Source organism: Streptomyces sp. NBC_00259, from assembly GCF_036181745.1.
GTDB lineage: Bacteria > Actinomycetota > Actinomycetes > Streptomycetales > Streptomycetaceae > Streptomyces > Streptomyces pratisoli.
Genome location: NZ_CP108080.1, coordinates 284783 through 341973 on the forward strand (window position 1 = coordinate 284783; position 57191 = coordinate 341973).

At 72.0% G+C, this 57191-nt stretch carries 48 protein-coding genes and 1 pseudogene (2 of these 49 running past the window's edge); 17 read left to right on the plus strand and 32 right to left on the minus strand.

The features are described from left to right. Window positions 1-996 carry the 3' portion of a pyridoxal phosphate-dependent aminotransferase gene (locus tag OG766_RS01405; protein WP_443045437.1) on the plus strand. It extends 315 nt beyond the left edge of the window, so only the last 996 of its 1311 coding nucleotides appear in the window; its start codon lies beyond the left edge, outside the window; the stop codon is at window positions 994-996. 80 nt (window positions 997-1076) lie between these two features. Next, window positions 1077-1910, plus strand: coding sequence for a GNAT family N-acetyltransferase (locus tag OG766_RS01410; protein WP_266377478.1), 834 nt, complete (start codon window positions 1077-1079; stop codon window positions 1908-1910). A 20-nt stretch (window positions 1911-1930) separates the two neighbouring features. On the opposite strand, the gene OG766_RS01415 is transcribed toward OG766_RS01410, so the two are convergent. From OG766_RS01415 to OG766_RS01435, 5 genes are all read right to left on the minus strand, one after another. Next, complete coding sequence (locus OG766_RS01415; RefSeq protein WP_266377475.1) at window positions 1931-2788, minus strand: hypothetical protein; 858 nt, start codon at window positions 2786-2788, stop codon at window positions 1931-1933. Between the two features lie 92 nt (window positions 2789-2880). Then, window positions 2881-3795 (minus strand): LysR family transcriptional regulator, encoded by a 915-nt coding sequence (locus OG766_RS01420; protein WP_266377472.1) that lies wholly within the window; start codon window positions 3793-3795, stop codon window positions 2881-2883. Beyond that, complete coding sequence (locus OG766_RS01425) at window positions 3792-4991, minus strand: glycine C-acetyltransferase (RefSeq protein ID WP_266377469.1); 1200 nt, start codon at window positions 4989-4991, stop codon at window positions 3792-3794. The genes OG766_RS01420 and OG766_RS01425 overlap by 4 nt, the downstream gene beginning before the upstream one ends. Window positions 4992-5035: 44 nt before the next feature. Beyond that, window positions 5036-6064: an L-threonine 3-dehydrogenase gene (tdh, locus tag OG766_RS01430; protein ID WP_266377466.1), complete on the minus strand. Its 1029-nt coding sequence runs from the start codon at window positions 6062-6064 to the stop codon at window positions 5036-5038. A 131-nt stretch (window positions 6065-6195) separates the two neighbouring features. After that, window positions 6196-7068 (minus strand): alpha/beta fold hydrolase, encoded by an 873-nt coding sequence (locus tag OG766_RS01435; RefSeq protein WP_266377463.1) that lies wholly within the window; start codon window positions 7066-7068, stop codon window positions 6196-6198. A 140-nt stretch (window positions 7069-7208) separates the two neighbouring features. On the opposite strand from OG766_RS01435, the gene paaK reads away from it, so the two are divergent. Together paaK and OG766_RS01445 are read left to right on the plus strand one after the other, a co-directional pair. After that, window positions 7209-8525 (plus strand): phenylacetate--CoA ligase PaaK, encoded by a 1317-nt coding sequence (gene paaK, locus OG766_RS01440; protein ID WP_328724332.1) that lies wholly within the window; start codon window positions 7209-7211, stop codon window positions 8523-8525. A gap of 170 nt (window positions 8526-8695) precedes the next feature. After that, window positions 8696-8878 carry a hypothetical protein gene (locus OG766_RS01445; RefSeq protein ID WP_266378397.1) on the plus strand — a complete coding sequence of 61 codons (183 nt, stop codon included), beginning with the start codon at window positions 8696-8698 and terminating at the stop codon, window positions 8876-8878. A gap of 71 nt (window positions 8879-8949) precedes the next feature. On the opposite strand, the gene OG766_RS01450 is transcribed toward OG766_RS01445, so the two are convergent. The 4 genes from OG766_RS01450 to OG766_RS01465 form a co-directional block, all read right to left on the minus strand. Beyond that, on the minus strand, window positions 8950-10452 hold the full coding sequence (locus OG766_RS01450) for an acyl-CoA synthetase (protein WP_328724333.1): 1503 nt from the start codon (window positions 10450-10452) through the stop codon (window positions 8950-8952). A 107-nt stretch (window positions 10453-10559) separates the two neighbouring features. Further along, window positions 10560-11660 (minus strand): calcium:proton antiporter, encoded by a 1101-nt coding sequence (locus OG766_RS01455; protein ID WP_266377454.1) that lies wholly within the window; start codon window positions 11658-11660, stop codon window positions 10560-10562. A gap of 76 nt (window positions 11661-11736) precedes the next feature. Then, window positions 11737-13287, minus strand: a complete 1551-nt coding sequence (locus OG766_RS01460; RefSeq protein ID WP_328724334.1) for an acyl-CoA synthetase — start codon at window positions 13285-13287, stop codon at window positions 11737-11739. Next, window positions 13284-14393: an NAD(P)H-dependent flavin oxidoreductase gene (locus OG766_RS01465; RefSeq protein WP_266377448.1), complete on the minus strand. Its 1110-nt coding sequence runs from the start codon at window positions 14391-14393 to the stop codon at window positions 13284-13286. The genes OG766_RS01460 and OG766_RS01465 overlap by 4 nt, the downstream gene beginning before the upstream one ends. A gap of 149 nt (window positions 14394-14542) precedes the next feature. Between OG766_RS01465 and OG766_RS01470 the strand changes: the two genes are divergently transcribed. Next, entirely contained in the window at window positions 14543-16345 is a 1803-nt protein-coding gene (locus tag OG766_RS01470; RefSeq protein ID WP_328724335.1) for a serine hydrolase, read from the plus strand. Window positions 16346-16418: 73 nt separating this feature from the next. Here the strand turns inward: OG766_RS01470 and OG766_RS01475 are convergent, their stop codons facing one another. The 7 genes from OG766_RS01475 to OG766_RS01505 form a co-directional block, all read right to left on the minus strand. Further along, window positions 16419-17984 (minus strand): phytoene desaturase family protein, encoded by a 1566-nt coding sequence (locus OG766_RS01475; RefSeq protein WP_328724336.1) that lies wholly within the window; start codon window positions 17982-17984, stop codon window positions 16419-16421. Between the two features lie 61 nt (window positions 17985-18045). Then, the gene (locus OG766_RS01480) at window positions 18046-19383 is read right to left on the minus strand and encodes a DUF2252 domain-containing protein (RefSeq protein ID WP_266377439.1); all 1338 of its coding nucleotides are present in this window, start codon (window positions 19381-19383) and stop codon (window positions 18046-18048) included. A 172-nt stretch (window positions 19384-19555) separates the two neighbouring features. After that, window positions 19556-21802, minus strand: a complete 2247-nt coding sequence (locus tag OG766_RS01485) for a serine/threonine-protein kinase (RefSeq protein WP_266377437.1) — start codon at window positions 21800-21802, stop codon at window positions 19556-19558. Window positions 21803-21828: 26 nt separating this feature from the next. Continuing rightward, window positions 21829-22689, minus strand: coding sequence for an oxygenase MpaB family protein (locus tag OG766_RS01490; RefSeq protein ID WP_328724337.1), 861 nt, complete (start codon window positions 22687-22689; stop codon window positions 21829-21831). Between the two features lie 95 nt (window positions 22690-22784). Beyond that, on the minus strand, window positions 22785-23759 hold the full coding sequence (locus OG766_RS01495) for an antibiotic biosynthesis monooxygenase (RefSeq protein ID WP_266377432.1): 975 nt from the start codon (window positions 23757-23759) through the stop codon (window positions 22785-22787). Window positions 23760-23762: 3 nt separating this feature from the next. Further along, window positions 23763-26480, minus strand: coding sequence for a molybdopterin-dependent oxidoreductase (locus OG766_RS01500; RefSeq protein WP_328724338.1), 2718 nt, complete (start codon window positions 26478-26480; stop codon window positions 23763-23765). Then, on the minus strand, window positions 26477-27304 hold the full coding sequence (locus OG766_RS01505; RefSeq protein WP_266377426.1) for an FAD binding domain-containing protein: 828 nt from the start codon (window positions 27302-27304) through the stop codon (window positions 26477-26479). The genes OG766_RS01500 and OG766_RS01505 overlap by 4 nt, the downstream gene beginning before the upstream one ends. A gap of 489 nt (window positions 27305-27793) precedes the next feature. Between OG766_RS01505 and OG766_RS01510 the strand changes: the two genes are divergently transcribed. Continuing rightward, window positions 27794-29230: a dihydrolipoyl dehydrogenase family protein gene (locus tag OG766_RS01510; protein ID WP_328724339.1), complete on the plus strand. Its 1437-nt coding sequence runs from the start codon at window positions 27794-27796 to the stop codon at window positions 29228-29230. A gap of 45 nt (window positions 29231-29275) precedes the next feature. Here OG766_RS01510 and OG766_RS01515 read toward each other — a convergent pair whose 3' ends face one another. Further along, window positions 29276-30154 (minus strand): class I SAM-dependent methyltransferase, encoded by an 879-nt coding sequence (locus OG766_RS01515; protein ID WP_266377420.1) that lies wholly within the window; start codon window positions 30152-30154, stop codon window positions 29276-29278. A gap of 152 nt (window positions 30155-30306) precedes the next feature. Then, a complete protein-coding gene (locus OG766_RS01520) occupies window positions 30307-30900 on the minus strand; it encodes a helix-turn-helix domain-containing protein (protein ID WP_328724340.1) in 594 nt (197 codons plus the stop codon). Window positions 30901-31022: 122 nt separating this feature from the next. Here OG766_RS01520 and OG766_RS01525 point away from each other — a divergent pair, with 122 nt between their 5' ends. Further along, window positions 31023-31994 carry a DUF4344 domain-containing metallopeptidase gene (locus tag OG766_RS01525; RefSeq protein WP_328724341.1) on the plus strand — a complete coding sequence of 324 codons (972 nt, stop codon included), beginning with the start codon at window positions 31023-31025 and terminating at the stop codon, window positions 31992-31994. Between the two features lie 130 nt (window positions 31995-32124). Here the strand turns inward: OG766_RS01525 and OG766_RS01530 are convergent, their stop codons facing one another. The 3 genes from OG766_RS01530 to OG766_RS01540 all read right to left on the minus strand — a co-directional run bounded on the left by OG766_RS01530 (window position 32125) and on the right by OG766_RS01540 (window position 35510). Next, the gene (locus OG766_RS01530) at window positions 32125-33015 is read right to left on the minus strand and encodes a multicopper oxidase domain-containing protein (protein WP_328724342.1); all 891 of its coding nucleotides are present in this window, start codon (window positions 33013-33015) and stop codon (window positions 32125-32127) included. 89 nt (window positions 33016-33104) lie between these two features. Continuing rightward, a complete protein-coding gene (locus OG766_RS01535) occupies window positions 33105-34220 on the minus strand; it encodes a hypothetical protein (protein ID WP_328724343.1) in 1116 nt (371 codons plus the stop codon). A gap of 111 nt (window positions 34221-34331) precedes the next feature. Beyond that, window positions 34332-35510, minus strand: coding sequence for an acyl-CoA dehydrogenase family protein (locus OG766_RS01540; protein ID WP_328724344.1), 1179 nt, complete (start codon window positions 35508-35510; stop codon window positions 34332-34334). A gap of 302 nt (window positions 35511-35812) precedes the next feature. Between OG766_RS01540 and OG766_RS01545 the strand changes: the two genes are divergently transcribed. Continuing rightward, window positions 35813-36139 (plus strand): siderophore-interacting protein, encoded by a 327-nt coding sequence (locus OG766_RS01545; RefSeq protein WP_266378386.1) that lies wholly within the window; start codon window positions 35813-35815, stop codon window positions 36137-36139. Here OG766_RS01545 and OG766_RS01550 read toward each other — a convergent pair. Continuing rightward, window positions 36064-36913, minus strand: a pseudogene (locus tag OG766_RS01550) (AfsR/SARP family transcriptional regulator); the annotation flags it as partial. The gene OG766_RS01545 and the pseudogene OG766_RS01550 overlap by 76 nt on opposite strands. Window positions 36914-36982: 69 nt before the next feature. Between OG766_RS01550 and OG766_RS01555 the strand changes: the two are divergent. Together OG766_RS01555 and OG766_RS01560 are read left to right on the plus strand one after the other, a co-directional pair. Then, on the plus strand, window positions 36983-37972 hold the full coding sequence (locus OG766_RS01555; protein WP_328724345.1) for an extracellular catalytic domain type 1 short-chain-length polyhydroxyalkanoate depolymerase: 990 nt from the start codon (window positions 36983-36985) through the stop codon (window positions 37970-37972). 115 nt (window positions 37973-38087) lie between these two features. Continuing rightward, window positions 38088-38813 (plus strand): 2OG-Fe(II) oxygenase, encoded by a 726-nt coding sequence (locus tag OG766_RS01560; RefSeq protein ID WP_328724346.1) that lies wholly within the window; start codon window positions 38088-38090, stop codon window positions 38811-38813. A gap of 47 nt (window positions 38814-38860) precedes the next feature. Here OG766_RS01560 and merB read toward each other — a convergent pair whose 3' ends face one another. The 3 genes from merB to OG766_RS01575 form a co-directional block, all read right to left on the minus strand. Continuing rightward, a complete protein-coding gene (gene merB, locus OG766_RS01565) occupies window positions 38861-39625 on the minus strand; it encodes an organomercurial lyase (RefSeq protein WP_266377405.1) in 765 nt (254 codons plus the stop codon). 106 nt (window positions 39626-39731) lie between these two features. Then, window positions 39732-41129, minus strand: coding sequence for an FAD-binding oxidoreductase (locus OG766_RS01570; RefSeq protein ID WP_266377402.1), 1398 nt, complete (start codon window positions 41127-41129; stop codon window positions 39732-39734). 177 nt (window positions 41130-41306) lie between these two features. Continuing rightward, window positions 41307-42989 (minus strand): LuxR C-terminal-related transcriptional regulator, encoded by a 1683-nt coding sequence (locus tag OG766_RS01575; RefSeq protein ID WP_328724347.1) that lies wholly within the window; start codon window positions 42987-42989, stop codon window positions 41307-41309. A gap of 268 nt (window positions 42990-43257) precedes the next feature. Between OG766_RS01575 and OG766_RS01580 the strand changes: the two genes are divergently transcribed. The 6 genes from OG766_RS01580 (at window position 43258) to OG766_RS01605 (ending at window position 48803) form a co-directional block, all read left to right on the plus strand. Next, window positions 43258-45351, plus strand: coding sequence for a hypothetical protein (locus tag OG766_RS01580; protein ID WP_328724348.1), 2094 nt, complete (start codon window positions 43258-43260; stop codon window positions 45349-45351). A gap of 203 nt (window positions 45352-45554) precedes the next feature. Beyond that, window positions 45555-46133, plus strand: coding sequence for a hydrogenase maturation protease (locus OG766_RS01585; RefSeq protein ID WP_328724349.1), 579 nt, complete (start codon window positions 45555-45557; stop codon window positions 46131-46133). 13 nt (window positions 46134-46146) lie between these two features. After that, complete coding sequence (locus tag OG766_RS01590) at window positions 46147-46908, plus strand: CBS domain-containing protein (RefSeq protein ID WP_328724350.1); 762 nt, start codon at window positions 46147-46149, stop codon at window positions 46906-46908. Further along, the gene (locus OG766_RS01595) at window positions 46905-47417 is read left to right on the plus strand and encodes a flavodoxin domain-containing protein (RefSeq protein ID WP_266377388.1); all 513 of its coding nucleotides are present in this window, start codon (window positions 46905-46907) and stop codon (window positions 47415-47417) included. Before OG766_RS01590 ends, OG766_RS01595 begins: the two co-directional genes overlap by 4 nt. A gap of 3 nt (window positions 47418-47420) precedes the next feature. Beyond that, on the plus strand, window positions 47421-48005 hold the full coding sequence (locus OG766_RS01600; protein WP_266377386.1) for an Rv1733c family protein: 585 nt from the start codon (window positions 47421-47423) through the stop codon (window positions 48003-48005). Between the two features lie 102 nt (window positions 48006-48107). Then, window positions 48108-48803 (plus strand): response regulator, encoded by a 696-nt coding sequence (locus OG766_RS01605; protein ID WP_266377384.1) that lies wholly within the window; start codon window positions 48108-48110, stop codon window positions 48801-48803. A gap of 31 nt (window positions 48804-48834) precedes the next feature. On the opposite strand, the gene OG766_RS01610 is transcribed toward OG766_RS01605, so the two are convergent. The 3 genes from OG766_RS01610 to OG766_RS01620 form a co-directional block, all read right to left on the minus strand. Then, window positions 48835-50559 (minus strand): sensor histidine kinase, encoded by a 1725-nt coding sequence (locus tag OG766_RS01610; RefSeq protein ID WP_266378385.1) that lies wholly within the window; start codon window positions 50557-50559, stop codon window positions 48835-48837. A 299-nt stretch (window positions 50560-50858) separates the two neighbouring features. Further along, window positions 50859-51155: a DUF1876 domain-containing protein gene (locus OG766_RS01615; protein WP_328724351.1), complete on the minus strand. Its 297-nt coding sequence runs from the start codon at window positions 51153-51155 to the stop codon at window positions 50859-50861. A gap of 112 nt (window positions 51156-51267) precedes the next feature. Beyond that, window positions 51268-51981, minus strand: a complete 714-nt coding sequence (locus tag OG766_RS01620) for a helix-turn-helix domain-containing protein (RefSeq protein ID WP_328724352.1) — start codon at window positions 51979-51981, stop codon at window positions 51268-51270. Between the two features lie 238 nt (window positions 51982-52219). On the opposite strand from OG766_RS01620, the gene OG766_RS01625 reads away from it, so the two are divergent. After that, on the plus strand, window positions 52220-52891 hold the full coding sequence (locus OG766_RS01625; RefSeq protein WP_328724353.1) for a CBS domain-containing protein: 672 nt from the start codon (window positions 52220-52222) through the stop codon (window positions 52889-52891). A gap of 41 nt (window positions 52892-52932) precedes the next feature. On the opposite strand, the gene OG766_RS01630 is transcribed toward OG766_RS01625, so the two are convergent. From OG766_RS01630 to OG766_RS01645, 4 genes are all read right to left on the minus strand, one after another. After that, window positions 52933-53403, minus strand: coding sequence for a universal stress protein (locus tag OG766_RS01630; RefSeq protein WP_266377378.1), 471 nt, complete (start codon window positions 53401-53403; stop codon window positions 52933-52935). Window positions 53404-53523: 120 nt separating this feature from the next. Continuing rightward, entirely contained in the window at window positions 53524-55908 is a 2385-nt protein-coding gene (locus tag OG766_RS01635) for a phosphoketolase family protein (protein ID WP_328724354.1), read from the minus strand. A gap of 75 nt (window positions 55909-55983) precedes the next feature. After that, window positions 55984-56268, minus strand: coding sequence for a DUF1876 domain-containing protein (locus OG766_RS01640; protein WP_266377375.1), 285 nt, complete (start codon window positions 56266-56268; stop codon window positions 55984-55986). Window positions 56269-56494: 226 nt separating this feature from the next. Then, a protein-coding gene (locus tag OG766_RS01645; RefSeq protein ID WP_328724355.1) for an FAD-dependent oxidoreductase crosses the window boundary here: on the minus strand, window positions 56495-57191 show its end. It continues 1139 nt past the right edge of the window; 697 of the gene's 1836 nt are visible here — the last part of the coding sequence; its start codon lies off the right edge, out of view; it ends in the stop codon at window positions 56495-56497.

Here is a 57191-nt window from a genome sequence, read left to right on the forward strand (position 1 = left end):
GTGCGGGAGTCGCTGGCGGTGCCGGTGCCGACGTTCGGGCGGTGGACGGACCAGCCGATGGAGACGGGCAAGCGGGTCGACATGTTCCCGCTGCCGGAGTCCGCCGGCTTCGCCCTCGATCCGGCGTCGTTCGTGGACTTCGTCCGCTCGAGAGGGTCGCGTACGGCCGTCATCTGCAACCCGAACAACCCGGACGGCGGTCTGCTGCCGCGGCACGGCGTGCTCGCGCTCCTGGACCAGCTCCAGGATCTGGACCTGGTCGTCGTGGACGAGTCGTTCCTGGAGTTCGCTGACGCGGAGGCGGATTCCAGCGTCGTCGGCGAGGCCGTGCTGCGTCCCAACACGATCGTGCTGCGCAGTCTGGGCAAGAACTTCGGGTTGCACGGGGTGCGTTTCGGCTATCTCGTCGCCAATCCGGGACTCGCGGGGCGGGTGCGGGCGGCGTTGCCGAAGTGGAACCTCAACTCCTTCGCCGAGACCGTGGTGTTCATGCTGAAGGAGCACCGGCTGGAGTACGCGCACAGTCTGCGTCTGGTGCAGCGCGACCGGCAGGAGATGATCTGGCAGCTGAGCCGGCTGCCGGGGCTGACGGTGTACCCGTCGCAGGGCAACTTCCTGTACGTACGGCTGCCGGAGGGGGCCGACGGGGCGGTGCTTCGCGACCGGCTGCTGGAGGAGTACGGCGTGCTGGTGCGGGAGTGCGGCAACAAGATCGGCAGCTCCAGCCGGTATCTGCGGCTCGTGGTGCGGCCGCAGGCGGATGTGCAGCGGCTGGTGGCGGGGCTGGAGGAGACGCTGTACGCGACGCACCACGGCCCGGGCCGGAGCTACGGCCAGGGCCAGAACCAGAACCACGGCCAGAGTCAGGGCCAGGGCCAGGAGTACGACCGGATTCCGGCCCTCGAACCGGCCCGGAGTCCCGGGCCCATGCCGGCGTACGCGCTGCCGTACGGGTCCGGAACCGCGGCGGTGGACCGGCTCGTCAGGGGCGCGTGAGCCGCTCGGCGCCCGCTCGCTCGAGGCGTCCGCCGCGAAACTCCGTTGCCGCCGGTGCGGGCCGGTGGTGGAGTGGCCGGATGGATCACGATGCGGTGCTGGCCCTGTACGACCGGCAGATGCGGCGGGACGCCCCCGCGGACGGGCCGGGGGCACGGGTCGAGCGCGTGGGTGGCGTGGTGCGGCAGACCGCCGGTGACCACGGCTGGAACGGCGTCCTCTGGTCCGGCCTGGACGCGACGACGGCGGACGCGGCCATCACGGAGCAGGTGCGCCATTTCGCCTCGCGCGGCTGCGAGTTCGAGTGGAAGCTGTACGGGCATGACCGGCCCTTCGATCTCGCGGACCGGCTGCTCGCTGCCGGGCTCGTGCCGGAGCCCGCCGAGACGCTGCTGGTCGCGCCCACGGACGGGGTCGCGGCCGAGTCCGCGCACGGGCGTGCGGACGGCCGCCGGGACGGGCCGGAGCTGCCTACCGGTGTGGAGTTCCACCGGGTCACCGACGCCGCCGGCGTGGATCTCCTCGCCCGGGTCCACGAGGAGGCCTTCGGCACGGACTCCTCCCGGCTGAGGGCACAGCTGCTCGCACAGCTGACCGCCGGCCCGGACGGTCTCGTCGCCGTCGTCGCCATGGCCGGCGACGTGCCGGTGAGTTCGTCCCGACTGGAACTCCCGCCGGGACGACGTGACTTCGCGGGTCTGTGGGGCGGGGGCACGGTGCCGCGGTGGCGCGGCCGCGGCCTGTACCGCGCCTCGGTGGCCCACCGGGCCCGCATCGCGGCGGAACGCGGCTACCGCTACCTCCAGGTGGACGCGATGCCGTCGAGCCGGCCGATCCTGGAGCGCCTCGGCTTCACCGCGCTCAGCACGACGACTCCGTACGTCCACCGGCCGGGAGCACCGGGCCCGCACTGACGGCGGCGCGCCGCACCGGTTCAGCCGGCCGGCCGCAGCCAGCCGTGCACGCGGACCACCCCGGCGCCGAACCGCCGGTCCATGTCCCGCCGCAGCTCGTCGGTGGCGACGTAGGTCCTGATGCTCACGGCGTTGCCCACGACGTCGATGCTCGCGCCCAGGAGGTTGGGCACCGCCTTCACCACCCGCTCCCGCACCGTGCGCAGTTCGGCCTGCGAGCGCGCGGCGGTCGTCAGACAGAGGGCGCCGCCCCAGGTCTTGCGGATCTCGCGTTCGTGGCCGGCGAGGTCCCGGGTGAACCGCATGACGAGGACGGTGCCGCCGCCTTCGGTGTCGATCCAGCCGCCGGCGAACTCCTTGTCCTCCTCCGCCGAGCGAAGGGCACGCTCGTAGTCCTCGGCTCCCGCCTTCGAGGGGTCCACGGCCTCACGGTCCCCCGCCGCCGCACGGCACGGGCTCGTGAAGTCGGGTGCCTGGAAGTCGCCTTCGGGAACCTCGCGCGTGCCGGAACCGGAAGGGGAGAGCCGCGCGGGTTCGGTGAGCGTGAAGCGGCTGCCGTCCCAGGTGCCGACGAGGTCGTACGTGCCCCAGGTCGTTCCCTGCTGGGACTCCCGCTTGACCGCGCTCCACTTCCAGCCGACGACATCGGGGCCGCCGCACTGGGGCGGCAGGGACGTCCGGACCATCGAGCAGAGCTGCGGTCCGTGCGAGGCGCTCTCCAGGACGGTCGCCCGGACCTCGTAGCGCTGTGCGGAGGCGGAGGGCGATGTGGAGGCGGACGCCGACGGTGAGGGGGACGCCGTACTGCCGGGAGTCGCCTGCTGCCCGCAGGCGACGAGGAGGAGGAGTGCAGGAATCGCGACGATTCTCGGCTTCATGCTCGCTGCGACGGTTGATGGCACGGTTCGGTTCCCGCCAGATCTGGCCGGTTTCCGCCCTGGCGCCGGCCGGTGCGGCGGCGATGGCGGGATCAGTCCGTGGACAGTCCCGCCGCCGCCCCCGCCAGGGCGTCGAGGACCGGGCTGAGGAGCGGATGGGCCTCCGCGCCGCGGCGGACCGCCGCGAAGACGCGCCGGGTGGCGGCCGGCCCCGCGACGGGGAGGACGACGGTGTCCTTCAGCTCCATGCCGCGCAGCGCCGAGCGCGGGACGAGGGCCACTCCGGCGCCCGCACCGGCGAGGGCCACCACGGCGCGGAAGTCGTCGGAGGTGTGGGTCAGCCGGGGCTGGAAGCCCGCGAGTTCGCAGGCCAGCAGCATGACGTCGTGGCAGGGGTTGCCGGGGTTCTGGCCGATCCAGTCGCTGTCGGCCAGTTCGGCGAGCTCCACCCGGCTGCCGCCGGCGAGCGGGTGGCCGTGGTGCAGGACCGCGTCGAAGGGTTCCGCGTAGAGCGGGACACGGGCGAGTCGCCGGTCGTTCTCGCGGGGCGCCCCGCGGTACTCGACGGCGAGGGCCAGATCGGCCTCGCCGTCGAGGACCATCGGCAGGCTCTCGTCGCCCTCGGCGTCGCGGACGCGGACCCGGATGCCGGGGTGCTCGCCGGCCAGGCGTCCGATCGCGGGGGCGAGGACCTCGGCGATACCGGTCGCGAAGGCGGCGACCGTGACCTCGCCGGCCGCGCCGCCCGCGTAGGCGGCGAGCTCCGCCTCGGCCCGTTCCAGCTGCGAGAGCACCGCGTGCGCATGGGCGAGGAGGATCTCGCCGGCCGCGGTCAGCCGTACGCCGCGGCCGCTGCGGATGAGCAGGGTGTGGCCGGACTCCTGCTCCAGGGCGGCGAGCTGCTGGGAGACGGCGGAGGGGGTCAGATACAGCGCTGCGGCCGCGGCGGTCACCGTACGGTGGTCCGCCACGGCACGCAGTATGCGGAGCCTGCGGGGGTCGATCACCCGGCCATTGTCGCCCGGGCGTCGACGAACGCCGCCACCGCCCGCTCCACGTCCTCGCGGGAGTGCGCGGCGGAGAGCTGGACGCGGATGCGGGCCTTCCCCATCGGGACGACCGGGTACGAGAAGCCGATCACGTACACGCCCCGCTCCAGCAGCAGCTCGGCCATCCGGCCCGCCTCGGCCGCGTCGCCGATCATGACGGGCGCGATCGCGTGGTCGCCGGGCAGGATCTCGAAGCCCGCCTCGGTCATCTTCGTGCGGAAGAGGGCGGTGTTCGCGGCGAGCTTCTCCCGCAGGTCACCGGCGGACTCCAGCAGGTCGAGGACCGTGAGGGAGGCGGCGGCGATGACCGGGGCGAGGGAGTTCGAGAACAGGTACGGGCGGGACCGCTGGCGCAGCAGCTCCACGATCTCGGCGCGGGCGGCGACGTAGCCGCCGGAGGCGCCGCCGAGGGCCTTGCCGAGGGTGCCGGTGATGATGTCGACGCGGTCCATGACGCCGTGCAGCTCGGGGGTGCCGCGGCCGCCGGGGCCGACGAAGCCGACGGCGTGCGAGTCGTCGACCATGACCATGGCGTCGTAGCGGTCGGCGAGGTCGCAGATCTCGCGCAGGGGCGCCACGTAGCCGTCCATGGAGAAGACGCCGTCGGTGACGATGAGCTTGCGCCGGGCGCCGCCCTCGGTGGCCTCCTTGAGCCTGGTCTCCAGCTCGGCCATGTCCCGGTTGGCGTAGCGGAAGCGGGCCGCCTTGGAGAGGCGGATGCCGTCGATGATGCTGGCGTGGTTGAGGGAATCGGAGATGACGGCGTCCTCGGGTCCGAGGAGGGTCTCGAAGACTCCGCCGTTGGCGTCGAAGCAGGAGGAGTAGAGGATCGTGTCCTCCTGGCCGAGGAACGCGGAGAGGCGACGCTCCAGCTCCTTGTGGACCTCCTGGGTGCCGCAGATGAAGCGGACGGAGGCCATGCCGTAGCCCCAGCGGTCCAGGGCCTCCTTGCCCGCGGCGACGACGTCGGGGTGGTCGGCGAGGCCGAGGTAGTTGTTGGCGCAGAAGTTCAGCACGTCACCGGCCGCACCGCCGGAGGTGACGGCCACGGAGGCCGACTGGGGGGTGCCGATGACGCGCTCGGGCTTGTGCAGGCCGGCGGCGCGGATCTCGTCGAGGGTGGCGCGGAGGTCGTCGCGGACGGACGCGTACATGGGGTTCTCTCCCTTGAGGGGTGGCTGCGGGCCGGGCCGGGGACTCAGGCGGTCCAGTCGAGGATGATCTTGCCGCTGCGGGCGGTGGCGGCCTCGTCGAAGGCCGCGTCGAAGTCCTGGTAGCCGTAGCTGCCGGTGATCACGGGAGCGAGGTCGAGTCCGCCTTCGAGGAGGACCGTCATCGCGTACCAGGTCTCGAACATCTCCCGGCCGTAGATGCCCTTGATCGTGATCATCGAGGTGACGATCCTGGACCAGTCGACGGCGAACTCCTGGGCGGGCAGACCCAGCATCGCGATCCGGCCACCGTGCGTCATGTTGTCGATCATGTCGCGGACGGCTTCGGGGCGGCCGGACATCTCCAGGCCGACGTCGAAGCCCTCCTTGAGGCCGAGGGTGCGCTGTGCCGAGGCGATGTCGGTCTCGGCGACGTTGACGGCCAGCGTCGCGCCCACCTTGCGGGCCAGTTCGAGGCGCGGCTCGCTCACGTCGGTGATCACGACGTTGCGGGCGCCCGCGTGCCGGGCGACGGCCGCCGCCATGACCCCGATCGGGCCCGCGCCGGTGATCAGCACGTCCTCGCCGACGAGCGGGAAGGACAGCGCGGTGTGCACGGCGTTGCCGAACGGGTCGAAGATCGCGGCGATGTCGAGGTCGACCTCCGTGCGGTGCACCCACACGTTCGACGCGGGCAGCGACACGTACTCGGCGAACGCTCCGTCGCGGCCGACGCCGAGCCCGACGGTGCTGCGGCACAGATGACGGCGGCCCGCGAGACAGTTGCGGCACTTGCCGCAGACGAGGTGCCCCTCGCCGCTGACCAGGTCGCCCACGGCGACGTCCTGGACGTCCGCGCCGACGGCCGCGACCTCGCCGACGAACTCGTGGCCCGCGACCAGAGGGGTGCTGATGGTCTGCTGGGCCCAGCCGTCCCATGAGCGGATGTGGAGATCGGTGCCGCAGATGCCGGTGCGGAGGACCTTGATCAGCACATCGCCCGGGCCGTATTCGGGCTCGGGGACGTCCATGAGCCACAGCCCGGGCTCGGCGTGCTGCTTGACGAGTGCCTTCATGGTGCGGCTCCAGGCATTGCGGGCGGGCGGACCAGGCAGGACGGCCGGGTCGGCGGACGACGTGGACCAATCTGCCGAGGCTCGGGCGTTCAGTCCATCGAGGTTTTCTTAAGCGGGCCGACAGCAGAGCTTCACACAGGCCCCGCCGCGGCGCCGGTGACGGCGGAGTCGAGGAAGCCGGTGACGGCGCGGGTGAAGGCGCCGGGGTCGTCCAGCCACGGGTAGTGGCCGGCGCCGCGCTGCACCACGGCCGTGCCGTGGCGGAACAGCGCGGCTGTCTTCCCGGCGCGTGCGGGGGTGGGCCCGCCGTCGTACTCACCGGCGAGGACGAGCACCGGCGCCTCCAGAGCGGCGAGCGCCTTCGCGGTCGTCGGCGGGTCGAAGGCGCCGTCGGCGAAGTAGGCGCTTCTCGCCTGCGGGTTGGACTGGTGGGCGTCGTCGGCCGCGTGCTCTCGCGCGGCCGCGTCCCAGCGCCCGTACATGAACGGCACGATGTCCGGCCAAAGGTCGTCGAGCTCGGCGCCGCCGAGGTAGGCCTCCCACGCCTGGTGGCCTGCCTCGTACCAGGGCTCGCCCTTGCGCAGCGCGACGGCGTCCCGCCAGTCCTGTTCGGTGGCCTCGACGCCGATGGCGCGGGTGCCGGGGGTGACGAGGGTCAGGGAGCGCACCCGCTCGGGGTGGGCGGCGGCGTGGAGCAGGGCGAGATTGCCGGCGGCCGAGTGGGCGAGGATGTCGGCACGCTCCAGTCCGAGGTGCTCACGCAGCGCCTCGACGTCGTCGACCTGCCGGTCGCAGCGGTACGTGCCCGGGTCGTCCGGTACGGCGGAGTCGCCGGTGCCGCGCAGGTCGAGCCGTATGAGCGTGCGACCGGCGGTGAGGCCGCCGAGCTCGCCGAGGTAGGCCGAGGCCCGCATGGGACCGCCCGGCAGACAGATCAGCGGCTCCCCCTCCCCCTCCGCGTGGCAGGCGAGCGAGGTGCCGTCGTATGCGCTGAAGGTCGGCATACCGCGATCCTCTCCGGGCGTCCGCGATCCCGCCAACGGGCTGATGTCTTGACGCCCGGCCGGGCGGCTGGATTACTGATCCCGGACAGTCGACCGAATGATCGGTCGCCCGGTTTGCGAGTGACACGGGAGTCATCCGTATGACGGATCGGACGGACCTGACGCATCTGACGGACCCGGCGGAGCTGCTGGACGCCGGGGAGCGCCTCGGCCGCGAGGAGCTCCGGGCCCTCCAGTTGGAGCGGCTGCGGGCGACCCTGCGCCATGCGTACGAGAACGTCGGCTTCTACCGGGAGTCGTTCGACAAGGCAGGGGTGCGGCCCGAGGACTGCCGCTCGCTCGACGATCTCGCCCGCTTCCCGTTCACGGCGAAGTCGGACCTGCGCGACCACTACCCGTTCGGGATGTTCGCCGTGGAGCAGTCGAGGGTGCGGCGCATCCACGCCTCCAGCGGGACGACCGGGCGGCCCACGGTCGTCGGCTACACCGACGGTGACCTGGACACCTGGGCGGACGTGGTGGCCCGCTCCATCCGCGCGGCCGGCGGACGGCCCGGCCACAAGGTTCATGTGGCGTACGGCTACGGGCTGTTCACGGGTGGTCTCGGCGCGCACTACGGGGCGGAGCGGCTCGGCTGCACGGTCATCCCGGCGTCGGGCGGGATGACGGCGCGGCAGGTGCAGCTGATCCAGGACTTCCGGCCCGAGATCATCATGGTGACGCCGTCGTACATGCTGACGCTGCTCGACGAGTTCGAACGCCAGGGCGTCGATCCCCGGTCCACCTCGCTGAAGGTCGGGATATTCGGCGCGGAGCCGTGGACCGAGGAGATGCGCCGCGAGATCGAGGAGCGCTTCGCGATCGACGCGGTCGACATCTACGGGCTGTCCGAGGTGATGGGCCCGGGTGTGGCGCAGGAGTGCGTCGAGACCAAGGACGGACTGCACATCTGGGAGGACCACTTCTATCCCGAGGTCGTGGACCCGTTCACCGGTGAGGTGCTGCCGGACGGGGAGGAGGGCGAGCTGGTCTTCACCTCGCTCACCAAGGAGGCCATGCCGGTCATCCGCTACCGGACCCGGGACCTGACCCGGCTGCTGCCCGGGACCGCGCGGGTGTTCCGGCGGATGGAGAAGGTCACCGGACGCAGCGACGACATGATCATTCTGCGCGGGGTGAACCTGTTCCCCACCCAGATCGAGGAGATCGTGCTGCGGACGCCGGGTGTCGCCCCGCACTTCCAGCTGAAGCTGACGCGCGAGGGCCGGATGGACGCGCTCACGGTACGGGCCGAGGCGCGCGAGGGGGTGCCTGCCGAGCAGCGGGAGGCCGCGGCCGGGCTGATCGCGGCGGCGGTGAAGGACGGGATCGGGGTGTCGGTGACGGTGGAGGTGGTCGACCCGGAGACGCTGGAGCGCTCGGTCGGCAAGATCAAGCGGATCGTCGACCTCCGGTAGAACGGCCACGTCCCGAGAACGACCTCGGCCCACCACGGGTTCGGCGGCCGGTTCCCGGCGGCCCCGGGCGCCGGCCGGCCGACCTGATGCCGGAGCGGCACCGCCGACAGGATAGGCTCGGCAGCTGCTCCTGGTCCTCGGGAGCTGAACTCGCTTGAGGAAAGGGCTGGTTGGCTGTGTGGCAGGAGGCGCCGATCTACGACCGGCTCGTCACGGAACGCGGTGACGTGCCCGCGCAGGTGCGCCGGGAGGCCGAGCACGCGCTGCGGACTCTGGAGCAGGTCATGCGCTCCGGGCTGCCCCCGATCGGCATGCATCCGCAGCAGACGCAGCCGTACCCGACCGGCCCCTGACGGCACGTCCCTCGCGGTGAGATCCGCGGTGGGACCCGCGGTCAGGACCGGACCCGGCCGGCCCCTCGCGCTCAGGCGAGCCTGTCGCGCAGCTCCCGCTTGAGGATCTTCCCGCTCGCGTTGCGCGGCAGCTCGTCGACGAACAGCACCCGCTTGGGGGCCTTGAACCCGGCCAGGTCCTTGCGGGCGTGGGCGAGGAGTTCCTCCTCCGTCACGCCGTCACGGGCGACGACGACCGCGGTGACGGCCTCGATCCAGCGGTCGTCGGGGAGGCCGATGACGGCGGCCTCGGCGACGGACGGGTGCGTGTAGAGGACGTCCTCGACCTGACGGGAGGCCACCAGCACTCCCCCGGAGTTGATGACGTCCTTCACCCGGTCGACGATCGTGTAGTAGCCGTCGCCGTCGCGGACCGCGAGGTCACCCGAGCGGAACCAGCCTCTGCGGAAGGCGTCCCGGGTCTCCTCCGGCTTGTCCCAGTACCCCTCGCACAGCTGCGGTGACCGGTAGACGATCTCGCCGGCCGTCCCGTCGGCGACGTCCTCGCCGTCCTCGTCGACGACCCTCGCCTCGACGAAGCGCACGGGCCGGCCGCAGGAGTCCATCCGGCCCTCGTGCTCCTTGGGGCCGAGGACCGTGGCGAGCGGCCCGATCTCGCTCTGGCCGAAGCAGTTGTAGAAGGCGAGGTGCGGCAGGCGCTCGCGCAGTCGTTCCAGTACGGGCACGGGCATGATCGACGCCCCGTAGTACGCCTTGCGCAGGGAGCCCAGGTCGCGGGTGGCGAAGTCCGGGTGGTGGGACAGGCCGATCCAGACCGTGGGCGGTGCGAAGAGGCTGTCGGCGCGGCCCGCCTCGACCAGATCGAAGATCTGTGCGGCGTCGGGCGCGTCGAGGATGGTGTTCTCCGCGCCGACGGCCAGGTAGGGCAGCAGGAACACATGCATCTGGGCGGAGTGGTACAGCGGCAGGGAGTGGACCGGCTTGTCGCTCTCGTCCAGGTCCAGGGCGGTGACGGCGCTGACGTACTCGTGGACGAGCGCCCGGTGCGTCATCATCGCGCCCTTCGGCTGGGCGGTGGTGCCGGAGGTGTACAGCAGCTGTACGAGCTCACGGGCGTCGCGGTCGGCGTCGAAGTCCTCCGGCTCGGCGAGCGCGTCCAGCAGCGAGTCGCCGGTGTCGCGCAGGGCCCGTACGGGGAAGCGGCCTGGCACCCGGTCACCGAGTGCGGGATCGGCGAGGACGAGTGAACTGCCGGACTGGTCGAGGATGTACGCGAGGTCGTCGCCCGTCAGGTTGTGGTTGACGGGCACATGGACGAGACCCGCGCGAGAGCAGGCGAGGAAGGCGATCAGGTAGGCGTCGGAGTTGTGGCCGTAGGCGGCGACGCGGTCGAACGGGCCCAGTCCGTGCCGCTCGCTCAGTACGGCGGCCGCGGTGGAGACGGCGGTGTCCAGTTCGGCGTAGGTCCAGGACCGGTCGCCGTACCTCACGGCGGTGCGGTCGGGGACGCGCTGGGCGGTGCGGCGCAGGACGCCGTCGACCGTGCTGTGGACGAGTCGCTCCAAGGCTGCCATGGCTGGATCCTGGGCCGTGCGGTCGCGCGGGTCAAGGAGCGCGTTCGTCGCGGGGCTCGGGCCGCTGGACGGCCGATCGGCTTCCGGGGCTGAACGACGGGAAGCCGTCAGGGACTGAACGACAGGAACACGAAGGCGGCGAACAGCACCAGATGCACGCCGCCCTGCAGGAGAGTGGCGCGCCCCGGCACCACCGTGAGGGCGCTGACCACGGCGGTGAGAGTGAGCAGCACTATGTGGGTGGCGTCCTCGCCCAGGATCAGCGCCCCGGGCAGCCAGATCGAGGCGAGCGCGATCGCCGGGATCGTCAGACCGATGCTCGCGATCGCGGAGCCGTAGGCCAGGTTGAGGCTGGTCTGCATACGGTCCCGGCGCGCGGCGCGCAGGGCGGCGAGGGTCTCCGGCATCAGCACCATCAGGGCGATCACGACCCCGACGACGGACTTCGGCAGCCCTGCCGACTCCACCCCGCCCTCGATGGTCGGCGAGACGAGTTTGGCGTCGCCGACGACGGCGACGAGCGCCACGAACAGCAGCGCGACGCTCCACCAGGTCCGGCGGGCACCGGGCGGCGGGGCGTGTTCGTCGGGGTCGCTCCGCTGCCCCTCGCGGGCGACGGGCAGGAAGTAGTCGCGGTGCCTGACGGTCTGTACGGCGACGAAGAGCCCGTAGAGGCACAGCGAGGAGACGGCGGCGAACGTCAGCTGGCTGGAGGTGAACTCGGGGCCCGGCCGGCTGGTGGTGAAGGTGGGCAGCACCAGCGTCATGGTGGCGAGGGTGCACACGGTCGCGAGCGCCCCGCCCGAGCCCTCGGCGTGGAAGACGGCGACGCGGTTGCGCACCGCGGCCACCAGCAGGGACAGCCCGACGATGCCGTTGCAGGTGATCATCACGGCGGCGAACACGGTGTCCCTGGCGTACGTGGACGCCTTCGCTCCGCCGCCGGCCATCAGGGTGACGATGAGACCGACCTCGATGACGGTCACGGCGACGGCGAGGACCAGCGAGCCGAACGGCTCGCCCACCCTGTGGGCGATGACCTCGGCGTGGTGCACCGCCGCCAGCACCGCGCCGACCAGGCACAGACCGACGAGGGTCACGGCGAGGCCGGGGAGATGGCGGCCCCAGCCGAGGACGAGCGCGATCGCGGCGACCACCGGCACCCAGGTGGTCCACTGAGCCCCCAGCCCTGTCGTGCCGGTCTTCATGGCGGCCACGCTGCCAGGCCGCCGGGCGGGGCGCGCGGGGTGCTGGGCCAACGGAGCCATGGCGGCCCCCACCGGGTCAGAGCGGGCGGTCGTGTCCCGCCCAGTAGGGGTCCCGCAACCGGCGCTTGTAGAGCTTGCCGTTGGGGTCGCGCGGCATGGTGTCGATGAAGTCGACGCTCTTGGGGCGCTTGTAGCCCGCGAGGTGCTGCTCGCAGTGGGCGAGGATCGCCGCGGCGAGGTCGGGGCCGGGGACCCGGCCGTCGGCCGGTTCCACGACGGCCTTGACCTCCTCGCCCCAGTCGGCGTGCGGGATGCCGAAGGCGGCGGCGTCGGCGACCGCGGGGTGGCTGAGGAGCGCGGCCTCGATCTCGGCGGGGTAGATGTTCACTCCGCCCGAGATGATCATGTCGATCTTGCGGTCGCGCAGGAACAGATAGCCGTCCTCGTCGAGGACACCGAGGTCACCGACGGTGAAGAAGTCGCCGATGCGGTTCTTCCGCGTCTTGGCCTCGTCCTTGTGGTAGCTGAAGCCGCCGGTCGACATCTTCATGTAGACGGTGCCCAGTTCGCCGGGCGGCAGGCGGTTGCCGTCGTCGTCGAAGACGGCGAGTTCGCTGATCGGCCAGGCCCTGCCGACCGTGCCGGGCTTCTTCAGCCAGTCCTCGGCGGTGGCGAAGGCACCTCCGCCCTCGCTCGCCGCGTAGTACTCCTCGACGCAGTGGCCCCACCACTCGATCATGGCCCGCTTCACATGGTCGGGGCAGGGTGCGGCGCCGTGGATGGCGTGCCGCATCGAGCCGACGTCGTACCGGCCGCGGACGTCCTCGGGCAGCGACAGCAGCCGGTGGAACTGGGTCGGGACCATATGGGTGTGGGTGCAGTCGTACGTGTCGATCATTCGCAGCATCTCCTCGGGCGCCCATTTGTCCATCAGCACCAGCCGGTGGCCGATGTGCAGGGACGCGCCCGCGAACTGGAGCACGGCGGTGTGGTAGAGCGGCGAGCAGACCAGATGGACGTTGTCGTCGAAGGGCCTGATGCCGAAGATGCCGAGGAAGCCGCCCAGATAGGTCTCCTCGGGGAGCTTTCCTGGCAGCGGGCGGCGGATGCCCCGGGGCCTGCCCGTGGTGCCGGAGGTGTAGTTCATGACCCAGCCGAGGGTGCGCTCTCCGGGCACCGTGTCCGGCTGTCCTTCGAGGAGTTCGGCGTACGTGCGGAAGCCCTCGACCGGGCCGACGGCGTAGCGGTGGGTGGGCGGCAGGTCCGCCTCGTCGGCCGCGGCCCTCGCGGCGCCGGCGAAGCGCTCGTGGGCGATGAGGACCTTGGCTCCGGAGTCGGCGACGATCCAGGCGATCTCCGGTCCCACGAGGTGGTGGTTGACGGGTACGAGATAGAACCCGGCCTGGGATGCGGCGAGGTACGCGGTGAAGAACTCGACGCCGTTGGGGAGGACGACGGCGAAGGCGTCGCCCCGCCGCAGTCCTGCGGCGCGCAGCCCGTGCACGAGGCGGTTGACGTCGGCGTGCAGCCTTCCGGCGGTCCACTCCTCGCCGTCGGGCGCGATCAGGACCGTACGGCCGGGGTCGGCCGCGGCCTGGGCCCAGAATCCGTTCGGGGACTGATTCATGCCTGGCTCCGTCCGGCGATGCGGTTGATGCGGTCGACAGCGCGTTCGAAGCCGCGGGTGAGGTCGTCGAAGACCTGCTGGACACTGCGTTCGGCGTTCATCCGGCCGACGATCTGGCCGACGGGCGTGCCGAGCAGCGGTTCGATCTCGTGCTTCTGGATGCGGGAGACGGCGTCGGCGACGAGGAGGCCCTGGAGCGGCATGGGCAGGGTGCCGGGGCCGCTGGGGTCGTCCCAGGCATCGGTCCACTCGGTGCGCAGTTGCCGGGCGGGCTTCCCGGTCAGGGCGCGCGAGCGGACGGTGTCGCCGGAACCCGCGGCGAGGAGTTTCCCGGTGAGGGCGCGGGAGTGGAGGTCGGCCTCGGTGGTGGTGAGCCAGACCGAGCCGAGCCAGACGCCCTGGGCGCCGAGGGCGAGTCCGGCGGCCATCTGTTCACCGCTGCCGATGCCCCCGGCGGCGAGTACGGGCAGCGGGCCCACGGCGTCGACGACTTCGGGGGTGAGCACCATGGAGGCGATCTCGCCGGTGTGGCCGCCCGCCTCGTATCCCTGGGCGACGACGATGTCGATGCCCGCCTCGGCGTGCCGGCGGGCGTGCTTGGCGCTGCCGGCGAGGGCGGCGACGAGGACGCCGCGGTCGTGGGCGCGGCTGATGACGTCGGCGGGCGGGGAGCCGAGGGCGTTGGCGAGGAGCTTGATCGGGTAGTCGAAGGCGACGTCGAGCTGGCTGCGCGCGACCTGTTCCATCCAGCCGGTGATCCGCCAGCCGGACGCCTCACCCTCCGGCATCGCGGGTACGCCGTGCTTGGCGAGGGTCTCCTCGACGAAGCGGCGGTGTCCTTCGGGGATCATCGCCTCGACATCGGCTTCGGAGACGCCCTCGACCTTCTTGGCGGGCATCACGACGTCGAGGCCGTACGGCTTCCCGCCGGTGTGCTCCTGCATCCAGTCGAGATCGCGCGCGAGATCGCCGGGAGCGGTGTAGCGCACCGCGCCGAGGACGCCGAAGCCGCCCGCTCTGCTGATGGCGGCGGCGACCGCGGGGAACGGCGTGAAGCCGAAGATGGCGTGCTCGACTCCCAGTTTCTTGCTCAGCTCCGTCTCCATGGGCGCAGGATGCCGCAGCGGAACGGCCGAGGGAAGAGATTTTCTGATGCAGTGTCAGATTCTTGACCGGTCTTGACGCACCCTCACCCCGGTAAGAAAGTTTCACGTGTTGCGCGATCTACGAAGGATTCTTTCAGGGAGGGTGAGGTATGACGGATGCCTCGGCGGGCAGAGGGATCAGCCGCCGCCGACTGGGCGGCGCCGCGCTGGCACTGGGAGGTGCGCTGGTGATCGGACCCTTCCCGGGGGCCGCGACGGCGGCGCCGGGCGGAAACGGCGGCGGAAGCGCTGGGCGGCGGCGCACGACGCTGCGACGCGGCTCGCCAGAGCGGGCCGGGCTGATCGCCACGCATCTGGACAAGCTCGTCGCGGACGCCGAGAAGTACCTCGCGCCCTCCCCCGAACACCCCTGGTACGCGGGCGCCGTGCTGCTCGCCGGCCGCGGCGGGACGGTGGCCCTGCACCGGCCGGTCGGCATGGCGGTGCGCTACGCGGCGTACGACGAGAAGACCGACACCGGCGTGGAGTTCCCGCCGGAGCAGCAGATCCCGATGGCCGAGGACACCGTCTTCGACCTGGCGTCGGTGTCCAAGCTGTTCACGTCGATCCTCGCGGTGCAGCAGATCGAGCGGGGCGCGCTGGAGCTGGAGGAACGGGTCGCGGCGTATCTGCCGGAGTTCGGGGCGGCCGGCAAGCAGGACATCACCGTACGGCAGCTGCTCACGCACACCTCGGGCTTCCGGGCGTGGATCCCGCTCTTCAAGGAGCCGACCCGGGAAGGGCAGCTGCGGCTGCTGTGGAACGAGGCGCCGGCCAGTGCGCCGGGCACCAAGTACCTGTACTCCGACCTGAATCTGATCTCGCTGCAGCTGGTCCTGGAGAAGATCACCGGCCGCGGACTGGACGCCCTGCTCCACGACGAGATCACCGCCCCGCTCGGCATGCACCGCACACGGTTCAATCCCCCGGCATCCTGGCGGCCGGGGATCGCCGCGACCGAGGACGCCCGGCTGCCGTGGTCCGGCCTGGACCGCGGGCTGGTGTGGGGCGAGGTGCACGACGAGAACGCGTACGGATTCGGCGGCGTCGCCGGGCACGCCGGGGTGTTCTCCTGCGCCTGGGACCTCGCGGTGCTCGCCCGCACCCTGCTCAACGGCGGCGCGTACGGCGCGGCGCGCATCCTGTCCGGCGCGTCCGTGGAGCTGATGTTCACCGACTTCAACACGGCGTTCCCCGGTGACGAGCACGGACTCGGCTTCGAGCTGTACCAGCACTGGTACATGGGGGCGATGGCCACGCCCCGCACCGCCGGGCACACCGGCTTCACCGGCACGAGTCTCGTACTCGACCCGTCGACGGACTCGTTCCTCGTCGTGCTCGGCAACTCCGTGCATCCGGTGCGCAGTTGGCGCTCCGGCAGTGCACCGCGCGTCGCCGCCGCCAACCATCTCGCCCGGGCCGTCGCCGTACGCCCCGACGAGGGCCGCACCGCCTGGTACTCCGGCATGGCCGCGGCGACGACCGCGACCCTCACACTGCCCGAGATCACTCCGCCCTCCGACCGTGCCGTGGTGCGCTGCTCCCTGTGGTGGGACACCGAGCCCGGCGCCGACAAGGTCTTCCTGGAGGCCTCGTCCGACGGGGGCACCACCTGGCAGGCGGTGCCCTTCACCACCGCCCGCAAGGGGCAGCAGCCCGAACCGCGTCCCGCCGGCTCGGTGACCGGCTGGTCCGGGCGGGTCTGGCACCGGCTGGAGGCGTCCCTGGCCGGGTGGCGCGGGCGGCCGGTGCGGCTGCGGTGGCGCTACGCGACGGATCAGCTGTACGTGGGGCGGGGGGCGTACGTGGACGGGCTGCGCGTCGAGGACGGTGGGCACGTGCTCTTCGACGAGCGGCGGCCGGGGGACGCGGGGCGCGTCGAGGCCGTGGGCTGGACGGTGTCACGCGACTGACGCCGAGCCGGCGGCGGGCTCCGGAGGGACCCGCCGCCGGCCGGGGGCGCCCCCATGCCGGCCGCAGCGCCCGTCACCGCCCCAGTGCCGCCATCGCCGCGTTGTGGCCCGGGATGCCGCTCACGCCGCCGCCCCGCACCGCGCCCGCCCCGCACAGCAGCACGTTCGCGTGGGCGGTCTCCACACCCCAGCGGCCCGTCGAGTCGTCCGCGTAGGGGAAGGCCAGGTCGCGGTGGAAGATGTGCCCGCCGGGCAGCCGCAGGTCGCGCTCCAGGTCCAGCGGGGTCTTGGCCTCGATGCAGGGCTGTCCTGCCTCGTCGAGTGCGAGGCAGTCGGTGATCGGCTCGTCCAGGTGGGCGTCGAGTTCGGCGAGGGTGGCCTTGAGCAGCGCGTCGCGGGTCGCGTCCGGAGCGGCGGCGAACAGCCGGGCCGGGGTGTGGAGCCCGAAGAGCGTCAGCGTCTGATAGCCCTGGGCGGCGAGTTCGGGCCCGAGGATGGACGGGTCGGTCAGGGAATGGCAGTAGATCTCCGACGGCGGGGCCTCCGGGAGGCGGCCGGACGCGGCCTGGGCGTACGCCGTCGCCAACTGGCCGTAGCCCTCGGCGATGTGGAACGTGCCGGAGAACGCCCGGCGCGGGTCGACGGCGTGGTCGCGGAGCCGTGGCAGCCGGCGCAGCAGCATGTTGACCTTGAGCTGGGCGCCCTCCGCCGGCGGCGGGGGCTCCTCGCCGAGCAGGGCGGACAGGGCCTGCGGCGAGGCGTTGACCAGGACCTTGCGCGCGGCGACCGTGCCTTCGCCGTCGTCCGTGCGGAAGGCGACCTCCGCGGTCTCCCCGTCCGTCTCGATCCGGATCGCCTCATGACCGGTGGCGATCTCGGCGCCCGCTCCGCGCGCGGCGCCGGCGAGCGCGTCGGTCAGCGCCCCCATGCCGCCGACGGGGACGTCCCAGTCGCCGGTGCCGCCGCCGATGACGTGGTAGAGGAAGCAGCGGTTCTGCACCAGGGACGGGTCGTGGGCGTCCGCGAACGTGCCGATGAGCGCGTCGGTCAGGACGACCCCGCGGACGAGGTCGTGGCTGAAGTTCTCCTCGATCGCGGTGCCGATCGGCTCCTCGAACAGCATGCGCCACGCCGTCTCGTCACCGACCCGCTCGCGCAGTTCGTCGCGTGTCGGCAGCGGCTCGGTCAGCGTCGGGAAGATCCGCTCCGCGAGGCGCCCGGTCATGCCGTAGAACGCCTCCCACGCCTCGTACTCCCGGTCGGAGCCGGTGAGGTCCGCGAACGACTCACGGGTACGGTCCCCGCCGACCAGCAGCCCGGTCGCGCGGCCGTCGCGCACGAGCGGGGTGTACGAGGACACGGTCCGCTTGCGCACCGAGAACGAGAGGCCGAGGTCGCGGACGATCCGCTGGGGCAGCAGGGAGACCAGGTACGAGTAGCGGGACAGACGGGCGTCGACCCCGGCGAACGGGCGGGTGGAGACGGCCGCTCCCCCGGTGTTCCCGAGGCGCTCCAGAACGAGGACGGAACGGCCCGCCCGGGCGAGATAGGCGGCTGCGACGAGTCCGTTGTGGCCGCCGCCGACGATGACGGCGTCGTACACGGAGCGGCTGAAGGTTTCGGCAGAGGCTGCTGGCATGCCTCTTCGTAACACGCGAAGATCGCCCCGGACCAGAGGTGCGGCCGCGGCGGTGCCCGTCTCAGGTGACGGTGGCGGCCTCTATCGCGCCCGACGCTATCGCCGCCTGAAGCGCCGCGTGGTCCTCCACGGTCCGGTCCGCGTAGGCGAGCGCGAAGGCGGCCATGGCCCGGTCGAAGGTGTCGGAGCCGCCCAGATACGCGGCGATCGCGATCCGGTCGCCGGACCGGGCGTGGGCACGGGCCAGCGCCCTGCCGCACAGCGCCGCGTAGTCGCGCAGCAGCGCCGGGGACATCGTGGCGATGTCGGCGGAGCCCTTCATGTCGCGCAGCTGCCGCCAGTAGAAGTGCCGGCCCTGCGGACCGCTCACCCAGCCGAGGAAGATGTCGCTGGCAGCCTGGAGCAGCCGCTGGCCGGCGACGACCCGCTGGCCCTGGTGACGGTAGGCCGACTTCGGCAGATGGGGTTCGAGGACGGACCGCTGGGCCTGCTTGATCTGCAGGAACAGCGGATCCTCGTCGTCCCGGCCGGTCATCAGCGCCACGAAGCAACGGGTGCCGACGCTGCCCACCCCGACGACCTTGCGGGCCGCCTCGACGAACCGGTACCGGTCCAGCAGGACCCTCCGGTCCTCGGGCAGCGTGCTGCGGTAGTCGCTGAGGATCTTCCGTACGGCCGCCGCGTCGATGTCCGGCGCCGCTTCGAGCAGCGGCGGGTCGTGGACGATGCGGCGATGTCCGTCGACGGTCTCGGTGAGCTTGTCCACCGCCTGGAGGCTGGTGCGGCGCCGGGCCTTCTCCAGCTGGGAGTGGAAGCGCTCGCGGTCCATCTTCCGCACCAGCGGCACGATGTCCTCGGTGGTGATCCGCTCGTACCAGACGTCGAGTTCACCGAGGCCCGCGAGGCGGCGCATGGACAGCCGGTACGACTCCGCCGCGGCCCGCGCGGCCTGCCAGGCCCGCGCGTCCGGCTGACCGTTGTCGCGCCCGGCCACGGCCACGCTCGCGACCAGTCGTTTCACATCCCATTCGAAGGGGCCCGGCAGCGTCTCGTCGAAGTCGTTGAGGTCGAACAGGAGCGCGCGTTCCGGTGAGGCGAAGACGCCGAAGTTCAGCAGATGGGCGTCGCCGCAGAGCTGCACGGTGAGTCCCGTCTGCTGCTGTCCGGCAAGATCGGCGGCCATCACTGCCGGAGCGCCCCGCAGATACGTGAACGGCGAGACCGCCATCCGGCCGTAGCGGATGGGCACCAGGTCCGGCTCCCGGCTCTTGGCCTGCGCCTCGAGGACGGCGAGCGGTTCCGGCCGGCCGGCGGCGGGGATCCAGCGGCCGTGCGAGGTGCGCGGCGCCTGTTTGCGCGCGGCGCGACCGCGCCGTATCTCTTCGGCCAGGTCCGTCATGGTGACAGTGTGCGGGCGGGCCGGGCACCGCGACAGGGCCGAATGGACCGTTCGGGTGAGGCCGCACCCGCGAGGAGGCCGCCGGCCCGCGGTGGCCGGCGCCGGCGTGGCTCAGCGGCCCCGGCTGTCCCGCTGCTGGCGCAGGGCGGCCACCCGCCGGCGCCGGCGTGGCTCAGCGGCCCCGGCTGCCCCGCTGCTGGCGCAGGGCGGCCACCCGCCGGTACAGCTCGACCGCCTCGCCGCCCCGGCCGAGCTGCTCCAGGCAGTGGGCCTCGTCGTTGCGGCTGGCCAGCGAATCGGGGTGGTCGGCGCCGAGGACGCGCTCGCGGGCCTCGGCGACCTGGCGGTAGACCGCGAGGGCGTCGCCCCAGCGACCGAGCCAGCCCAGGCCGACGGCGATCTCGCGGCGGCTGACGAGGGTGTCCGGATGGTCGGGGCCCAGCACCCGCTCGCGGATCCCGCAGACGTCGCGGGCCTCGGCCAGCGCCTCCTCCCAGCGGGCGAGCCGCCCCAGGTTGACTCCGACGCCGTGGCGGGCGCGCAGGGTCTCGGCGTCGCCGGGGCCGTGGACCCGGGTGCGGTCGTCGACGAGGGCCCGGTACAGCTCCAGGGCCTCGGCGCTGCGCCCGAGGCGACCGAGGCTGATGCCGACCTCGTAGCGCGCGGAGAGCGTGTCGGGGTGGTCGGGTCCGAGCGTCTGTGCGCGGCCGGCCGCGACCTCCCGGTAGGTCGCCAGGGCTTCGGTCCACCGGCCCAGCTGTCCGAGCGCGTACGCGACCTCGTAGCGGGTCACCAGGGTGTCGGGGTGCCCAGCCCCGAGCACCCGGGCACGGGCCGTGGCGACCTCGTCCGCCATGCGGTAGGAGTCCTCCAGCCGGCCGAGCCGGCTCAGGTTGAAGGCGAGGTTGTGGCGGCAGCGCAGGGTGTCGGGGTGCTCGGGGCCCACGGTCCGCATCCGGGAGGCGAGCACCGACGTGTACACCTGGTGCGCGTCGAAGTGACGGCCGAGCTGGCCGAGGACGTACGCCGTCTCCTGGCGCGCGGCGAGGGTCTCCGGGTGGTCGGCGCCCATGGTGCGTTCGCGGCCTTCGGCGACGCGGCCGAACTCGCGGAGCGCGTCCGCCGTGCGGCCGGTCCTGCTGAGGGTGAAGCCGACCTCGTAACGGCTGGCGAGGGTGTCGGGATGGTCGGGTCCGAGGGCATGCTCGCGCTCGGCGGCGACTGCGCGGTGCACCTCGCCGGCCTCCTCCCAGCGGCCGAGCCGCCCGAGGCTGAGGCCGGCGTTGTGCCGGCTGGTGAGGACGGCGAGCAGCTCGGGCGAGGGGGTGGGGCGTTCCGGGCGGGGCGGCTGCACCAGGACGGGGTCGTGGAGCCGCACGCCCGTGGTCCACTCGCCGGTGAGGCCCGCGGTGTGGTCGGGCGGCACGGCGCTGAGAGCGGAGACGCCGGCCGCCTTGTGACCGGTGGTCATGCCGCGGGTCCAGGACGGCAGCCCGCGCTCGCCCGACCGCGGGTGCGGGACCTGCGGCGGGACCGCCGGGTTCACGGGAGCGGGTGCGCCGGGCGCGGTGCGGACGGCGGCGGTGATCCTGCGGCGCAGGTCCTTGGCGTCCTGCGGACGGTCCTCGGGGGTCTTGGCGAGGAGGTCGAGGACGATCCGGTCGATGAAGCCGGGCAGTTCGGGGCGGTGGGTGCGGAGCGGCTCGGGCGGGGTGTCGCGGTGTCCGACGAGGACGCCCCAGGCGTCGTCGAGGTCGAACGGCGGGACGCCGGTGGCGATCTCGTACAGCACACAGCCCAGCGAGTAGAGGTCGCTGCGGTGGTCGACGTGGCCGCCGCCGATCTGCTCGGGCGACATGTAGTGCGGGGTGCCCATGGCGATGCCGGTGCCGGTCAGCCGGGAGGTGAACCCGATGTCGTGGCCGAGGCGGGCGATGCCGAAGTCGCAGATCTTCACGGTGCCGTCGGTCAGCCGCATGATGTTGGCGGGTTTCAGGTCGCGGTGGACGATGCTCTGTTCATGGGTGTAGGCGAGGGCGTCGGCGACCTGCTCCGCGATGTCGACGACATCGGACACCGGCAGCGGGTGCTGCTTGTTGTCCTCCAGCAGCTGGCTGAGGTTGCGGCCTTCGAGGAGCTCCATCACCAGGTAGAGCACGCCCTCGTCCTCACCGAAGTCATGGACGACCGTGACTCCCCGGTGCTGGAGTGCGGCGGCGACCCGGGCTTCTCGGCGGAAGCGTTCACGCAGGACCCGGATGAAGGTCTGGTCGTGCTGTGGTCCCAGTGGTTTGAGGCACTTGACCGCGACGTGCCGCCCCAGCGACTCGTCGCGGGCCTGCCACACCTCGCCCATGCCGCCCCGGCCGATCAGATCCATCAGCCGGTACCGGCCGTGGATCAGCCTGGTGTCCGCCATCGCGTGCCGTCGCCCCCGTCGCTTCGCTACGCCCTCCCCGGCCCGTCCAGTATGGCCGCCTGTCTGCGTAGTTTGTACGGTGCGGGGCGGCTCCCGGGGCCGAGTCGGGCCATCGCCTTCAAGATGTGACCTGGCGGCAGCTGCCAGCGCAGCCGTGCGGGAACGCAGCGCAGGGCCTTGCCCGTGGCGGCGAGCCGGCGGGTCACGCGCTCCTGCGGGGGCGCCGGGCGGCCGTACAGCTCGTGGGCGTACGGAGGCAGCGCGTCGTACGCGAGCGTCGCGACGCGCCGCCAGAGCAGGTCCCGCGCCGGGACGAGAAGCGTGTGAACCGGCGGGCTGCGCAGGAAGTCGTCGACGACGCGGGCGTCCGCGCCGGCTTCGAGTGCGGGGCGTACGGCGCTGAAGTAGTCGGCGAGTGCGGCTCTGGAGGCGGGGACCTCGGCCGGTTCGAGTCCCACGAGGCGGGCGCTGACGCGGTGTTCGTCGATGTACCGGTCCGCCTGGGCGTCGCTGAGTGGGAAGCCGGAGCGGCGCAGGACGGCGAGGTAGGAGTCCACCTCGGCGCAGTGCACCCAGAGCAGCAGCTCGGGTTCGTCCACGCCGAGAAGCCGGTGGACCTTGCGGACGCGTGCCCCGGCCTTCTCGGCCGCCTCGGTGGTGCCGTACGAGAGGGTGCCGACGAAGTTCGCGGTGCGCAGCAGCCGGCCCCAGGCGTCCTTACGGAAGTCACTGTTGATCATGACGCCGCGGACGGCGCGCGGGTGCAGGGCCTGGAGGTAGAGCGCGCGGACACCGGCGACCCACATCATCGGGTCGCCGTGCATCTGCCAGGTGACCGAACCGGGGCCGAACAGGCCCGGGTCCCGGTCCTCGGTGACGGCGCTCATGTCTCGACGTCGTGCCTCACAGCTCCGGTTCCCACCAACGTACAGGCCTCAACGTACAGGCCGTACCGCCACGTGTTCGAGTGCGCGCGTCCCTGTCAGGGCAGCGTCCAGATCTGGGTCGTGACGACGAAGAAGAAGGCCACCCAGAACAGCATCGCCACGGCGACGATGCCGAGGCCGACGCGGTTGGACCTCGCCGCCGGTTCTTCGGGCGACGGCCGCAGCCACCGCTTGAGCAGCGGGTTCACGTAGTAGGGCATCGTGAGGAAGCTCATGGCGAAGCTGGAGAACAGGTTGCCCACGAGCAGCCCGAGCCAGAGCGGCATGTTCAGCGGTGCCAGGGCGAGCGCGAGCAGCACGACGGTCGGGTACAGGCCGACCCAGACCGCGATGGCGGTCTTGGTCTCCGAGGGTGGCGGCGCTTCCCTGCCGTTGTCCCTGAAGGCGAACCAGCTGCCGAACGAGTTGTCGATCGTGCGCATCCTGAAGTCGTTGAACTTCGTGCCTTCGGCGAGGATCTCCTTCCGCCTGGCCGACGTCAGCCAGGAATTGAGGTGCTCGGCGTTGTCGAAGCGGTACAGCGTGGTCCATTCGTCCTGGAGCCCCTCGACCGGCCGGAAGATCTCCGTTCCGCGAAAGCCCTCGAATGTGCTCTTCTCCTGGCTCATGCGGCTCTGCCAGTCGAGGAAGTCGTCCACGTGGTTCGGGTGGACGCGATGGGTGACCATCACGGTCACCAGCGGATCCTCCCTCGGCCGTGTGCCGCCGGTGACGACCTGCTGCGTCGCGGGACCGTCGAAGTAGTTTCTGCCGGTTTCCAGAAGACTCTGCCGGGTCGCGCTGTTGATCCACACCTGCAGATGGGCTGTCGAGTCGAATCGGTACACGACGACCCAGTCGGACTGCAGGGATGTCGGCGGGGAGATCTCGGCACCCAGGAACCCGGTGTACTCGGCGGCGACGGCGTTGACGGTCTCCTGCCACGTCTCGAACTCCCGCTCATGTCCGGGCAGGACCTTCTGGCCGATGATCGCCGTCGCCGTGGCGTCTCCGAGCCTTTCGGTGCCCATGGCTCAGTCCGTCCGCACCGGCTGGTTCTCGCCGAGCCGGCTGTAGATCCGCTCCGGAGTCAGGGGCAGCGCGCGGTAGCGGACGCCCGTCGCGTCCTGGAGCGCGTTCGCCAGCGCCGGGGCCACCGGATTGATGCAGCATTCCGCCATGCCCTTCGACCGCATGGGCCCGACGGAGTCCGAGGAGGCCACCAGGAGCAGCTCGGTGCGAGGGATGTCGGCATAGGTGGGGATGCGATAGTTGCGGAAGTTCGGGTTGGCCATCACGCCGTTCGCATCGACGTGGTGGTTCTCCGTCAGCGTGAAGCCGATTCCCTGGGCGACACCGCCCTCCACCTGGCCGCGCACCTGCGCGGGGTTGATCACCACGGCGGCGTCGGTCGCGTGGACGCTGTACAGGACGCGGATCTCACCCGTCACCCGGTGGACGGCTATCCGGAATCCCTGCGTATTGGAGACGACGCTGCGAGGGGAGCCATAGGCCTTGCGGGCGGCGGTGAACCGGATGCCGCGCGCCCGGGCCACGGCGACAAGCTCGGCCAGGGACACCCGCTGGTCGCCGCACAGGACGGCGTCGTCGTCCATGGAGCACATCACGGGGTGGACACCGGTGCGCGCGGCCGCGAACTCCAGGATGCGGTCACGTACGGCGTTGGCCGCGCGAAGCACCGCGTTGCCCGCCACGAAGAGGCCCGCGCTCGCGAAGGCCCCGGTGTCGAATCCCGTACGGTCGGTGTCGGACTGCACCAGGCGTATCCGCGACGGCGTCGTGCCCAGCTGGTTGGCCGCGATCTGGACATGCGCGGTGGACGTGCCCTCGCCGAACTCGACCGTCCCGACCGCCACCTCGTACACGAGGTCGTCGCCGAGCGTGACCCACGCCTCGGAGATGTGCTCGGTCGGGGGCGCCGTCTCGTGCAGGGAACTCGCGACGCCCGCCCCGACGAGCCACCCGGGACCCGGGGACGGCTGATCTGCCGTGCGGGCCAGGGCGTCGTCCACCCGGTCGATGCACTTCCCGAGTCCGTCCTCGGTGAACACCACGTCGTCGGGGCCGTCATGCAGGGCGACGAGCGGGTCACCGGGCCGCACGATGTTGCGTCGTCGCAGTTCGAGCGGGTCGATGTGCAGGGCGCGGGCCAGTTCGTCCATCGCCGATTCCACGGCGAACGCCGGCTGGGTCATCCCGTAGCCGCGCAGCGCCCCGCTCGGCACGGTGTTCGTGTAGACGGAGAACGCGTCGTACTTCTTGTTGGGGCAGCGGTAGATCATGACGGCGGCGCCGCCCGCGAACAGCGTTTCGCCGCCGTGGTTGCCGTAGGCGCCCGTGTTCGACACGTTGCGGACCTGGAAGGCCGTGAGCGTGCCGTCCGCCTTCGCGCCGAGCGTGACCGTCAACGTCATCGGGTGGCGTGGCGAAGCGGTGGTGAACTCCTCCTCACGCGTGTACTCGAAGCAGACGGGCCGCCCGGTGTCCAGGGTGGCGAGCGCGACCAGATCCTCCGAGATCACTTCCTGCTTGCCGCCGAAGCCACCGCCGACGCGTTTGCAGAACACGCGGATCCGGTCCGGTCGCAGAGCGAAGAGATGGGCGAGTTTGACCTTCGCGATCGACGGCGACTGCGAACTGGTGCGGACGTTCAGACGGCCGTTCTCCATCCAGGCGATCGAGCCGTGGGTCTCGAGATGCGCGTGCTGCACGCGCGGTGAGAAGTACGTCCCTTCGTGGATCACGTCGGCCGCGGCGAACCCCGCGTCGACGTCGCCGATGTGCGCATGGATCTCCAGCAGGATGTTGTGGACGGGATCGCGGACGAACGGATCCTCGGCGCCGTGCAGTTGGGGCGCTCCCTCGGCCATCGCCTCTTCGGGATCGAGGACGGCCGGCAGCACCTCGTACTCCACGACGACCCGTCGGCAGCCCTCTTCCGCAGCCCCGACCGTGTCGGCCAGCACCGCGACGACGCGCTGGCCGACGAAGCGGACCGTGTCGTCGAGGATGAAGGTGTCGTCGGGGTCGACGAGATGGTCGGTGTGGATCGCGGTGGTGAAGCGCTTGCGCGGCACGTCCTCCCAGGTGTAGACCCGCCGCACGCCGGGGACGGCGAGTGCGGCGGTCCTGTCGATCGAGACGATCCGGGCGTGCGCGTGCGGTGAGTGGAGCACCTTGAGGTGCAGCATGCCGTCGACGTGGGTGTCCATCGTGAACTCGGCGCGGCCGGCCACCACGTCGTTGGCCGCCGGCGCGCCGACGCTCGTCCCGACGGCCTTTCCCGGCGCGGCCGTCTCCACACCGGCGACGCCCTTCACGGCGTCCTCGATCGCCCGATAGCCGGTGCAGCGGCAGAGGTTGCCCTTCAACGCCCGTGGCAGGTCCGCCTTCTGGGCCTCGGTGAACGTCGCCGACGTCATGATCATCCCTGCGGTGCAGAAGCCGCACTGGAACCCCGGGGCGTCGCGGAACCGTCGCTGCATCGGATGCAGGTTGCCGGGCGACCCGATGCCCTCGATCGTCGTCACCTCGTGTCCGTCCGCGCGGAAGGCGGGGGTGATGCAGCTGTGCACCGGACTGCCGTCCAGCCACACGGTGCATGCGCCGCAATCGCCCGCGTCGCAGCCCTTCTTGACGCCGTAGTGGCCGAGTGAGCGCAGGAAGGTGCGCAGGCACTGGCCGGGTTCCGGTTCCTCGTCGAAGCTCCTGCCGTTCACGCGGTACGTCATGCCGCGCCCCCGCCCATGAGTTCGCGACGGATCTCTTCGGCGAAGTGCTTCGTCAGATGGCGGCGGTGGCCGGGGGTCCCGTTGGGATCGGCGAACCAGACGTCGGCGGGGATGACATCGATGCTCTGCTGCAGGGTTCCGGCGTCCGGCATGGTGTCGAACGCGATGCGCACGGGCCGTGCGGTACCGGCCGTGACGGTGAGCAGCAGATCGCTCGTTCCCGGCGTCTGCGTACCGATGAGGAACACCGTCGAACGGCCCAGGCGGGTCAGTGAGAAGCGACGGTGCGCGATGCGCTTTCTCAGGGCGCGCGCCGGAATCTCGATGCGCCGCAGGATCTCGCCGGGGGTCAGGACGTTCCGATGGTCACCGGTCACGAAGTCGAGGGCGTCGACGGTGCGCGTGGATCCGTCGGGAGCCCACAGCTCGTACCGTGCCTCCAGTGCGACCGTCAGCGTGATCATCGGGCCTGCGGGCAACGACATGCAGATGTTGCCGCCGACGGTCGCCGAGTTCCAGACCTTGAACGAGGACAGGAACGCCTCGCAGCTCTCGGCGAGAAGGGGGCCCGCGAGCCACTCGCCCGGGGGCGCGAAGGCGTACAGGTCGCGGATGGTGCAGGTGGCGCCGATCTCGAGGCCCGTCTCGCTCGGGACGAGGGGATCCCAGCGCAACGCCGTCAGGTCGATCAGCCGACGCAGACCCGGCTGCTCCGCGGAGAACAGCCACGTTCCGCCCGCGAGCCAGGCATCGCCTTCGCGCCATTCGGCACCCGGCCGATCCAAGGGTCGCCGGACGACTTCGGTGATGGTGTTGAGGTCCATGGGAACCGGCCTCCCTCACGACGGCACGATGCGCGCCGGGAGCGGCACAACCTCGGGGCGACAGCGTCGAGGGACAGAATCGAATCATGGCCGCTTCGGTCGACACCGCCCAAGGCGGGACCAGCAGCACAGAAGCACCCGTAAAGCATATATCGGAACATGCCGACCCCGCCAAGGCAGGGCATGCCCCAGCCCTTGCTGGAAGGCGTCATGCGACACATGTTGTTACGCTCGAAAGGAGTTGATCTGTTCGCCGTGCGAGGTCTCGGGGTCAAGTGCCGGACCGAAAGCCACCGATGGGTGTGCCGATTCCGCGTTGCCGGACCAACTGGCCGAGATCGGTGCGGCCGTGGCCTTCCTCTGCGCCGTGATCCGCAGACACAGGCCCAACGGCTGACGGGAACGTGCCCCCGCGGTCACGTGTGACACCCGTCGCGCCCGCCCGCCGTGGCACAGACCACGGAACCGGAAAGAGACGGCAGGAGCACAGTGAACGACACCTCCCGCACATACGACGTCGTCGTCATCGGCGCGGGCCCCGTGGGCGAGAACGTGGCCGACAGGACCAAGGCCGCGGGTCTCAGCACCGTGATCGTCGAGAGTGAGCTGCTCGGCGGTGAGTGCTCGTACTGGGCGTGCGAGCCGAGCAAGGCGCTGCTCCGGCCGGTGCTGGCGCGTGCCGACGCGCGCCGCGTGCCGGGACTGAAGCAGGCGGTGGGGGGTCCGCTGGACGTGGCCGCGGTCCTCGCCCACCGCGACGACATCGTCAACCACTGGCACGACGACGACCAGGTCGAATGGCTGAACTCGGTCTCCGTCGACATCGTACGGGGACATGGCCGCCTCGACGGTCCCCGCCAGGTGGTGGTGAGCACCCCCGACGGCGGGACCGTGCGCCTCACCGCCCGGCACGTGGTCGCCGTCTGCACCGGGTCCGGTCCGGCGCTGCCGGACCTTCCCCGTCTGGACGAGGTACGTCATTGGACCAGTCGTGACGTCACCAGCGCCGATGCCGTGCCGGGGCGTCTCGTCGTGGTCGGCGGCGGCGTCGTGGCCGTCGAAATGGCCACCGCCTGGAACGCGTTGGGCGCGGAGGTCACCATGCTGGTTCGGGACGGTCTGCTCACGCGGATGGAACCGTTCGCCGGGGAGCTGGTCGCGGACGCGTTGCGCGAGGCGGGCGTGGACATGCGCTTCGGGACCACCGTGACGGCCGTGGCGCGGGACGACGGACCCGACGGCGAGGTGGCCGTCACCCTGGCGGACGGTGAGCGGTTGGTCGCCGACGAGATCCTGTTCGCGATCGGACGGGCACCGCGTACCGATGACATCGGCCTGGAGACCATCGGTCTCACCCCGGGCGACTGGCTGAAGGTCGACGACACCTGCCGGTCGACGGCCGTCGAGGACGGCTGGCTGTACGCCGTCGGCGATGTCAACCACCGCGTTCTGATGACCCATCAGGGCAAGTACCAGGCCCGGATCGCGGGCGCGGTGATCGCGGCCCGCGTCAAGGGCGAACCGGTCGACGAAGCCAGGTGGGGCACGCACGTCACGACCGCCGACAGCGTCGCCGTGCCCCAAGTGGTCTTCACCGACCCCGAGGTCGCGGCCGTCGGCCTGAGCGCGCGGGAGGCGGAACGCGCCGGACACCGGGTCAGGGTCGTGGACCGCGACTTCGGCAGCGTGGCCGGTGCGGTCCAGTACGCGGAGGGGTTCCGCGGCATGGCCCGCATGGTGGTCGACCTGGACCGTGGCACCGTGGTCGGTGTCACCTTCGTGGGTCCCGGCGTCGCGGAACTGCTGCACTCCGCGACCATCGCGGTCATCAGCGAGGTGCCCGTCGAACGGCTGTGGCACGCCGTCCCCGCCTTCCCGACGATCAGCGAAGTCTGGCTGCGGCTGATGGAGGCGTACCGCGGGTAGGCGTGGGTGCGGTGCCGGGGGTGCGGCGTGCCGGCGCACGCGTCTTCAGCTACGTCGTGCGGCCCACACCATGCGTTCGGTGCGTACGGTCAGGTCGTCGCGACGCAGGATGCTGTGCGGGCTGCCGGTGTCGAGCAGCCGGTCGAGCGCGGTGCGGTCCTCGGCCGTCAGCGCCTGGGCGACGCCGTCACGCACGCGGCGCAGGCTGGTCAGCGCGTACCGGCCCACCGCGTCGGTCGGGGGCGGGCCGAGGTTCACGGTGATGGTGCGCAGGCCTTCGACGGTGAAGCCGGCCGCGGTCAGCTTCGGCCCCCAGTCGGCGCCGCGGTGCGACACCTTCTCGGCATGGCGCTGGTCGAGTGCGGCGTGGCAGCGCTCCTCGAGTCCAGGACGGTCCTCCGGGGCGTCCTCGGGCAGGAAGCGCGGGAAGCCGGCCAGCTCGACGACGGCGAACAGGCCGCCCGGCGCGAGCATGTCGTGGACCTGGCGCAGCGTCCGGTCGGGGTCGGCCATGTGATGCATGGAGGCCGAGGCCCACACCAGTTCCGGGGTGCCGAGGTCGGGCCAGGCCGCGTCGAGGTCGGCCCTGACGGTGTGCACCCGGTCGGCCAGGCCCTTCTCCTCAGCCTTCTCCCGCAGGCGGTCGAGGTGGCTGGTCGAGGTGTCGACGGCGCTCACCTCGGCGCCGGGGAAACGCTCGAGCAGGGCGAGGGTACCGGCTCCGGTTCCGCAGCCCAGATCCACGATGTGCCGGGGAGTGGCTGCGACGGGCAGCCAGGCGGTGATGGAGGCGATGTGCTCGGCGAGCACTTCCGCGTCCAGATCGAGGATCTCCGCCTGGACGCCGGTGTCGTGGTCCTGTTCGTGCGCGTGGACCGTATGCGCGCCGTGGTCGTGTACTGCGTGCCGGGATGCGTGGGTCATGGCGCCCACGCTATGAGGATCAGGAGCGTGCGGCACGACCGCTTTCCGAAAGAGCAAGACGATGGCCTCCTGGGCTGCCGACTGCGCAAGCAGGCCCTGGCCCGCGGTGCGCTGCGGCCGTCCGGCGCGAGGACGGGCGCTCGCGTGGCGGTTCATCCTCGCGAGCGGCTCGCGCCTTCGGTGCCCTCGCCGCGCTGGTGGCCGCGGCGGGCGTCGCGGTCGAAGATTCCCAGGATCTCGCACGGTCCGCCCTCGGCGCCGATGGCGTGCGGAAGCATGGTCGGGAACTCGGCGGCCTGGTTGGTCTCCACACGAATCCGCCGGTTGCCCAGCAGCAGGATCGCCGTGCCGGACAGGACGACGAGCCATTCGCGGCCGGGGTGGGCACGCATGCGCGCGGGACTGTCGGGCGGCGGGTCCGTCACGCGCCGGCGTACGACGGTCATGCCGGGGTCCGCGCGGACGGGCCACCGCATCTGGCCATGGGCCGCGTCGATCGTCGGGCTGGTGATGACATCGTCGGTGGCGGTCTCGACCAGTTGGTCGAGCGTGGTGTCCAGGGCGCGGGCCAGCGTGACGAGCTGGTCCAGGGCGAGTCTGCGCTGGCCGTTCTCGATACGGCTGAGGGTGGAGGGGCTGAGCTGGGCGCGGGTGGCCAGCTCGTCCAGGGACCAGCCCTGAGCCACGCGCAGAGCGCGGATCCGTTTGCGTACCAGAGCGTCGAGCTCGCCATCGTCTTGCGTCATACGCAGCATCGTATGCCGCATGCGCAAGGGACGCTTCGCTTGGGGCACGCACACCGCCGCCTCGAAGCATCGGGGCGAAAAGCGCCATGAATGGTTGATCACGGATGTACGCTCCGTCGATCATGATCCGTGTGAACAGTGGTGGGTCCTCGGCCAGGTCGAGGAGGCCGAGGCGGGCTGCGGCGGGGGCGCTGCTCGTCGCCGCCGTCGCGGTCGCCTCGTGTGACGGCGCAGGCAGCAGGGCCGACGCGACCGGCAAGGTCACGGTCGTCTACGAGGACGCCACGATCAAGCCGAAGGACCGTCAGGCCGTGGCGGTGATCCGGAAGTCCCGTGTGCTCGAGCAGGTCGCCGAGTGGGTGAACGCGTCGCTCGCCCTGCCGCACGACCTGGTCGTGAAGGTCACCGACAAGGTGCCACCGGGGGTCTCGGACGCGGTCACCCAGCCCGACGGGAGGACGATCTTCGTACCCCCGCCGTTCCTGACCCTGATCGAAGAGGTCCTCGGGAACGTGGTCAAGACCGTCGAGCGTCCCGCCCTGCTCCCCGAGGCCGAGTTCACCACCGACGGCCTGACGGCACTGTCGACCCAGTTCATCTTCGGCCACGAAATGGGCCACGCGCTGCAGCGCCAGCTTCTGCTCGCGAACCTCGGCCTCGAGGAGGACGCCGCCGACGGTTTCGCGTCGTTCTCCACCGTCAACGAGGTGGGACCGGGTCCGTCGCTGGCGGCCGCGATGCTGTTCGACGAGCTCGCCCGCGAGGAGGGCGGGCTGACGCTGGAGGGGTTCGCGAGCGATCACCCTGTCACCCAGCAACGGGTCTTCAACTTCCTTTGCTACCTGGAGGGGAGCGACCCCAAGAGGTTCCACGGGCCCCTGGTCGATGCGGGCTATCTGCCGAAGAGCCGAGCCCCGTTGTGCCCGCAGTCATGGGCGATGCTCGACTACGGCTGGTGGACCCAACTCCAGCCGCATTTCAGCGGGGCGTTCAAGGACCAGGGCGACAAGACGCAGAAGAACGCACGCGCCCGGCTGATCGCGGAGACCAAGGCCTTCGCGGAGAAGCTCGACACGATCCGCAGCGGGCAGTGACGCTGCGGAACGTTCGTCGAGCATCCCAGCAGTCCCGCAACCACCCGGCGAGGGCAGGGACACGGCGTGGGTGCCGGTCCGCGCATTCTGGGTGCAGTGCGGACCGGCCCACGCGGGTCGATCGATCCCGTCAGTGACCGTGGCCACCGCCGGGGCCGCCACCGCCGTGCTCGTCGCGGCCGTGGTCGTCTCGGCCGTGGTCGTCTCGGCCGTGGTTGCCGTCGCCGTGGTCGCCGTCGTCGCCGACGATCGTCCACGGGCGCATCAGGTCGTCGTCCTCGTGTTCGAGAATGTGGCAGTGGTGGATGTACGTCGCCGGGAGTTCGGCGCCGCTGCCCGGAATCGACGCGATCGTACCCGTCGGCGGGTGGATCTCCGGAATGACGATTCTGGTCACCGTCTCCGGATAGGACTTGAACGTGTCCTTGTAGGACCGCGCTTCGTCCGGGTCCGGAGGAATCGGCGGGCCGGTGAGATAGTTCTTCAGTACCGGCCTGTCCTCCGGTTTGCGGCCACCGTGAATCCACTTCTCGTAGTCCGCCTGGTAGGCGGCCGCGTCGATCGGCTGCCGGTTCAGCACCTGGAAGTTGACGAGGTGCACATGCATCGGGTGGGCATCGTGGTTGGGATTGATGTACTCCCAGATCTCGGTCGAACCCGCCTTGACGAAGTCCTGGGAGGGCTCCATGAACGGCATCGCGTTGAACGTCATGGTCCGGAAGAGCTTGTGCTGGTACACCACCCATTCCCGCCGACGGGCGTGCGGTTTCGACGTGAAGTTCGCGACCGTCGGCAGCGCAAGTTTCTTGGGCGACGTCGTCGTGTCCGCATCTTCGGACAGGAGTTTCGTGACGTGGAACTCCATGATCTCCGAGATATGCGGTCCCTGGCCGGGGACGCCTGGGTAGTGGACCGGCGTTCCCGGGTAGTTCGTCAACTTGACCTTCGTCCCCATGGGCATCCGGCTGAAGTCGACGATCAGGTCGTACCGCTCGGCAGGCGAGATCAGAAAGCTCAGCATCTGCAGCGGAGCACGGAAGCCGCCGTCGGCTCCGATGAGCCAGAACGGCAGCGTGGGCTGAGGCAGTACGTGCCTGGGAACGTCGAACCTCAGCCGCCAGAAACGCTCGTTCGACGCGTTGAGGATGCGCAGCCGGTAGCGTCGGGGCTCGACGGCCAGGAAGGGGTACGCCTTCCCGTTGACGACCGGGTGTCCTCGCCTTCCCTCATGGTCATGGTGTAGGCGAGCGAGCCGTCCGGGTTGAAGGTCCGGTCCTGCAGGATGAGCGGGACCTCGAACTCGCCTCGCGGCAGCCCGAGCCGCTCGTCGGCGGGATCACGAATGAGGTACAGACCGGCCAGGCCCGCATAGACGTTGAGGCTGGTCATCCCCATGCCGTGATCGTGATACCAGAGCATGCACGAACGGTCATGGTTGGTGTAGCCGTAGATCGCTTCGTTGCGTTCGACCCGGCTCGGGTCCAGCGTGGCGTAGCCCTCGGCGTGGATGCCGTCCGGGCTGAACGACTGCAGCGGCATGCCGTCGGACTGCGGTGCCGTGAAACCGCCGTGCTGGTGGACGACGTTCCACACGTTGACGTCCCGGGGAAACGGCAGTTCAGGCTTGTAGGGAGGCGGAGGGGTCGGGGTGAGCTCGGGATCCCCGTTCTTGATGCGCTGGATCACGTCCTGGAACAGGTGGTTGGTCGGCAGCTCGTTGCGCCACTTGACGACCGTCGGGTGGTCCGGCGCCACGCTGAGGGTCGGCCCGAGATAGCCCATGCCGATCTCGTTGTGAGGATCGCTCGGGTTGGTGGCCCAGCAGCCCCACGTGGTCGCCGGCCCGAGGTCCCGGTGGAAACGCCATGAGCCCTGCCGCATCGTGATCTCGTAGTAGTCGGCGCCCGGATAGACGGAAGGATCCGGGACGGCTGTCATCGGCCTGGGCAGCGGGTCGACGAACTTCTCCAGCGGAGGGCTGTGCGGCACCGAGGCGTCGTCGTGCGCGGACCCCGTCCCGTGAGCCGGCGACGCATACGCCTGCGCTCCCGTGACACCGCGTGGAAGCATGGCCGCACTCCCCATGACACCGGCCATGAGGAGATTCCTTCGCCCGAACATCGTGTGTCTCCAGCCTTCCATCGCCTCACATAACGTCCAAGGGATACAAGGCTGGTTGGGAACGCTGCCGCAGCACGCCGGTCCGGTCCGGTCCGGGAAAGCCACTCATTGAGCGGATCTCAGCAGAAATTCGACAGATCCCGAATTGATCGACAATCCACTGAACATTCTTCTGGCTCGTCGCATTCGCGGAAGTACGAGGCCGGTCGCACGACGTCAGCGGCGGACGCGCGGCATCCCGAGGCCGATCCAGGAGATGATCTCGCGCTGGATCTCGTTGTTGCCGCCGCCGAAGGTGAAGATCACGGCCGAGCGGTAGCCGCGCTCCAGTTCGCCGTGGAGGACGGCACCGGCCGAGCCCTCCTTGAGGGAGCCCGCGGCTCCGACGACCTCCATCAGCCAGGCGTAGGCGTCTCGGCGGGCCTCGGAGCCGTACACCTTGACCACGGAGGCGTCCTGCGGGGTGAGGGTGCCTTCCTGGACGGCGCCCACCATCTGCCAGTTGAGCAGCTTCATCGCGTCGAGTTTGGTGTGTGTCCGGGCGAGGCGGTTCCTGACCCAGCCGAGGTCGATGACGCGGCGGCCGTCGGTGAGTTCGGTCTGCGACGCCCAGCGCTGGACGTCGTGGAGTGCCCGGATGGCCATGGTGCCGTGGGCGGCGAGGGTGACCCGCTCGTGGTTGAGCTGGTTGGTGATCAGCCGCCAGCCCTTGTTCTCCTCACCGACCCGGCGGGAGACGGGAACGCGGATGTCCTCGTAGTAGCTGGCCGTGGTGTCGTGCGAGGCGAGGGTGTTGATGACGGTGCAGGAGTAGCCCTGGTCGGAGGTCGGCACGAGCAGCATGGTGATGCCCTTGTGGGGCGGGGCGTCGGGATCGGTGCGGACGGCGAGCCACACCCAGTCGGCGGTGTCCCCGTTGGTCGTCCAGATCTTCTGGCCGTTGACGACATACGTGTCGCCTTCGCGCACGGCGCGGGTCCTGAGCGCGGCAAGGTCGGTGCCGGCGTCCGGCTCGCTGTAGCCGATCGCGAAGTCGATCTCGCCGGAGAGGATCCGGGGCAGGAAGTACGCCTTCTGCTCGTCGGTGCCATACTGCATGATCGTCGGGCCGACGGTGTTCAGCGCCATCAGCGGCAGCGGCACGCCCGCCTGCGCGGCCTCGTCGAAGAAGATGAACTGCTCCATAGGCGTCATCCCGCGGCCGCCGTACTCCTCGGGCCAGCCGACGCCGAGCCAGCCGTCGGCTCCGAGGCGGCGGATCGTCTCCCGGTAGAAGCGCTTCTGGGTGGCGGGGTCGGCGTAGCGGGCGTAGGCGTTGTCGGGCACGAGTCCGTCGAAGTAGGCACGCAGCTCGGCGCGCAACTGCTGCTGTCCCGGCGAGTATTCGAGATGCACGGCCCCTCCAGGCGTCTCGTGCCGCGTCGCTGCGGCGGCGGACAGACTAGAACGTGTTCCAAGAATCCGGAAGGGTCGTGGCGGGCCGAACGCGGCGGTGCACGTGCGGCGGCGAGGCAGGGCGTACCTCGAGGCAGGGCGTACCTGTGGAGGCGTAGCCGTATCGGCGGCGTGTCGGGGCCCTGTCGGTGGAGTCGGGGAACGTCGGCGACCGAAGCCCCTCTTCCCCGGGAGTCCCGATGGAGCACACCCTTCCCGTCCGGTTCGTCCAGGTCACCGGCGTCCGCCGGCTCACCCCCCGCATGGTCCGGATCACCTTCGGCGGTCCGGACCTCGCGGGGTTCGACCTGGCCGGGCCCGACCAGCAGGTGAAGCTGTACTTCCCGCGGCCCGGTCAGCAGGTGCCGCTGCTGCCCGCGTCCGGGGCGGGAGCGGACGATGACGTGATGCGCTGGTACGCGGCGTACAACGAGATCCCGGAGGCGGAACGGCCGTGGATGCCCAGCTACACGGTCCGGGCGAGCGACACGAGGCGCGGGACGATCGACATCAACCCCTCGGCCGCAGGCACACCCACCGCCGGCCCGCGGCCCGTCGTCCGGTTCGGCGGGTTCAGCAACTCCGCGTGAAGTGACCGGAGTTCGGGTCCGGGGCCGGTGCCGAGGCGGTCGGCGAGGGCGCCGCGCACGTCCTCGTACGCCTGGAGGGCCTCGGCGGGGCGGCCGGATGCGCGCAGGGCCCGGATACACAGGGCCTGGAGGGGTTCGTCCAGGGGCTGCGCGGCGGCCAGTTCGGTGAGGTCGGGGAGCGCCGCCTCGGCACGGCCGCGGGCGATGTCGGCGGCCAGCCGGCCGCGGAGTGCCTCGGTGCGGCGGCGCTCGGCGCGTACGGCCACGGCGTCGCCGTCACGGCGCGGGGAGGTCCGCGAGGGCGGGACCGTGCCAGAGGGCCAGCGCCTCGTCGAGTATCCGTGCGGCACGGTCGGCGTCGCCGTCGTCCAGTGCCTCGGTACCCCGCGCCGTCAGACGGTCGAAGCGGTTCAGATCGATGTCGCCGGGATCGGCGGCCAGTCGGTAGCCGCCCGGCACCGAGATGACCGTCTCACGGCCGAGTGCCCGCCGCAGCCGCCCGATCAGCGCCTGAAGCGCCGCCGTGGTGTCGGCGGGGGGCTCCTTCTCGTCGCCCCACAGTTCGTCGACCAGTTCACCGGCCCGCACCGGTCGCCCGCCGGCGGCCACGAGCGCGGTCAGCACGGCCCTCAGCCGGGACCCGCTGAGCGGCACCTCGCTTCCGTCGGGGCGGAGCACCTGCGTGGCGCCGAGGATGCGGTAGCGGTAGGTCACCCGCCCATACTCCCTGCCCCGGCGAGGGCCCGGCTGCCCCGGTGAGGGCCCGGCCGACATGGCAAGGGCCCGGGTTGTGGTGTCCCGGGCCATGTCCGGTCCCGGCACCCGCATCTACGGTCCGGGCCCATGACCTCACTGAGAGCCACCTCGCATCGTCTGTTCGCGGTGCTCGTCACGGTGTTCTCCGCCGTGGCGGCGCTGCTTCTCGTACCCGCTCCCCCGGCGGCGGCCGCCGGCGTCGTGGAAGTCACCGGCTTCGGGTCCAACCCGGGCGCCCTGCGCATGTTCCGCTACGTCCCGGACGGACTGCCCGCCGGGCGGCCCGTCGTCGTGGTCCTGCACGGCTGTACGCAGAACGCCGCCGGCTACGGCACCGGAAGCGGCTGGACCGAACTCGCCGACCGCTGGGGCTTCTCCGTCGTGCTGCCGCAGCAGACCAGCGCCAACAACGCGAGTGCGTGCTTCAACTGGTTCCAGACCGGGGACACCGCGCGCGGCCAGGGCGAGGCCGCCTCCATCGCCCAGATGACCGACCGGCAGCTCGCGGACGTCTCCGGCGACCCCGCGCGCGTGTACGTGACCGGCCTGTCGGCCGGCGGTGGCATGACCGCGGTGATGATGGCCGCGTACCCGGAGAAGTTCGCGGCGGGCGGGGTGGTGGCGGGCCTGCCGTACGGCTGTGCGCAGGCGGCGGGCTCCCCGTACGTGTGCATGTACGTCGGCGCCACGCAAACACCCCGGCAGTGGGGCGACCGGGTCCGCGCGGCCAGGCCGGGGTACGGCGGACCGTGGCCGGTGCTCACGGTGCTGCAGGGCACGGCGGACTACACGGTGAAGCCGGTCAACATGGAGGATCTGATGCGTCAGTGGACGGACGTCCACGGCGCCGACCAGAGCGCCGACACCAGCGACACCGTCGCCGGACACCCGCACCGGGTCTACCGGGATCCGGCGGGCAAGGCGGTCGTGGAGACGTACGCCATCACCGGCATGGGCCACGGCCAGCCGGTCGATCCGGGTGCGGCGGCGACGCAGTGCGGCACGGCCGGGGCGTATCTGCTCGACGTGGATCTGTGCGCGGCGTACCGGCTGGGCCATGGCTGGGGGCTCGGCTGAGCCGCCGGCCCGTGCCCGATCTCGATGTCCGGATTCCGCCGGTCGGGGCCCGCGGCACCCAGCACCCTGGGAGGTGAGAAGCGAGAACGCGGAGCGAGAGAGGACTGAGCGGCTCATGACGGTCTCCACCACCACCAGGATCCACGAGCGCGTGGCCGGGGCCGACTGGGCCGCGGTCGCCGCGGAACTCGACGAGCACGGCTGCGCGCAGACGCCCGGGCTGCTGACGGCCGCCGAGTGCCGTCGCATCGCCGCGCTCTACACCGACGACGAGCGGTTCCGCACCACCGTCGACATGGCCCGGCACCGGTTCGGCTCCGGCGAGTACCGCTACTTCACGCACGAACTTCCGGATGCGGTACGGGAGTTGCGCGCGGCGCTGTATCCGCGGCTGCTGCCGGTCGCCCGCGACTGGGCGGAGCGGCTCGGCCGGCCGGCGCCGTGGCCGGACGGTCTGGAGGAGTGGCTCGCACAGTGCCATCGGGCCGGACAGGACCGGTCGGCACAGATCCTGCTGCGCTACGGGAAGGGCGACTGGAACGCGCTGCACCGCGACGTCTTCGGCGAGATGCTCTTCCCGCTCCAGGTCGTGATCGGCCTGGACGCGTACGGAACGGACTACACGGGCGGTGAGTTCCTGCTGGTCGAGCAGCGGCCCCGGGCGCAGTCGAGGGGCACGGCGACGTCGCTCCGGCAGGGGCACGGGCTGGTCTTCACCACCCGCGACCGGCCGGTCCGTTCGGCGCGGGGCTGGTCGGCGGGCGCGCTGCGGCACGGTGTGAGCGTGGTGCGCTCGGGCCGGCGCCACGCGCTCGGGCTGGTCTTCCACGACGCTTCCTGAGCACACGCCGGGCGATCCCGCGACGCCGCCGTGGTCCTCGGTTCCGCTCACAGCCCCCAGAAGGGTCCGCCGAGCCCGGCCTGCGCGAAGTAGGCGGCGGCCGAGGACGGGTCGCGCCGACGGTAGCCACGGTCGAGGCGGCCCGCGTACCAGCCGCGGGCCAGCCGCCAGAGGGTGGTCACGTCCATCACGTACCCGCGCGACGCGCCGGTGCGCTCCAGCCAGTCGTCCACGCAGCGCGTGGAGCAGAACAGCCGCTGGTGGCGGCAGGTGTGGACGACGTCGTCCCAGACGTGGTGGGCCGGGACGAGGAAGTGCGCCACCTGCTCCCCCGGTGGAGGGGCGTCCCGGCCGACGACCCAGGCGTGCGGTGTGCCGCAGGCGGGGCAGCGGGACGCGACCAGCACGTCGGGTTCGTCGTCGAGCAGCTGCGGCAGGGCGAAGGAGTCCCAGGCGCAGCCGCCCCACCACAGGGTGCGACGGCCCATGACGGAGAAGCCGAGCGGAACCGAGGCGAAGGGATGGGCCATGACGACCCCCTCACCGTCGGGGGCGGCCGGGTCGTCCAGCACGATATCGCGGTGGTCGTGCAGGGCGCGGAGCGCCTGTCGTACCGTCGCGGGATCGTGCCCGGTGGCGACGGCGAGCCCGGCGGTGCCTGCGGGGCGGCCGGTGCGGGCGAAGGCGCGGTACACGGCGAGCCGGACGTCCTCGGTCGGGTCGGGGTCCAAGCCCGCGTACGGGTCTGGGGCCAGGCCCGTATCCGGGTCTGGCGCGGTGGGTGGCTCGGCGGGCGGGTGCTGGTCGGTCATCGGCGGTTCCTGTCCGGGGAACGCGGCATGCGGCGGCGTACCTCTGGTACGTGCCCAGCGTGCGCCACGCCGGGTGCCCGTGGCGACTCACGGGCCGGCCGCGCGGTCAGGGTGCGATGTTGTGGTTCAGCCGGAACAGGTTGCCGGGGTCGTGGCGCCGCTTGATCCGCGCCAGACGGTCGTGGTTCTGGCGGTAGTTGAGCCGGACCCGGCGCTGGTCCTGGTCGTCGTGGTCCATGAAGTTGACGTAGCCGCCGTCCAGGGAGTGCGGCCGCAGCGCCGCCGCGAAGTCGCGGGTCCACTCCTCGGTCGCCTCGCACTCGGCGCGGCTCAGGAGCACCGGGCTGAGGGCGGTGGAGAAGTCGGCGTCGCGGTAGGCGAACGCGGTCGCCTCGGGCGCCACCCGGTGGCATGCGCCGTCGATCGGGAAGACGACGGTCGCGCTCTGGATGGTGGGCGTGGCGGCGCCGTACTCGACGTAGGCGTCGATGGCCGCGTCCGGGAGCCCGCGGCTGAAGGTGCCCTTCCAGTAGTGGAAGAGCCCCGCGGGGAGCAGTTCGTCGAAGAGTGTGTTGACGACGGGATACGGCATCCGGCCGACGTGCTCCCCGATCACCGGCCCCAGCCCGGCAAGCCGGGCGCGGATCTCGTCGTCCTGGGACTCGGCGCCGGACCAGCAGGTCACCACGCCGCACAGCGGGCGGCCGTGCCAGCGCTCGGGCAGGAACGGCAGCGGCGGGCCGAGCCCCACGACGAGCACCGCGCCGAGCTTCTCGCCCGCCTCGGCGACGAGTTCCCGGTAGCGGCGCAGGACGTCGCCGTCGAGCGGGTAGAACGTGGGCCCGCCGAGGACCGTGTCCACGGGATGCAGCCGTTGGACGAAGGAGGTGACCACGCCGAAGTTCCCGCCTCCGCCGCGGACGGCCCAGAACAGGTCGGCGTTGCGTTCCCGCGTACAGGTGAGGAACGCGCCGTCGGCCGTGACGAGATCGACCGAGACCAGGTTGTCGCAGGCCAGTCCGCAGCGGCGGGACAGATGTCCCATGCCGCCGCCGGTGGTGAGTCCGCCGACGCCGGTGGTGGAGACGATGCCGCCCGTGGTGGCCAGGCCGAAGGCGTGGGTGGCGTGGTTGACGTCGGCCCAGGTGCAGCCGCCCTCGGCCGTGGCTGTTCGTGCCTCGGGGTCGACCCGGACCCCCCGCATCCGTCCGAGGTCGAGGACGATGCCGCCGTCGCAGGTGCCGTGCCCCGTCACGCTGTGGCCGCCGCCGCGCACCGCGAGGAGCAGGCCCAGCTCGCGGGCGGCGTTCACGGTGGCGATGACGTCGCCGGCGTCGGCGGCGCGGACGACGGCCACGGGCCGTTTGTCGATCATGGCGTTGTAGACCCTGCGGGCCTCGTCGTAGGCGGGGTCGCCGGGCCCGACGATGTCGCCGTGCACGGATTCGCGCAGCCGCTCGCCGGGTGCGCTGTCGCTGTCGGGGGCCGGTGCGCAGGTGCTCATGGGAACGACCGCCTTCCGCGTCGTGGGCGGCGGGGTGCGCCGGTGCCGCGTGCGTTCGGTTCGTGGGTCCGTACGGCTCTGTTGTAGGCACGGCCCGGGGCGGCGGTCATCGCCGGATCGGCCCATCTCCTGAACGCCGGTGTGGGCGGAACGGCTCATACGGGCTTCGGAGGGGGCTCATGCCAGTCCGTGGGTGTACGCGTATGCGGTCGCCGCGGCCCGCGTGGACACGTCGAGCTTGGCGAAGATGTTGTTGAGGTGCCGGGCGACGGTGTGCTCGCTGATGCTCAGCTCGGCGGCGACGGACCGGTTGGTCGCGCCGGCGGCGACCAGGCGGAGCACCTCGGTCTCCCGCGCCGTGAGCGTGCCCGGGAGTCCGAGCAGGGCCGCGGCCCGGCGGGCGTCGGGCAGCGCGCCCAGGACCTCGAAGGCGGCCCGCGCCGCGCCGAGTTCCAGCCGTGCGCCCTCGTCGTCGCCGGCGGCCCGGTCGGCGGCGGCCAGCACCATGCGGACCTGAGCGGCCTCGTAGGGGACGCCGAGCTCCAGCCAGAGTCCGAGGGCCCGGCGCAGCAGCCGCACCGCCCGGTCCAGGTCACGCTCGGCGAAGGCCACCGTGCCGCCGGTGGCGGCGGCCGTCGCGTGCAGGATGCCGGTCGAGGATCCCCGTCGCCGCTCCCAGTCGTCCGCGAGCGCCGTCAGCTCGTCCGCCGCCGCCCCGGCCCCGTCGAGGCGCCCGAGAGCGAGCGAGATCTCGGCCTGGGCCGCGAGCAGTCGGCAGCGGTCGAGCCGGGCGGGGGTCCCGTCGCCGGGGCCGGCGAGGGCGAGTCGTAGTCCCGCGGCGGCGGAGGAGGCCTTGCCCTGCGCCAGCCGGAGCAGGGCGAGGCCGGGCTGCGGGTCCCGGCCCAGTTCGTGCGCTCGGCCGTAGGAGGCCTCCGCCGCTGCGCTCTCGCCTCGTCTGCGCTGGATCTCACCGGCGAGATAGACGGCCCCGGCGGCGGCGGAGGCGTTGTCGGGAAGGAGTTCCTCGCAGGTCAGGGCCGCTTCGGCAGTGGCCTGTGGCCAGGCGCCGCGAAGCTCCAGCACCTCGGCGCGGTGGACCCGGCACAGTCCGCGGAAGGCGTTCTCCTCGGGCATCGTGGCGCACCAGTCCATGGCCGCGTCGCTCCATTCGGCGGCTCGTCCGAGATCGGCCGAGGCCATGCAGTGCCGCAGGCCCAGACAGTAGATCCAGCCGGTGAAGAACGAACTGAGTTCACCGGCCATGGCCGCGCACATCGCTTCGTCGAGGATCGCGAGTCCCTCGGCGACGCGGCCCTGGGCGAGCAGCACTCCGGCCCCTGCCTGGGTGCTCATGGCGAGGAGGTCCGCGCTGCCGCAGCGGCGGGCCGTCGCGGCCATGCGGCCCGCGCAGGACATGGCCTCGGCGAACGCGCCGCGCCGCTGCGCCTCCTCCGTGTCGACCCAGGCCAGATAGCACTGTTCGACGCATTCGGGCTGGTCGCCGAGGTGGTGCCGGGCCCGCCGCAGCCATCCGGCGGACGCGGCCGCGCGGCCGGCGAGCTGGAACTCGTAGTGGAGCATCCAGGCGCTGTATCCGGCCTTACGGGCCTCGCCGGCCGCCGCGAAACCGGTGTACGCCTTCATGCGCGCGGCGACGGACTCCTCGGTGCGGCTGGTCCACCAGGCGGCATCGGCGAGTACGGAGAGATCGTCCGGGTCCAGTCCTTCGGGGCCGAGGGCGTGGAAGGCGTCGTACGCCTCGGCCCAGGCCTCACGGGCGGCCGCGTCCCTGGCCCGGTCGGCCGTCCGGGTCGGCTCGTGCCGGGTCGTCTGCTCGGGGCCGGTCGTCCGCTCGGCCACGCGCGGCTCCCTTCCCGCTCCTCACCAGGATAGGAGCGGCCGCGGCGCCGGGCGCCACCGTCGGCGGTCCGTGACGCGGGGTGACCGCCACCGGTAGGGGCCGCCGGACGGTGACGACGCGTCGGATCCGGGGTCGCGGCACGGCACGCAGCGGTGCCTGCCTGCGGCGACTGGCTGAAAGTGCATCAAAAACCTCTCGTGGCAAGGTGTTCCCTGCGAACCCGCTGGTCATCCTCTAGGGAACGGTCCGCAACCCTGGGAGGCTCGCATGGAACGCAGGCGGTTACTGCACGCCGGAGCCGGGCTGGTCGTGGCGTCCGTGGCGGGGCCGATGGTGGCCCCGTCCGTGGCGCATGCCGGCACAGCTGACACTACGGGCGCGCCGGTCGTCCCGGACACGGCGAGCAGACCGGGCACGGCCGGTACGACGGGGCACTGTTCGGGTCCCGCGGTCTCGACGTACGGCATCGCGACCTTCACGGCCGCGATCGTCGGCATGACCGTCCTGGGCGATCACGCGTACGTGGTGGCACGTGGTCAGAATCCGCCGCTGCTGGGCGAGATCGACCTGGCGTCGAAGAAGCTCACGAGGACGGTAAGGCTGCCGCGCGGCGAGGGCGGCTGGGCGGCGACGGTCTCCGGCGGGCAGGTGTACGTCGGGACGTACCCGACCCCGGACATCTACCGCTTCGACCCGGCGACCGGGTCGGTGACGCTGATCGGCACGGTCGGCCCGGCGGGCGGCTTCGTCTGGTGTCTGACCACGGCGCCCGACGGGACGGTGTACGCGGGCACCTATCCGCGCGGCGAGGTCTGGGAGTACTCGCCGGCGACCGGTGTGCTGCGCAATCTCGGCGTGGCGCGGCCGGGCGAGCAGTACGTGCGCGCGATCGCCGCGGACGACCGTTTCGTCTACGCGGGCACGCTGCCCCTCGGCCACATCGTCGCGTACGACCGCGCCACGGGCGCGAAGCAGTCGATCACGCCGGAGCCGTACGGCGGCGCGGCCTGTCTGCTGGCCCGGGGCGGGCGGGTGATCGGGGGGTTCGGCAGGTCGGTCATCGATCTGGCGCCCGACGGCAGCGACGCCCGGGTCATCCCGATACCGGCCACGGAGCGGCTGGTGGACGCGATCACGACGACCGCCGACGGCACGGTGTACTGCATCGGGCGGCCCACGGGCACCGTCTACCGGCGGGACGGCGACGCGCTCGTGCCGGTCGCGGCGCCCACGCCCGCCGACGAGCACCGGGGCCTGTTCCCGCTGCCGGACGGCACGCTGCTCGGCGGTGCGGGCAGCGGACGGCTCTGGTGGCTGGATCTGGGCGGCGGCGGGTCGGACATAGTCGAACTGATCGACACAGCCATGTCAGGACCGGATCCCGTGCAGTCCATGACGTACGGCATGCGCGGGACGGTGCACGTCGGCGGGCACTTCTCGATCACGACGCACCGGCCGGAGGACGGCTCGTCCCGGCGGATCCAGGTCGCGGGCGAGCCGAAGCAGCTGCGCATGGCCGGCAACAAGGTGTACGCGGCGCTGTATCCGAGTACGGAGGTGGTGGAGCTCGACCCGGACCGCGGCAGGGTCCGGTCGCTGGGGTTCGTCGACAACGATCAGCAACGGCCGACGGACATGGTGTACTCACGGCTCACCGACCAGCTGCTGCTGGCGACCGCCCCGCCGGCCGGCCGGCTCAAGGGCGCGCTGACGCTGGTGGACCGGTCGAGGAAGCGGCTCACCGTCTACCAGGACGTGATCGCCGACCAGAGCGTGATGTCGCTCGCGCTGGACGACCGGCCCGGTCGCCGCATCGCGTACCTCGCGGGTGACACCTGGGGCGGCGGCAGCGTCACCCCGGCCCGGCCGAGCGCGACGATCGTCGCCTTCGACCTGTGGCGCCGCAAGGTGCTGTGGGAGTTCGCGCCGATCGAGGGGTACGCGAGCCTGCAGCACATCGAGGTCCACGACGGTGTGCTGTACGGGCTGTACAAGCGGCTCGCGGGCACCTGGTTCGCCATGGACCTGGACAGCCTGACGGTGCTGCGGTCGGGGAAGCTGCCGAGTTACGGCGAGCTCTCCGTGCACCGTGGCGAGGTGTACGCGTCCGTCTTCGGCGGCCTGGTGTACCGGATCGGCCCGGATCTCGCGGAGCCCGAACAGGTGCTCACCGGCCTCGGCGACGGCTGGTACAACCCGCCGCAGCTGGCCTGGGAACGGGCGTCGTGGCATGCCTGGGCCGTGTCCGGCCGGGAGCTGGCGAGGCTGCGGCTCGACCCGGACTGCCCGCCCCCCGCCACCAACCGGGCCGCGGTCAGCCCGCCGGACGAGGCGGTCCTGGAGTCGCTGCTGGCCAACTGAGCGGAAGGGCGAAAGCCAGGAGGGCACAGCACACGGGCCCGGTGGCCTTGCGGGGTGGGCACCCACCCGCAAGGCCGCCGGGCCGGCGCCCGACCCGGCCGGCGCACGACCGGGGGCGGGGTGGTCCCGGCAAGGGGACCGTTCGGCCCATGTGCGGTGGCGCGCGAGGGGCGAGCGTGGGCTGTGCACGAGGGGAGCAGACGATGGAACCCCGTACACGCATCGCCCTCATCGGACTCGGTAACGACTTCAGACGTGATGACGGGGTGGGCTGGGCGGTCCTCGACGTGATAAGGGAGCGGGCCGAGGAGCGGCCGCTGCCACCGGAGGTCGACCTCAGCACCTGCAACAGGGAACCCACGAGGCTCGTCGGCCTGTGGCACGACGCGGACCTGGCGGTCGTCGTGGAATCGGAGCACGGCCACCCGGGGGAACCCGGCAAGATCACCCGTCTGGACCTCGACGCCGAGTGGCTCGCGCAGCCCATGGACGCTTCGGACGACCGGGTGCGGCTGGACGGCCCGGTGCTGAACGAGGCCATCGAACTCTCCCGGATCCTCGGTCGGCTGCCGCGACACCTCGTGGTGTACGCCGTGCAGGGCGCCGACTCCTCCGTCGGCTCCGGTCTGTCCTCCACCGTCACCGCCATGATCGAGCCGGTCGCCGCCCAGGTGGAGGCCGAGATCGTCCGCCACCGCGGGGCGGCGGACAGGGCCCCGTCGTGGGTGGCGCGACGGCGTCCCGGCGGCGTGACCATGGCCGCCTGTCCGCGGCTTCGCTGAGGAGGCCCGGGTGATGAGGCACGACCAGGTGGGTTCCGTCATGTCCGGCGAAGTCGTCCGCGCCGTGTTCGACACGTCGTATCCGGAGGTCGTCCAGTTGCTGGCGCGGCACCGGATCAGCGGTCTGCCCGTCGTGGACGACGACGACAAGGTCCTCGGGGTGATCTCCGAGACCGACCTGCTGATCCATCAGCCGAACGCGGACGGCCCGGGGCCGGCGCCCCTCTTCCGCTGGTCCTCGCTCCCCGGGTGGGCCCGCGTCCGGGAGTCCAAGGCGCAGGCGCGAACCGCCGGACAGCTGATGACCCACCCCGCCGTCACCGTCCGCGCCGAGCAGTCCATCGCCGAGGCGGCCCGCTCCCTGGCCGAACACCGCGTCGAGCGGCTCCCGGTCGTGGACGTCGAGGACCGTCTCGTCGGCATCGTCACCCGGCGCGACCTGTTCCAGGTCTTCCTGCGCCCGGACCCCGAGATCCGCCGGGAGGTCATCGACGAGGTCCTGGTCCGTGCGCTCTGGCTGGAGCCGGACGCCGTCGATGTCGAGGTGCACGACGGAGTGGTGACGCTGACGGGCCGGCTGGGACGGCGCGGCGAGATCCCGGTCGCGCTGCGGATGACCCGCCAGATCGACGGCGTGGTCCGCGTCGTCGACCGGCTCGCGTACCTCCTGGACGACTCACCGGCCCGGCCCCGGTCGGCGGAGCGGTACCCACTGGGCGGCCCCGGCCTCGCGGGTTCCTCCTTCCGTGAGCGCGACGGGGGCTGGTCGCAGTGACCCGCACGGCACTCGTCGCCTACGGCACGACGAACGGATCCACCGCGGAGATCGCCCGGTACATCGGGTCCGTCCTGCAGGACAGGGGGATCCGCACCGAGGTGCGGCCCGCCGCGGAGGTGCATGACGTCGGCCCGTACGACGTCGTGGTGCTCGGTGGGGCGCTGTACTCGGGCCGCTGGCACCGGGACGCGCGGCGCTTCTCGCGCCGTCACCGCCGCGCCCTGGCCGAACGGCCGGTGTGGCTGTTCAGCAGTGGGCCCCTGGACCACTCGGCCTCGCGGGGCGACATCGCGCCGGTGCCGGGCGCCCGCCGGGCCGCGCGGCGGCTGGGCGCGGAGGAGCACGTCACGTTCGGCGGACGGCTGTCGCCGCAGGCGCGCGGGCGCGTCGCCCGCATGATGCTGGAGGACGGCCGCGGCGGGGACTTCCGGGACTTCTCGTGCATCGCCGCGTGGGCCGAGCGCATCGCCGCCGACCTGGTGGCCCTGGAACCGGAACGGCGCTGAGCGATGGTGTTCCGGCTGTGGGCGTACGGGCGGGGCGGTGATTCCGGCCCGTTGCGCCGCCCCTCGGACGCCTTCGAGGCGTGGGCCTCGGGTGCCCTCCTGGCCGCGCTGCTGCTCGGCGCGCCGGCGGCGGGGGTGGCGGCGGGCTCGTCCCTGTACGAGCGGGGCAGGGCGGCGCAGGCGGCCGCCGGCGAACGGGTGCAGGCGGTCCTCCTCGCGGACGCGCCGCCTCCGATCACGTCGGCCGAAGGCACTGGGGACAGCGGGAGGTACGCGGTGCCGGTGCGCTGGACCGCCCCGGACGGCAGCGCCGGCCGGGGCGTGGCGCCGGTGCACGCCGGGCTGCGGCGAGGGGACCGTGCGGATGTGTGGCTGGACGCCCGGGGCCGGGTGACCGCGCCGCCGAGGAACGACGCGGAGATCTGGCTGGAGACGTCGGCGGCCGGTTCGGGAGCCGCGGCCGGCGTGGTTCTCGTCTTCGTGGGCGTACGCGTTGTGGTGCGCCGGGCGGCCGACCGCCGCCGGATGGACGAGTGGGAGCGGGACTGGGCCCGAACGGAGCCCGTGTGGACCGGTCGCCGGTCGTGAAAGGGGCCTTGGGAGGCGTACGGCGGGACCGTTCGGCCCTGTTGCCGCCTTCGCGCGCCACGCCATGATCGGGTGGGAGTGCACCAGACCTGGAGGGCTCATATGTCCGAGGCACCGGTCTTCTCCGAGGAGACGCCCATCAGGGTGTTCCTCCTGGACGACCATGAGGTCGTCCGTCGCGGCCTGCGCGACATGCTCGACGCCGAGTCCGGCATCGAGGTCGTGGGCGAGGCCGGGACGGCCGAGCAGGCGCTGGCCAGGGGGCCCGCGCTGCGCCCTCATGTCGCGGTCCTCGACGTCCGGCTCCCGGACGGCGACGGCATCACCGTCTGCCGTGAGCTGCGCTCGCACATGCCGGACCTCGCGTGCCTGATGCTGACGTCCTTCGACGACGAGGACGCGCTGCTCGACGCGATCATGGGCGGTGCCGCCGGATATGTGCTCAAGCAGATCAAGGGGTCCGACCTGGTCTCCGCCGTGCGCACGGTGGCCACCGGACAGTCGATGCTCGATCCCGCCACCACGGCGCGGCTGATGCACTCGCTGCGCGATCCGGAGGCCGGCCATCCGGCGGAGGACGACCGGCTGGCCGCGCTGTCGGAGCGGGAGCGTGCGGTGCTGGACCTGATCGGCGAGGGCCTGACGAACCGCCAGATCGGCAAGAGGCTCTATCTGTCGGAGAAGACCGTCAAGAACCACATCTCGCGCCTGTTGTCCAAGCTCGGTGTGGAACGCCGGGTACAGGCGGCGGTCATCGCGGCCCAGTTCCAGGAGCACGAGGAGCCGCACCGGCACTGACCTGCCGGCCTGCGGAACGGGACGCCGCACCTCACCCGTCCGGCGGCAGGGACACCCGCCACACCAGCCGGGTGCCGCCGGCGATGCCGCGGGTCACACTCAGTTCACCACCCAGCTTCTCGGCACGTTCCGCCAGGTTGCGCAGACCGCTGCGCCGCCCGTTCTCCCTGATGCCGACCCCGTCGTCGGTCACCGTCACGGACACCGCCCCACCGCGCGCGGCGACCAAGACGTCCGCCTTCGAAGCCCGGGCGTGACGCGCGATGTTGGCGAGGGCCTCGCCGAGAACGGCGACGACCTCGTCGGCGACCGCGCGCGACACGTCGGTGTCGACCAGGCCTTCGATGCGCAGAGCCGGGGCGAAGCCGAGGACCGGAGTGGCGTCCTCGACGGCCCGTACGGAACGGACCCTGAGTCCGGCGGGCGCGCCGGGGGCCTCGTGCTCGCGGAGCCCGAAGATCGTGGATCGGATGATCTTGATGGTGGCGTCGAGGTCGTCGATCGCCCGTCCGAGCCGTTCCGCGGCCTCGGGGTGGTCCACGAAACGCTGGGCGCTCTGCAGCGTCATACCGGTCGCGAACAGCCGCTGGATGGCGAGGTCGTGCAGGTCCCGGGCGATACGGTCACGATCGGCCAGCAGGCTCATCTGCTCGGCGTCCCGCCGCCGGTCGGCCAGCTCCAGCGCGACGGCGGCCTGGCCGGCGAACCCGGACAGGGGCACGGTCTCCGTGTCGTTGAAGGCGGGCCGGCCGGTGCCGCGCGCCAGCATGAGCACGCCCCACAGCTTGTCCCGGTCCCCCACCAGTACCGCCGTGGCCGGACCGCAGTCCGCCCACCGCTCCGGCCGGAAGGTGATGCGGGCGTCGCCGGCCGCGTCAGGAGTGGTGACCACGCCGTTCTCGCTGAGCAGCGCCGCCTTGGCGAACGTGCCCTCGTCGGGCGGCAGCACCACCCCCAGGTGGAGGTCGGCGCCCGGGCCGCGCGCGAGGGCACAGCGCAGGTGCCCGTCCCGCTCGGTCAGATAGACGAGGCCCAGCTCGGCGGAGGTGATCTCCCGCGCCCGGTCGAGCATCATCTCCAGCACATGGGACTCCGAGGCGCCGGACAGCAGCGCACTGGTGAACTCGGCGCTGGCGGCCAGCCACTGCTCCCTGAGGCGGATCTCCTCGAAGAGGCGCGCGTTCTCGATGGCGACGCCGGCCGCCACGGCCAGTGTCGACAGGACGGCCTCGTCCTCGCTGTCGAACTCGGCCCCGCCGCGCTTCTCCGTGAGGTAGAGGTTGCCGAAGACGTCGTCACGCACCCGGATGGGCACGCCCAGGAACGAGTGCATCGGCGGATGGTGCTCGGGGAAGCCGGACGACGCCGAGTGCTCCGACAGTTCCGGGAGCCGCAGCGGCTCGGGATGCCTGATCAGCTCGCCGAGGAGCCCGTGGCCGGACGGCAGGTCGCCGATCTGCTTGCGCAGCGCGTCGCTGATGCCCACCGGCAGGAACTGGGACAGCCTCTGGTCGTCGCCGATGACACCGAGTGCTCCGTACCGGGCGTCCACGAGGACGACGGCCGCCTCCACGATCTCGCGCAGCACCTGTGACAGATCCAGGCCCCGGCCCACGGAGAGCACAGCCTCCAGCAGCCCGTTGAGCCTGTCCCTGGTGCCGCGGACCTCGTCGATGCGCACCTGGAGCTCTTCGAGCAGCTCATCGAGCCTGAGCCGGGGAACCCGGCCCGCGTCGCCAGGGGCGTCGCTGCCCATGAGTCCTCCGCCGATTCGAACGATCATGGTGCGCTGCGCGCAGTCTTCACGTTAACCCGGCGGTGGCCCGTCTGCTCGACCGTCATCGCCCCGGACGGCGGCCCGGGCGGCGGCTCGGGCGGCGGCTCGGGCTGCGGCCCGGACGGCGGCCCGACAGGCGAAAAGGGCCCATCCACTTCTCGTGGATCCTGATTGCGCGGTGAACGTTCCGACCGTTGCTCCGCGTCTCTGTGCAGGGGCCCTTTCCGTCCCTTCCATGGAAACACCCCCCGACCTGCGTCACCAGGGCCCATCCGGCCCTACCGGCCGGGCTCCGGCCAGCCGTACGGGGCGGGGACCTCGCTCGCGGGGCCGGCGCCCACCGACTCCAGGTCCCGGTCCGCCACACGCATCAGCTGCCGGGCCAGGTCGCTCATGGCGCGGCTCGCCGCGAGTTCGTCGCCGATCTCGGGCACGTCGGGGTCCTGCGGGTTGCAGCGTGCCGTTCCGTGACCGGTCAGAGTCGTCGAGCCCGTCTCCAGGTCCACCCTGGCCTTCGTGGTTCCGTCCTCCTCGGACAGGAACATGCGGACCTTCCATTCCAGCGTCCGTGCCATGGCCTACCTCCTCGCCCGGATGGCTCCAGGATCCCCCGGCGCGTGCCTGGCCGCGCGCCTGTCTCCCGGGAGGTGCCACGGCGCAGTGCCGCCGCGGAGCCGTCGGCCGCCGTCAGTCGCCGGCGGGCGTCCACGGGGTGCCGTCGGGGTTGACGACGCGCCGGCCGGTGATGCGTTCGGGCGTGATGGTCAGCCATATCTCACGGCTCCCACCGGCCCACGGGCGGGAGTGCGCCCGTGCCTCCAGCCGCCGCACCGCCTCGCGGTCGGCGACGGCGCGGCCCCGGCCCACGACGAGCACGCTCCATCCCTGGCTGAAGGCTTCGTCGATACGGTCGACCTCGAAGGCGACCAGAGCCCCGTCGGCGGTCGCAGCGACCGTGCCCCACGCGGTACGGAAGGAGATCCCGTCCTCGCCGAAGAGGTAGTTGACCGGCACGACGGACGGCCCGTCCGGCGTGAACACGGCCACCCGTCCCACACCGTGGGTGGACAGCAGCTCGCGGCACTCCGCCTCGACCAGCTCGTACAGTTCCGCGCCGCGGACCGCGCCTCCTCTGCCCGGTGGCAGCGTGACCGTGGCACCCGTGAGTTCGCCGACCGTGGTCTCCAGCGCGTCGGCGATCCGCAGCAGCACGCCGGCGCCGGGTGTGGCCGCCCGGTCCTCGACGTACTCGACGTACGCGGGCGCGGCCCCGCTGCGTACGGCGAGCTCGTCCCGGGTCAGCCCGAGTTCCCGGCGCCGGGCCGCGACCCGGCGCCCCAGGTCGCCGGGCCGAGCCTGTACGGTGCCGGCCCCGGCCTGTACCGAGATCTCGTGGTCCATGGTGCTCACGCTCCTCGCGTCGGCTGCCGGGGGCGGCGCGGGTATCGGGTTCCCCCTGGGTCACCGACAGCCTGCTCCGGCCGGCCGGCCCGTCGCTTGGGCCGGACGGGGCACGTCGGCGGGGTCCTTCAGCCCTGCCCGGCCCCGAGGTGGGCGTCGCACGCTGGACGCGAGATGCGACCCGACACGCTCGGGCCCACGCTGGGGCCCACGCTGGGGCGCAGGAGAGGAAGCCGCCATGGCCGACAGCCCGCACACCGTGGACGACGTCATGACCACGACCGTCGTGGCCGTGGCACCGGATGCCCGGTTCAAGGAGATCGTCGCCACCCTGGAGCGGTGGAAGGTCACCGCCGTGCCGGTGCTGGAGAGGGAAGGCCGGGTGGTCGGCGTGGTCTCCGAAGCGGATCTGCTGTCCCGGGAGGAGACCCGCGACCGCCGCCCCGGCATGATCGACCAGCTGCCGCCCCTGGACGAGGACGGGGCCCGAGACGTGACCGCCGAGAGTCTGATGACGGCGCCGGCGGTCACCGTCCGCTCCGGCGCCTCACTCCCCCACGCGGCGCGCGTCATGGCCCGCCACGGCGTCAAGCGGCTCCCCGTGGTCGACGACGCCGGCGTCATCCAGGGGATCGTCAGCCGCGCCGACCTGCTCAAGGTCTTCCTGCGTACGGACGCCGACATCGCGGCCGAGGTGCGCAAGGAGGTCGTGGACCCGCTCTTCCCGCTGTCCGCCCGGGACATCCGCGTCGAGGTGGCCGACGGCGTGGTCACCTTGTCCGGCGCCGTCCACGACGACAGGCTCGTCCCCACGGCCGCGCGTCTGGCCTACGCGGTCGAAGGGGTCGTCGGCGTGTCCTGCGAGCTCATCGGCCCCGCGCACATCCACCCGCACGGCGACGAGCGCTGACAGCACGCCTCACCGCAGCACACCGTCACAGCGTTGCGGCGTCACGGGGCGCCGGTCACGGTGCCCTGCACGGCGACGTCCGGCCGGACGATGACGACCGGGCAGGGCGCGTGCTGGGCGACCTGCTGGCTCACCGAGCCGAGCAGCATCCGGGCGAACCCCCCGCGCCCGCGGGAGCCGACGACCAGCAGTTCGGCACCCTCGGCGGCGGCCAGGAGGGCCTCGGTCGGGTTGCCGTGCACCAGGCGCTCATGGACCTGGGCCTCGCCCTTCTCGCCGAGCACCTTGCGCACCTCTTCGACGAGGCCCCGTTTGGCCTCAGCGGCGTCGAACTCGGCGTCGACCGCGGGAGCCGACCAGCCGTGCGCGCCCGGCAGCTCGTACGCCGCCACCGCGTCGACCGTGCCCCCGATCAGACCGGCGTGCCGGACGGCCCAGCGCAGCGCCGCGTACGACGACTGCGAGCCGTCGATGCCCACGACCACGCGGGGAGCCTGATCGCCTGTGCTCATGGCCGTTCCACCTTTCTCGACCTCTCACGGATCCCTCGACTTCTCGCGGGTCCCTCATCCACGCTGCGCGACCGCCGGGCGTTCCGCCAGACGAGCGCCGCCACCGGAGCCCGGTGGCCGTCAGCCGGCCCAGGACCAGTCGGCGACCTCGGGCATGTCGACGCCGTGCTCGCGGACCCAGGCGTGGTGCCGGGTGCGGGCATCGGCCATGGCCTGACGTACCGCGACCGCCCGGACGCCGAGTCCGGGCACCCGGTCGACGACGTCCATGACCAGCCGGTACCGGTCGAGGTCGTTGCGTACGACCATGTCGAACGGCGTCGTGGTCGTGCCGAACTCCCGGTAGCCGCGGACGTGGAGATTCGCGTGCCCGGTCCGGCGGTACGCGAGCCGGTGCACCAGCCACGGATAGCCGTGGTACGCGAAGATCACGGGCTTGTCCGTGGTGAACAGGGCGTCGTACTCGAAGTCCGGCATGCCGTGCGGGTGCTCCTCCTGGGGCATCAGCCGGGTCATGTCGACGACGTTGACGACCCTGACGACCAGGTCGGGAAGATGCCGGCGCAGCAGCCCGGCGGCGGCCAGGACTTCCTGCGTCGGCACGTCCCCCGCACAGGCCAGGACGACGTCGGGCGCCCGCTCTCCCGTCTCCGTACCGGCCCAGTCCCAGGCCCCGGCCCCCCGGGCGCAGTGGGCGCGCGCCTCGTCCAGGCTCAGCCAGTCGAAGCAGGGCTGCTTCCCGGCGACGACGACGTTGACGTAGTCGCGGCTGCGCAGGACGTGATCGGCCACCGAGAGCAGGGTGTTGGTGTCCGGCGGCAGATAGACGCGGACGACCTCGGGGCTCTTGTTGAGGACGAGGTCGACGAAGCCCGGGTCCTGGTGGGAGAAGCCGTTGTGGTCCTGGCGCCAGACATGCGAGGTCAGCAGGTAGTTGAGGGAGGCGACGGGTGCCCGCCAGGGCAGTTGCCGGGACGTCCTGAGCCATTTGACGTGCTGTCCCACCATCGAGTCGACGATGTGCACGAAGGCTTCGTAGCAGGAGAAGAGTCCGTGGCGTCCGGTGAGGAGGTAGCCCTCCAGCCAGCCCTGGCAGCAGTGCTCGGAGAGGATCTCCATGACCCGGCCGTCGCGCGCCAGATGCTCGTCGGTGGGGAGGACCTCGGCCTGCCAGGCCTTTCCGGTGGCGCCGTAGACCGCCTGGAGCCGGTTGGAGGCCGTCTCGTCCGGGCCGACCAGCCGGAAGTCACGGCGCCCCGCGGTGTCCCGCATGATCTGCGCGATCAGGTCGCCCAGGACCCGGGTGGGTTCGTGGAGGGTCTCGCCGGGCTTGTCGACGGGCACGGCGAAGCGTTCCAGCGGCGCGACGGGGAGGTCGCGCAGGAGGAGCCCGCCGTTGGCGTGCGGGGTGGCGCCGAGCCTGCGGTCGCCGTCGGGAACGGCCGCGAGGACCTGCGGGCGGGGGCGGCCGTCCTCGTCGAAGAGCTCGTCAGGACGGTACGAGCGCAGCCACTGCTCCAGTTGTGCCAGGTGCTCCGGATTGTCCCGGACGCCCGAGAGCGGTACCTGGTGGGAGCGCCAGGTGCCCTCGACGGGCTCGCCGTCGACCCGGGCGGGACCGGTCCAGCCCTTGGGGGTGCGCAGGACGATCATGGGCCAGCGGGGCCGCTCGGTGGTCCGTCCGGCACGGGCGTCCCGCTGGATGGCGGCGATGCGGTCCAGCGCCAGGTCCATGGCGGCGGCCATCGCCCGGTGCACCTCCGCCGGCTCGTCGCCGGCGACGTGCAGCGGCTCGTGGCCGTAGCCGCGCAGCAGCTCGTCGAGTTCGCCCCGCGGGAGCCTCGCGAGAACGGTCGGGTTGGCGATCTTGTAGCCGTTGAGATGGAGGACCGGGAGCACGGCCCCGTCGTGGACGGGGTCGAGGAGCTTGTTGGAGTGCCAGGAGGCGGCGAGCGGACCGGTCTCGGCCTCGCCGTCGCCGATGACGCAGGCGACGACCAGTTCGGGGTTGTCGAGGGCGGCTCCGTAGGCGTGGGCGAGGGAGTAGCCCAGCTCACCGCCCTCGTGGATGGAGCCGGGCGTCTCCGGTGCGACATGGCTGGGAACGCCGCCGGGGAACGAGAACTGCCGGAAGAGCCGGTTCATGCCCACCGCGTCCCGGCTCACGTCCGGGTACGTCTCGCTGTAGGTGCCCTCCAGCCAGGAGTTGGCCAGCACGGCGGGTCCGCCGTGGCCGGGGCCCCAGATGCAGAGCGCGGACAGGTCACGCGCCTTGATCACCCGGTTGAGGTGGGTGTGGACGAGGTTGAGCCCGGGCGAGGTGCCCCAGTGGCCCAGCAGCCGCGGTTTGATGTGCTCCGGTCGCAGCGGCTCCTTCAGCAGCGCGTTGCTCATCAGATAGATCTGGCCCACGGCCAGGTAGTTCGCCGCCCGCCAGTGCGCGTCCAGGCTCCCGAGTTCCTCGCGGCTCAACGCCGTCCGGCCATGGCGCATGACCTTGCGCATCGGTTCCTCCGTAACGTCGGGTGGTGAGGTCACATCGGGCCGTACGGCGCCGTCCGGTCCTCCCGCGCCGTTCGGTCAGCGGGCGGCGCCCGGCCCGGAGTCCGGGATCGTGTACCCGTGGTGGAGGGTCTCGATGTCGCCGTACGCCGCCATCATGAGCTGACGGCCGAGGTCATGGCAGGCGCGGCTCGCGGCGAGTTCGTCACCGATCTCCGGAACGTCCGGGTCCACCGGATGGCAGCGGGCGACTCCGCGGCCGGTGAGCACCGTCGTTCCGGTGTCCAGCCGCGCGTGGGCCTTCGTCGTCCGGCCCTCCTCGAACAGATCGAGCCGGATCCTCCATTCGGCCGTTCGCGCCATGACCCGTTCGCCTTCTCCCGCCTCACGCTGCCCGTGCCGTGCGCGGTACGAGGACCGCGCACCACCAGCGTGCGTCCAGGGCGCGCCCCGGGCATGGGCCGTTCGGCTCGGCCGGGGGACCGAACGGCTCCGGGCCGCGGGCCGCTCCCACCCTTGCGGCAGGCCGGACGGCGGCGGCCGGACGGCGGCGGCCGGACGGCGCCGTTCCCGCCCGCCGGGCACGGCCTCACCGCTCCAGCTGTGCCTCCGTCACCGCGAGCGCCGCCGCCATGATGCTCAGCTGCGGATTGACCTCGGGGCAGCCGGGCAGCACCGAGGCGTCCGCGACCAGCACGCCCTCGACGCCGCGGAGCCGTCCCGTGGCGTCGGCCGGGGAACGCTCCGGGCCGGAGCCCGCCGCGACCGTGCCGGTGGGGTGGTACGCGGACAGATGCAGCTGCCGCGGGCCCGCCCCGGCGAGGACGCCGTCCAGCTCGTCGAGGCTGCGGGCGCGCGGGGCGCCGGGGATACCGGTCAGGACCTCCTGCGCACCGGCGGCGAACAGCAGTTCCCCCATGGCGCGTACAGCGCGCATCAGGCGCCCCGCGTCCCGGCGGTCCAGGTCGTAGCGGAGCAGGGTGCGGTCGCGGCCCAGGACGCGGCCCGAGGGACGGTCGGCGATCATGGCTCCCAGGGTGGCGAGCCGGTCGGCGTCCTCCAGTTCACGACGGAGCTCGTGGCCGAGGCCGGGCAGGACGAAGGAGCCCATCCCCGGCGGGGTCGCGGTCGCCTCGATCAGCACGCCGCCGTCGTGGTGCTCCTCCACGCCCACGCTCTGCAGCACCCCCTCCCAGGCCGTCACGGGCTCGGGGAAGCGTCCGGCGACGCTGGTCGCCGGGTGGACGCTGAGGTTCCGGCCGAGCCTCGGGTGGCTGCCGAGGCCC

Coding starts and splice junctions, on each gene's coding strand:
- OG766_RS01410 (WP_266377478.1), top strand. CDS start 1,077: ATGGATCACGATGCGGTGCTGGCCCTGTACGACCGGCAGATGCGGCGG.
- OG766_RS01415 (WP_266377475.1), bottom strand. CDS start 2,788: ATGAAGCCGAGAATCGTCGCGATTCCTGCACTCCTCCTCCTCGTCGCC.
- OG766_RS01425 (WP_266377469.1), bottom strand. CDS start 4,991: ATGTACGCGTCCGTCCGCGACGACCTCCGCGCCACCCTCGACGAGATC.
- tdh (WP_266377466.1), bottom strand. CDS start 6,064: ATGAAGGCACTCGTCAAGCAGCACGCCGAGCCCGGGCTGTGGCTCATG.
- OG766_RS01435 (WP_266377463.1), bottom strand. CDS start 7,068: ATGCCGACCTTCAGCGCATACGACGGCACCTCGCTCGCCTGCCACGCG.
- paaK (WP_328724332.1), top strand. CDS start 7,209: ATGACGGATCGGACGGACCTGACGCATCTGACGGACCCGGCGGAGCTG.
- OG766_RS01450 (WP_328724333.1), bottom strand. CDS start 10,452: ATGGCAGCCTTGGAGCGACTCGTCCACAGCACGGTCGACGGCGTCCTG.
- OG766_RS01455 (WP_266377454.1), bottom strand. CDS start 11,660: ATGAAGACCGGCACGACAGGGCTGGGGGCTCAGTGGACCACCTGGGTG.
- OG766_RS01460 (WP_328724334.1), bottom strand. CDS start 13,287: ATGAATCAGTCCCCGAACGGATTCTGGGCCCAGGCCGCGGCCGACCCC.
- OG766_RS01465 (WP_266377448.1), bottom strand. CDS start 14,393: ATGGAGACGGAGCTGAGCAAGAAACTGGGAGTCGAGCACGCCATCTTC.
- OG766_RS01470 (WP_328724335.1), top strand. CDS start 14,543: ATGACGGATGCCTCGGCGGGCAGAGGGATCAGCCGCCGCCGACTGGGC.
- OG766_RS01475 (WP_328724336.1), bottom strand. CDS start 17,984: ATGCCAGCAGCCTCTGCCGAAACCTTCAGCCGCTCCGTGTACGACGCC.
- OG766_RS01480 (WP_266377439.1), bottom strand. CDS start 19,383: ATGACGGACCTGGCCGAAGAGATACGGCGCGGTCGCGCCGCGCGCAAA.
- OG766_RS01485 (WP_266377437.1), bottom strand. CDS start 21,802: ATGGCGGACACCAGGCTGATCCACGGCCGGTACCGGCTGATGGATCTG.
- OG766_RS01490 (WP_328724337.1), bottom strand. CDS start 22,689: ATGAGCGCCGTCACCGAGGACCGGGACCCGGGCCTGTTCGGCCCCGGT.
- OG766_RS01495 (WP_266377432.1), bottom strand. CDS start 23,759: ATGGGCACCGAAAGGCTCGGAGACGCCACGGCGACGGCGATCATCGGC.
- OG766_RS01500 (WP_328724338.1), bottom strand. CDS start 26,480: ATGACGTACCGCGTGAACGGCAGGAGCTTCGACGAGGAACCGGAACCC.
- OG766_RS01505 (WP_266377426.1), bottom strand. CDS start 27,304: ATGGACCTCAACACCATCACCGAAGTCGTCCGGCGACCCTTGGATCGG.
- OG766_RS01515 (WP_266377420.1), bottom strand. CDS start 30,154: ATGACCCACGCATCCCGGCACGCAGTACACGACCACGGCGCGCATACG.
- OG766_RS01520 (WP_328724340.1), bottom strand. CDS start 30,900: ATGACGCAAGACGATGGCGAGCTCGACGCTCTGGTACGCAAACGGATC.
- OG766_RS01525 (WP_328724341.1), top strand. CDS start 31,023: ATGATCCGTGTGAACAGTGGTGGGTCCTCGGCCAGGTCGAGGAGGCCG.
- OG766_RS01530 (WP_328724342.1), bottom strand. CDS start 33,015: ATGCTGAGCTTTCTGATCTCGCCTGCCGAGCGGTACGACCTGATCGTC.
- OG766_RS01545 (WP_266378386.1), top strand. CDS start 35,813: ATGGTCCGGATCACCTTCGGCGGTCCGGACCTCGCGGGGTTCGACCTG.
- OG766_RS01555 (WP_328724345.1), top strand. CDS start 36,983: ATGACCTCACTGAGAGCCACCTCGCATCGTCTGTTCGCGGTGCTCGTC.
- OG766_RS01560 (WP_328724346.1), top strand. CDS start 38,088: ATGACGGTCTCCACCACCACCAGGATCCACGAGCGCGTGGCCGGGGCC.
- merB (WP_266377405.1), bottom strand. CDS start 39,625: ATGACCGACCAGCACCCGCCCGCCGAGCCACCCACCGCGCCAGACCCG.
- OG766_RS01570 (WP_266377402.1), bottom strand. CDS start 41,129: ATGAGCACCTGCGCACCGGCCCCCGACAGCGACAGCGCACCCGGCGAG.
- OG766_RS01580 (WP_328724348.1), top strand. CDS start 43,258: ATGGAACGCAGGCGGTTACTGCACGCCGGAGCCGGGCTGGTCGTGGCG.
- OG766_RS01585 (WP_328724349.1), top strand. CDS start 45,555: ATGGAACCCCGTACACGCATCGCCCTCATCGGACTCGGTAACGACTTC.
- OG766_RS01590 (WP_328724350.1), top strand. CDS start 46,147: ATGAGGCACGACCAGGTGGGTTCCGTCATGTCCGGCGAAGTCGTCCGC.
- OG766_RS01600 (WP_266377386.1), top strand. CDS start 47,421: ATGGTGTTCCGGCTGTGGGCGTACGGGCGGGGCGGTGATTCCGGCCCG.
- OG766_RS01605 (WP_266377384.1), top strand. CDS start 48,108: ATGTCCGAGGCACCGGTCTTCTCCGAGGAGACGCCCATCAGGGTGTTC.
- OG766_RS01610 (WP_266378385.1), bottom strand. CDS start 50,559: ATGGGCAGCGACGCCCCTGGCGACGCGGGCCGGGTTCCCCGGCTCAGG.
- OG766_RS01615 (WP_328724351.1), bottom strand. CDS start 51,155: ATGGCACGGACGCTGGAATGGAAGGTCCGCATGTTCCTGTCCGAGGAG.
- OG766_RS01620 (WP_328724352.1), bottom strand. CDS start 51,981: ATGGACCACGAGATCTCGGTACAGGCCGGGGCCGGCACCGTACAGGCT.
- OG766_RS01625 (WP_328724353.1), top strand. CDS start 52,220: ATGGCCGACAGCCCGCACACCGTGGACGACGTCATGACCACGACCGTC.
- OG766_RS01630 (WP_266377378.1), bottom strand. CDS start 53,403: ATGAGCACAGGCGATCAGGCTCCCCGCGTGGTCGTGGGCATCGACGGC.
- OG766_RS01635 (WP_328724354.1), bottom strand. CDS start 55,908: ATGCGCAAGGTCATGCGCCATGGCCGGACGGCGTTGAGCCGCGAGGAA.
- OG766_RS01640 (WP_266377375.1), bottom strand. CDS start 56,268: ATGGCGCGAACGGCCGAATGGAGGATCCGGCTCGATCTGTTCGAGGAG.